The 55,210-nt window shown below is 72.4% G+C and carries 43 protein-coding genes, 1 pseudogene and 1 CRISPR repeat array; of the genes and pseudogenes, 17 read left to right on the top strand and 27 right to left on the bottom strand.

Annotated elements, in window-relative coordinates; genetic code table 11:
* Nucleotides 1–346: 346 nt before the first annotated feature.
* Complete coding sequence (pcrA, locus tag AC529_RS12690) at nt 347–2,605, bottom strand: DNA helicase PcrA (protein WP_068756850.1); 2,259 nt, start codon at nt 2,603–2,605, stop codon at nt 347–349.
* A 92-nt stretch (nt 2,606–2,697) separates the two neighbouring features.
* Here pcrA and AC529_RS12685 point away from each other — a divergent pair, with 92 nt between their 5' ends.
* The gene (locus AC529_RS12685) at nt 2,698–3,627 is read left to right on the top strand and encodes a nucleoside hydrolase (protein ID WP_068756937.1); all 930 of its coding nucleotides are present in this window, start codon (nt 2,698–2,700) and stop codon (nt 3,625–3,627) included.
* A 7-nt stretch (nt 3,628–3,634) separates the two neighbouring features.
* Here AC529_RS12685 and AC529_RS12680 read toward each other — a convergent pair whose 3' ends face one another.
* Complete coding sequence (locus tag AC529_RS12680; protein ID WP_068756848.1) at nt 3,635–4,300, bottom strand: response regulator; 666 nt, start codon at nt 4,298–4,300, stop codon at nt 3,635–3,637.
* A 78-nt stretch (nt 4,301–4,378) separates the two neighbouring features.
* Nucleotides 4,379–5,587 carry an ATP-binding protein gene (locus AC529_RS12675; RefSeq protein ID WP_232306718.1) on the bottom strand — a complete coding sequence of 403 codons (1,209 nt, stop codon included), beginning with the start codon at nt 5,585–5,587 and terminating at the stop codon, nt 4,379–4,381.
* Nucleotides 5,588–5,743: 156 nt separating this feature from the next.
* Here AC529_RS12675 and AC529_RS12670 point away from each other — a divergent pair, with 156 nt between their 5' ends.
* From AC529_RS12670 to AC529_RS12650, 5 genes are all read left to right on the top strand, one after another.
* Nucleotides 5,744–7,096 carry a PspC domain-containing protein gene (locus AC529_RS12670; RefSeq protein ID WP_068756846.1) on the top strand — a complete coding sequence of 451 codons (1,353 nt, stop codon included), beginning with the start codon at nt 5,744–5,746 and terminating at the stop codon, nt 7,094–7,096.
* The gene (locus tag AC529_RS12665) at nt 7,083–7,289 is read left to right on the top strand and encodes a cytochrome c-type biogenesis protein (protein WP_068756844.1); all 207 of its coding nucleotides are present in this window, start codon (nt 7,083–7,085) and stop codon (nt 7,287–7,289) included. The genes AC529_RS12670 and AC529_RS12665 overlap by 14 nt, the downstream gene beginning before the upstream one ends.
* A 200-nt stretch (nt 7,290–7,489) precedes the next feature.
* The gene (locus AC529_RS12660; RefSeq protein ID WP_068756842.1) at nt 7,490–7,981 is read left to right on the top strand and encodes a (2Fe-2S)-binding protein; all 492 of its coding nucleotides are present in this window, start codon (nt 7,490–7,492) and stop codon (nt 7,979–7,981) included.
* Nucleotides 7,982–8,001: 20 nt separating this feature from the next.
* On the top strand, nt 8,002–8,853 hold the full coding sequence (locus tag AC529_RS12655) for an FAD binding domain-containing protein (RefSeq protein WP_068756840.1): 852 nt from the start codon (nt 8,002–8,004) through the stop codon (nt 8,851–8,853).
* A gap of 190 nt (nt 8,854–9,043) precedes the next feature.
* Nucleotides 9,044–9,982: a hypothetical protein gene (locus tag AC529_RS12650; protein ID WP_232306717.1), complete on the top strand. Its 939-nt coding sequence runs from the start codon at nt 9,044–9,046 to the stop codon at nt 9,980–9,982.
* A gap of 79 nt (nt 9,983–10,061) precedes the next feature.
* Here AC529_RS12650 and guaA read toward each other — a convergent pair whose 3' ends face one another.
* Together guaA and AC529_RS12640 are read right to left on the bottom strand one after the other, a co-directional pair.
* On the bottom strand, nt 10,062–11,648 hold the full coding sequence (gene guaA, locus AC529_RS12645; protein ID WP_068756838.1) for a glutamine-hydrolyzing GMP synthase: 1,587 nt from the start codon (nt 11,646–11,648) through the stop codon (nt 10,062–10,064).
* A 176-nt stretch (nt 11,649–11,824) separates the two neighbouring features.
* Nucleotides 11,825–13,402, bottom strand: a complete 1,578-nt coding sequence (locus AC529_RS12640; RefSeq protein WP_068756835.1) for a succinic semialdehyde dehydrogenase — start codon at nt 13,400–13,402, stop codon at nt 11,825–11,827.
* A gap of 144 nt (nt 13,403–13,546) precedes the next feature.
* Here AC529_RS12640 and AC529_RS12635 point away from each other — a divergent pair, with 144 nt between their 5' ends.
* The gene (locus AC529_RS12635; RefSeq protein ID WP_068756833.1) at nt 13,547–14,818 is read left to right on the top strand and encodes an FAD-dependent oxidoreductase; all 1,272 of its coding nucleotides are present in this window, start codon (nt 13,547–13,549) and stop codon (nt 14,816–14,818) included.
* Nucleotides 14,819–14,890: 72 nt separating this feature from the next.
* Here AC529_RS12635 and galE read toward each other — a convergent pair whose 3' ends face one another.
* The 9 genes and pseudogenes from galE to groES form a co-directional block, all read right to left on the bottom strand.
* Nucleotides 14,891–15,904, bottom strand: a complete 1,014-nt coding sequence (galE, locus tag AC529_RS12630; protein WP_068756931.1) for a UDP-glucose 4-epimerase GalE — start codon at nt 15,902–15,904, stop codon at nt 14,891–14,893.
* 175 nt (nt 15,905–16,079) lie between these two features.
* Nucleotides 16,080–17,354: pseudogene (locus AC529_RS12625) on the bottom strand (AAA family ATPase); the annotation flags it as partial.
* Between the two features lie 34 nt (nt 17,355–17,388).
* The gene (locus AC529_RS12620) at nt 17,389–19,110 is read right to left on the bottom strand and encodes a glycerol-3-phosphate dehydrogenase/oxidase (RefSeq protein ID WP_068756829.1); all 1,722 of its coding nucleotides are present in this window, start codon (nt 19,108–19,110) and stop codon (nt 17,389–17,391) included.
* 179 nt (nt 19,111–19,289) lie between these two features.
* Nucleotides 19,290–20,150 carry a lytic transglycosylase domain-containing protein gene (locus AC529_RS12615; RefSeq protein WP_394326443.1) on the bottom strand — a complete coding sequence of 287 codons (861 nt, stop codon included), beginning with the start codon at nt 20,148–20,150 and terminating at the stop codon, nt 19,290–19,292.
* A 203-nt stretch (nt 20,151–20,353) separates the two neighbouring features.
* Complete coding sequence (locus AC529_RS12610) at nt 20,354–21,466, bottom strand: GuaB3 family IMP dehydrogenase-related protein (RefSeq protein WP_068756825.1); 1,113 nt, start codon at nt 21,464–21,466, stop codon at nt 20,354–20,356.
* A gap of 168 nt (nt 21,467–21,634) precedes the next feature.
* A complete protein-coding gene (gene guaB, locus AC529_RS12605) occupies nt 21,635–23,137 on the bottom strand; it encodes an IMP dehydrogenase (protein WP_068756823.1) in 1,503 nt (500 codons plus the stop codon).
* A 113-nt stretch (nt 23,138–23,250) separates the two neighbouring features.
* Nucleotides 23,251–23,877, bottom strand: a complete 627-nt coding sequence (locus AC529_RS12600) for a sigma-70 family RNA polymerase sigma factor (protein WP_157080197.1) — start codon at nt 23,875–23,877, stop codon at nt 23,251–23,253.
* 161 nt (nt 23,878–24,038) lie between these two features.
* On the bottom strand, nt 24,039–25,652 hold the full coding sequence (gene groL, locus AC529_RS12595) for a chaperonin GroEL (RefSeq protein ID WP_068756821.1): 1,614 nt from the start codon (nt 25,650–25,652) through the stop codon (nt 24,039–24,041).
* 140 nt (nt 25,653–25,792) lie between these two features.
* Nucleotides 25,793–26,104, bottom strand: coding sequence for a co-chaperone GroES (gene groES / locus AC529_RS12590; RefSeq protein WP_068756819.1), 312 nt, complete (start codon nt 26,102–26,104; stop codon nt 25,793–25,795).
* 193 nt (nt 26,105–26,297) lie between these two features.
* On the opposite strand from groES, the gene AC529_RS12585 reads away from it, so the two are divergent.
* Both AC529_RS12585 and AC529_RS12580 read left to right on the top strand, forming a co-directional pair.
* Nucleotides 26,298–27,617 (top strand): class I SAM-dependent methyltransferase, encoded by a 1,320-nt coding sequence (locus AC529_RS12585; protein WP_083948172.1) that lies wholly within the window; start codon nt 26,298–26,300, stop codon nt 27,615–27,617.
* A gap of 276 nt (nt 27,618–27,893) precedes the next feature.
* Complete coding sequence (locus tag AC529_RS12580) at nt 27,894–29,831, top strand: coiled-coil domain-containing protein (RefSeq protein WP_068756817.1); 1,938 nt, start codon at nt 27,894–27,896, stop codon at nt 29,829–29,831.
* A gap of 202 nt (nt 29,832–30,033) precedes the next feature.
* On the opposite strand, the gene tsaD is transcribed toward AC529_RS12580, so the two are convergent.
* The 8 genes from tsaD to AC529_RS12540 form a co-directional block, all read right to left on the bottom strand.
* Complete coding sequence (gene tsaD / locus AC529_RS12575; RefSeq protein ID WP_068756816.1) at nt 30,034–31,077, bottom strand: tRNA (adenosine(37)-N6)-threonylcarbamoyltransferase complex transferase subunit TsaD; 1,044 nt, start codon at nt 31,075–31,077, stop codon at nt 30,034–30,036.
* Nucleotides 31,074–31,532, bottom strand: a complete 459-nt coding sequence (gene rimI / locus AC529_RS12570; protein ID WP_068756814.1) for a ribosomal protein S18-alanine N-acetyltransferase — start codon at nt 31,530–31,532, stop codon at nt 31,074–31,076. The genes tsaD and rimI overlap by 4 nt, the downstream gene beginning before the upstream one ends.
* Complete coding sequence (gene tsaB / locus AC529_RS12565) at nt 31,529–32,224, bottom strand: tRNA (adenosine(37)-N6)-threonylcarbamoyltransferase complex dimerization subunit type 1 TsaB (protein WP_068756812.1); 696 nt, start codon at nt 32,222–32,224, stop codon at nt 31,529–31,531. The genes rimI and tsaB overlap by 4 nt, the downstream gene beginning before the upstream one ends.
* A gap of 11 nt (nt 32,225–32,235) precedes the next feature.
* Nucleotides 32,236–32,733 carry a tRNA (adenosine(37)-N6)-threonylcarbamoyltransferase complex ATPase subunit type 1 TsaE gene (gene tsaE / locus AC529_RS12560; protein ID WP_068756810.1) on the bottom strand — a complete coding sequence of 166 codons (498 nt, stop codon included), beginning with the start codon at nt 32,731–32,733 and terminating at the stop codon, nt 32,236–32,238.
* Between the two features lie 94 nt (nt 32,734–32,827).
* Nucleotides 32,828–33,952 carry an alanine racemase gene (gene alr / locus AC529_RS12555; RefSeq protein ID WP_068756808.1) on the bottom strand — a complete coding sequence of 375 codons (1,125 nt, stop codon included), beginning with the start codon at nt 33,950–33,952 and terminating at the stop codon, nt 32,828–32,830.
* Between the two features lie 94 nt (nt 33,953–34,046).
* The gene (locus tag AC529_RS12550; RefSeq protein WP_068756806.1) at nt 34,047–36,227 is read right to left on the bottom strand and encodes a hypothetical protein; all 2,181 of its coding nucleotides are present in this window, start codon (nt 36,225–36,227) and stop codon (nt 34,047–34,049) included.
* A gap of 743 nt (nt 36,228–36,970) precedes the next feature.
* Nucleotides 36,971–37,672 (bottom strand): HAD family hydrolase, encoded by a 702-nt coding sequence (locus AC529_RS12545; RefSeq protein ID WP_068756804.1) that lies wholly within the window; start codon nt 37,670–37,672, stop codon nt 36,971–36,973.
* Nucleotides 37,672–38,511 carry a GntR family transcriptional regulator gene (locus tag AC529_RS12540; RefSeq protein ID WP_068756803.1) on the bottom strand — a complete coding sequence of 280 codons (840 nt, stop codon included), beginning with the start codon at nt 38,509–38,511 and terminating at the stop codon, nt 37,672–37,674. Before AC529_RS12540 ends, AC529_RS12545 begins: the two co-directional genes overlap by 1 nt.
* Before the next feature lie 390 nt (nt 38,512–38,901).
* Here AC529_RS12540 and AC529_RS20955 point away from each other — a divergent pair, with 390 nt between their 5' ends.
* From AC529_RS20955 to AC529_RS12515, 5 genes are all read left to right on the top strand, one after another.
* Nucleotides 38,902–39,405, top strand: coding sequence for a hypothetical protein (locus tag AC529_RS20955; RefSeq protein WP_232306716.1), 504 nt, complete (start codon nt 38,902–38,904; stop codon nt 39,403–39,405).
* Nucleotides 39,405–39,692 (top strand): hypothetical protein, encoded by a 288-nt coding sequence (locus AC529_RS12530; RefSeq protein WP_198156400.1) that lies wholly within the window; start codon nt 39,405–39,407, stop codon nt 39,690–39,692. Before AC529_RS20955 ends, AC529_RS12530 begins: the two co-directional genes overlap by 1 nt.
* Nucleotides 39,689–40,108 (top strand): ATP-binding protein, encoded by a 420-nt coding sequence (locus AC529_RS12525; protein ID WP_068756799.1) that lies wholly within the window; start codon nt 39,689–39,691, stop codon nt 40,106–40,108. The genes AC529_RS12530 and AC529_RS12525 overlap by 4 nt, the downstream gene beginning before the upstream one ends.
* Before the next feature lie 167 nt (nt 40,109–40,275).
* On the top strand, nt 40,276–40,515 hold the full coding sequence (locus tag AC529_RS12520; RefSeq protein ID WP_157080196.1) for a hypothetical protein: 240 nt from the start codon (nt 40,276–40,278) through the stop codon (nt 40,513–40,515).
* Nucleotides 40,512–40,805, top strand: a complete 294-nt coding sequence (locus tag AC529_RS12515) for a hypothetical protein (protein WP_068756795.1) — start codon at nt 40,512–40,514, stop codon at nt 40,803–40,805. The genes AC529_RS12520 and AC529_RS12515 overlap by 4 nt, the downstream gene beginning before the upstream one ends.
* Before the next feature lie 551 nt (nt 40,806–41,356).
* A CRISPR array of direct repeats spans nt 41,357–44,863; the repeat unit is 29 nt; unit sequence CGGACCATCCCCACGTGCGTGGGGAGCAC.
* A gap of 452 nt (nt 44,864–45,315) precedes the next feature.
* Here AC529_RS12515 and AC529_RS12510 read toward each other — a convergent pair.
* Nucleotides 45,316–46,791, bottom strand: a complete 1,476-nt coding sequence (locus tag AC529_RS12510; protein WP_068756793.1) for a bifunctional ADP-dependent NAD(P)H-hydrate dehydratase/NAD(P)H-hydrate epimerase — start codon at nt 46,789–46,791, stop codon at nt 45,316–45,318.
* A gap of 211 nt (nt 46,792–47,002) precedes the next feature.
* Here AC529_RS12510 and AC529_RS12505 point away from each other — a divergent pair, with 211 nt between their 5' ends.
* Nucleotides 47,003–47,503 carry a DUF4913 domain-containing protein gene (locus AC529_RS12505; protein WP_068756791.1) on the top strand — a complete coding sequence of 167 codons (501 nt, stop codon included), beginning with the start codon at nt 47,003–47,005 and terminating at the stop codon, nt 47,501–47,503.
* Nucleotides 47,504–47,507: 4 nt separating this feature from the next.
* Here AC529_RS12505 and coaA read toward each other — a convergent pair whose 3' ends face one another.
* Nucleotides 47,508–48,413, bottom strand: a complete 906-nt coding sequence (gene coaA / locus AC529_RS12500; protein ID WP_068756790.1) for a type I pantothenate kinase — start codon at nt 48,411–48,413, stop codon at nt 47,508–47,510.
* Between the two features lie 270 nt (nt 48,414–48,683).
* On the opposite strand from coaA, the gene AC529_RS12495 reads away from it, so the two are divergent.
* Nucleotides 48,684–49,223: a hypothetical protein gene (locus tag AC529_RS12495; RefSeq protein ID WP_068756788.1), complete on the top strand. Its 540-nt coding sequence runs from the start codon at nt 48,684–48,686 to the stop codon at nt 49,221–49,223.
* 201 nt (nt 49,224–49,424) lie between these two features.
* The gene (gene glmS, locus AC529_RS12490; protein WP_068756786.1) at nt 49,425–51,278 is read left to right on the top strand and encodes a glutamine--fructose-6-phosphate transaminase (isomerizing); all 1,854 of its coding nucleotides are present in this window, start codon (nt 49,425–49,427) and stop codon (nt 51,276–51,278) included.
* A gap of 236 nt (nt 51,279–51,514) precedes the next feature.
* Here the strand turns inward: glmS and glmM are convergent, their stop codons facing one another.
* From glmM to rplM, 3 genes are all read right to left on the bottom strand, one after another.
* Complete coding sequence (gene glmM, locus AC529_RS12485) at nt 51,515–52,855, bottom strand: phosphoglucosamine mutase (RefSeq protein ID WP_068756784.1); 1,341 nt, start codon at nt 52,853–52,855, stop codon at nt 51,515–51,517.
* A 220-nt stretch (nt 52,856–53,075) separates the two neighbouring features.
* The gene (gene rpsI, locus AC529_RS12480; protein WP_068756782.1) at nt 53,076–53,585 is read right to left on the bottom strand and encodes a 30S ribosomal protein S9; all 510 of its coding nucleotides are present in this window, start codon (nt 53,583–53,585) and stop codon (nt 53,076–53,078) included.
* A gap of 34 nt (nt 53,586–53,619) precedes the next feature.
* A complete protein-coding gene (rplM, locus tag AC529_RS12475; protein ID WP_068756780.1) occupies nt 53,620–54,069 on the bottom strand; it encodes a 50S ribosomal protein L13 in 450 nt (149 codons plus the stop codon).
* Nucleotides 54,070–55,210 lie beyond the last annotated feature (1,141 nt).

Genomic DNA, 55,210 nt, shown 5'->3' with positions numbered 1-55,210 from the left:
AGCCACGGCAACCGCATCAGTTGTCCCAGAAACCGCACCAGCTCTTGCTGGTTGGTGTTTCCGGGGTGTTTCCACTCTAGCGCCTGTCCGAGGGTGCTCGGACCATCCGGCTTGGAGTGGGAGAACCGGCCCGGCCGCGGCTTCCGCCGCGTCCGTCTCGCTCGGTTCAAGATCCAGAATACCTGCTCCGCCGAGTGTTTCGCACATTCTGGACCGGGCCACCGCCCTCCGGGAGGCCCCGGAGCTCGGCGACGTCGCAAGACTTTAGCCGACCTCCGTCCACTTGGCGAATCAGGGGACGCGACACGTCAGGCACCGCCTCCCCTGTGCCCTCCGCGACGGCTCCTCAGAGCTTCTCGAGCGGGGCGAAGCGGACCAGGAGGTCCTTCTCCCCGACGTCCGCACCGAAGTCGACCCGGACCTTGGTGCGGTCCCCCGTGCCGTCGACCAGGAGCACCGTGCCCAGGCCGAACGAGTCGTGGTTCACCTTGTCGCCCGGACGCAGCGACGGCACCCGGCGCTCCGCCCTGCGGGACGCCGGCCCGCGGCTCGGGGAGGCGGAGCGGCGGAGCGAGTCCATCGAGGACTCGGCGCGACGCCAGGTCACCAGGTTCGCGGGGATCTCGTCCAGGAACCGGGAGGCGGGGTTGTAGGACGGCGCTCCCCAGGAGCTGCGCACCGCGGCCCGGCTGAGGTAGAGCCGCTCCTGGGCCCGGGTGATGCCCACGTAGGCGAGCCGCCGCTCCTCCTCCAGCGCCGACCGGTCGCCCAGGGTGCGCAGATGCGGGAAGACCCCGTCCTCCAGGCCGGTGAGGAAGACGACCGGGAACTCCAGTCCCTTGGCCGAGTGCAGGGTCATCAGCGTGACCGCTCCCCCCTGCTCGTCGCTCTCGGAGACCTGGTCCGCGTCGGCGATGAGGGAGATCTGCTCCAGGAAGTCCACGAGGGTCGGCTCGGCCTCGCCCCCGGCGGTGTCCTCGACGTCCTCCCCGACCGGCCCGGCGCCGAAGGACGCCTCGAACTCGCGGGCCACCCCGACGAACTCTTCCAGGTTCTCCACCCGGCTCTCGTCCTGGAGGTCCTTGGAGTTGACGAGTTCGTTGAGGTAGCCGGTGCGCTCCAGGACCGCCTCCACCGTCTCGGACGGGCTGCGCTCGGCGGCCAGGGCGGTCAACTCGTCCAGCAGGGCGACGAACTCCTTGATCGCCTTGAGGGATCGGGTCGCGATCCCCGGCGCCTCGTCCGCGCGGCGCAGCGCCTGGGCGAAGGTGATCCGCTCCCGCGAGGCGAACATCTCGACCACCGCCTCGGCCCGGTCGCCGATGCCCCGCTTGGGCACGTTCAGGATCCGGCGCAGGCTCACCGTGTCCTCGGGGTTGGCCAGGACCCGCAGGTAGGCGAGGATGTCGCGGATCTCCTTGCGCTCGTAGAACCGCACCCCGCCGACGATGCGGTACGGCATTCCGGTGCGGACGAACACCTCCTCCAGCACCCGGGACTGCGCGTTGGTCCGGTAGAACACCGCGACGTCGCCGGGCTCGCAGGCCCCCGCATCGGTGAGCGCGTCGATCTCCCGGACGACGAACGCCGCCTCGTCGTGCTCGTTGTCGGCGACGTAGCCGACGATGGGCGGTCCCTCCCCGCGGGCCGACCACAGGTTCTTGGGGCGGCGCTCCTCGTTGCGCGCGATGACGGCGTTGGCCGCGCTGAGGATGTTCTGGCTGGACCGGTAGTTCTGCTCCAGCAGGATGGTCGTGGCCTGGGGGTAGTCCCGCTCGAACTCCAGGATGTTGCGGATCGTCGCCCCGCGGAAGGCGTAGATGGACTGGTCGGCGTCGCCCACCACGCACAGCTCCGGGCCGGGCGTCGCCGGGTCGGCGTCGCCCACGAGCTCCCGCACCAGCGCGTACTGGGCGTGGTTGGTGTCCTGGTACTCGTCCACCAGCAGGTGCCGGAAGCGCCGCCGGTAGTACTCGGTGACCTCGGGGAACATCTGTAGCAGGTGGACGGTGACCATAATCAGGTCGTCGAAGTCCATCGCGCCCGCCTCGTACAGGCGCTGCTGGTAGAGCTTGTACGCCTCGGCGAGGACGCGCTCCTGTTCGTTGGCCGCCCGGTCGGCGAAGGTGTCGTAGTCCACCAGCTCGTTCTTGAGGTTCGACACCTGCGCGGAGAACGACTTGGGCGGGAAGCGCTTGGGGTCCAGGTCGAGCTCGCGGCAGACCAACTGCATCAGCCGTCGCGAGTCGGCGGAGTCGTAGATGGTGAAGCTGCTCGGATAGCCCAGGCGTCCGGCCTCGCGGCGCAGGATGCGCACGCACGCCGAGTGGAAGGTCATCACCCACATCGCGTTGACCGTGCGCTCGCCGAGCAGCCGCTCGATGCGCTCCCGCATCTCGGCCGCCGCCTTGTTGGTGAAGGTGATCGCGAGCACCTCCCCCGGGCGGACCCCCCGCTCGGCCAGCAGGTAGGCGATACGGTGGGTGAGGACGCGGGTCTTGCCCGACCCCGCTCCGGCGACGATCAGCAGCGGACTGCCCTGGTGGAGCACTGCCGCGCGCTGGGGTTCGTTCAGACCTTCGAGAAGCTGCTCTTGGGAGGACACGCCACCAAGGGTAGACGCGGGCGGGAAGGGCCGCGGGCCATCCCGACTAGTCTGGGCCGGAACCTGCGGAAGCGACGGCTGTGGAGGATTCGGTGCGGGTCTTTGTCGACTGCGACCCCGGAATCGACGACGCGCTGGCCCTGGCCTACCTGGCGGCGGACAGCAGCGTCGAGATCGTCGGTGTGGGAACGGTCTACGGCAACTCCTCCGTGGAGACGACCACGGACAACGCGGTACGGCTGCTGCGGCTGTTCGACCGGCCGGACGTCCCGGTCGCGGCGGGAGCGGCCCGCCCCCTGGTGCAGCAGCCCCGGCTGGCCGCGCACGTCCACGGCACAAACGGGCTCGGCGGCATCGAACTCCCGGCGGTCGAGGCGGCCACCGTCTCCGAGTCCGCGGCCGAGGTGCTGGTGCGGCTGGCCCGCTCCGCTCCCGGGGAGATCAGCGTCCTGGCGCTCGGCCCGCTCACCAACCTGGCCCTGGCGCTGGCCCTGGAGCCGCGGCTGCCGCAGCTGGTGGACCGCGTGGTGGTGATGGGCGGCGCGGTGCGGGCCCCGGGCAACGTCACGCCGTGGGCCGAGGCCAACGTCAACAACGACCCGGAAGCGGCCGAGGCCGTACTCGGCGCGGGCTTCAACCTGACCCTGGTGGCCCTGGACGTGACCATGCGGGCGCTGGCCACGGAGCCGTGGCTGGAGGAGCTGGCGGGCCTGGCGAGCGAACGCGCCAGCTACGCGCACCGGTTCCTCACCTACTACCTGGACTGGTACACGGAGTTCCTGGGTCGGCGTGCCTGCCCGATGCACGACCCCCTCGCCGCGGCGGTGCTGCTCGACCCCGCGCTGGTGACGGAGTCGGTGACCGTTCCGGTGCAGGTGGAGCTGACCGGCACCTACACCCGCGGGATGACCGTCGCGGACCTGCGGACGCGGCCGGAGGCCGGCTCCCGCGACCCGGTGGTGCTGCCCACCGAGGTGGACGTGCCGGAGTTCCTCTCCCGCATGCTGCGGGCGCTGGCCTGAGCCGGTCTCAGACGAGTTTGCGGGCGGTGGCCCAGCGGCTCAGCTCGTGCCGGTTGGACAGTTGGAGCTTGCGCAGCACGGAGGACACGTGGGTCTCCACGGTCTTGACCGAGATGAACAGCTCCCTGGCGACTTCCTTGTAGGCGTAGCCGCGGGCGATCAGCCGCAGCACCTCGCGTTCCCGCTGGGTGAGGCGGTCGAGTTCGGGGTCCACGGGGGGCGCGTCGGTGGCCGCGAAGGCGTCGAGGACGAAGCCCGCCAGCCGGGGGGAGAACACGGCGTCGCCGTCGGCCACGCGCACGATCGCGTCGGCGAGCTCCTTGCCGGAGATGGTCTTGGTGACGTAGCCGCGGGCGCCGCCGCGCACCACGCCGATGACGTCCTCGGCCGCGTCGGAGACCGACAGCGCGAGGAAGCGGATCTCGGGGTGCTTCGGCAGGACCCGGCGGAGCACCTCGACGCCTCCCCCGCCGGGCAGGTGGACGTCGAGCAGGACCAGGTCGGGACGCTGTTCGCTGATGACGCGGACCGCGCTGTCGACGTCGCCTGCCTCCCCGACGACCTCGACGGCGTCGCCGAGTTCGCCGCGCACTCCGCTGCGGAACAGGCGGTGGTCGTCGACGATCACGACCCGCGGGACACGGCCGTTGGCGAAGGTGTTCTCTTCTCCCACGCCGTGGACTCTACCCGCCCCCTCCGTCCCGGGGAACCCGGCGTCCGGCATCGGACGGAGCCGACCGGCCCGGGACGGCTAGCGGGCGGCGGGACTGCGGGGCATGCGCAACTGGACCTCGGTGCCCTCCCCGGGGGCGGTGCGGATCCGGGCCTGCCCGCCGTGGCGTTCCATGCGGCCGATGATCGAGCCGCGCACGCCCATCCGGTCGGCCGGAACGGCGTTCAGGTCGAACCCGGCGCCGCGGTCGCGGACGAAGACGAGCACCTCCTCGGGTTCGACCTCGCAGAACACCGAGATCGTGTCCGCCCCCGCGTACTTGGCGGCGTTGACCATGGCCTCCCGGGCTGCTTGCAGGGTGGCGTGCAGTCCTTCGTCGAGGGGGCAGTCCCCCACGCTGACCACCTCGATGGGCACGCCGTGGGTCTCCTCCACCTCGGCGGCCACCCGCTCCAGGGCGGGCGAGACGGTGGTCTCGGTATCGGTGCGGCGCTGGTAGAGCCAACTGCGCAGGGCGCGCTCCTGGACGCGGGCCAGGCGCTGGACCTCGCGGGGGTCGTCGGCGCGGCGCTGGATGAGGGTGAGGGTGTGCAGCACGGAGTCGTGGATGTGCGCGGCCAGTTCGGCGCGCTCCTGGTTGCGGATGCGTTCGCGGCGCTCCCGGTCCCGCTCCCGCACCAGGCCGACGATCCAGGGGGCCACGATCAGCGCGATCCCCGCCAGCAGGGTGAGGGCGAAGGTGAGGCCCGCGCGCGCCTCGTGGAGCTGCTGCTGGAAGGCGAGGAAGCCGATGACGCCGACGATGACGAGCAGGATGCCCACCCCGGTGCGGAGCCACGCCTTGCCGCGCAGGGCGGTGGAGGCGACCCACTCGTCGCGTTCGGCCGGGTTGGCCTGCTGCCACAGGATGGTCCCGCCGAGCGCCCCGAAGACCAGGAACCACAGCAGCGGGTCGAGGACCCCGCCGAAGAGCAGGAAGAGCAGTCCCAACCCGGTGGCCAGCGCGACGTAGGCCAGCATCTGGCTGATGTCGCGGCCCTTGCGACGGACGCTCTCCTCTCCGGTGGGGAAGGCCCCCTCCCCGGTCTCCGGTTCGACCGGGACGACGAGCATCAGGGCGATGTAGACGGCGAGGCCGACGCCTCCGACGGCCAGGGCGAGCAGCGCCAGGCGGGCCACGACCGGATCGATGCCGAGGTGGCGGGCCAGGCCGGAGCAGACCCCGCCCAGCAGCCGGTCGTCGCGTCTCCGGTACAGCCGCGGTGTCTCTTCTCGCGTCGCGGTCACCGTCTCCTCGCATTCGTCGGTTTCCCTCCCAGGATGCCGCCCGGCAGAGGGAGCCCGCATCGGGGTGGGGCCCGGGACCTGCGGGACCCGGGTTCAGGGTGGGGTCAGGGAACTCCCTGATGGGAACTGGGATCCCCGAGAGGGGACCATGGACCCATGGTGGATGGCGAGCCGAGGAGTGGGGCGGAGGCGCAGGAGTCCCCCGCGGCGGTCGGCGCCGCCGGGGACGGCGTGTACCGGGACGACGTCGGCGGCGTGGTCGCCGGTGTGGCCGCGGGACTGGGCCGCCACACCGGGATTGACCCGGTGGTGTGGCGCTGCGCGTTCGGGGTGACCGCGCTGGGGGCGGGCACCGGGGTGGTGCTGTACGCCTTTGCATGGCTGCTGATGCGCGACCCACGCGGCGGCCCCGCAGTGCTCGAACAACTGCTGAACCGGCGGCTGGGCGGCGAGGCCGTGCTGGCGCTGCTCGGCGCGGGACTGGCCCTGGGCACGCTGTGCAACCTGGTCGGCGGGTTCGGCTGGACCACACTGGTGCTGGCGGTCCCGCTGGTACTGGCCGGGCTGGTCGCGCACAACCGCGGCGTGGACCTGCACCGGGTCGTCCAACAGCTTCCGGAGTGGCTGCGGCGGCGGGAACCGCCGCCGAGCGCCCCCGACCCTGCGCCCGACGCCGCCTACTACAACCCGGCGCAGCCCTGGGCCGCGGCGCCGAGCGGGCCGATCGACCTGGCGGTGGTGGCGCGGCAGGCCGTCGAGCAGGCCGGTCTGCACGGCGCTTACAGCCCCGCTGAGGAGGGCGACGACGAGGAGGGCCGCCCGGGCGGCGGCGCGGCGAAGCGCTCCCGGGACCGGGGGGTGGGCCTGCTCGGCTTCACGGTCGGCGCCGCACTGGTGCTGACCGGGGCGGTGTTCGCGCTCTCCGGCGGGGTGTCGGCCGGTGCCCTGCTCGGCCCGGAGGCCGCCCCGGTCTACCTGGGCGGGCTCGTCGCGCTGTGCGGGGCGGCGCTCGTCGTCGGCACCTGGGTGGGCAACCCGCGCGGCCTGGTCCCGGTCGCCTCGCTGGTGACGGTGCTGGCCGTGGCCGCGACGGCGACGGACCTGACCCAACTGCGGTTCGGCGAGGTGGTGTGGCGTCCGGAGACCGTCTCCGAGGCGCAGGAGCCGTTCGAGCTGACCGCGGGCCGGGCAGATCTGGACCTGACCGGGCTTGCACTGGAACCGGGCCAGGAGGTGACGGTGCGCGCGGAGGTCGGCCTGGGATCGCTGGACGTCCTGGTCCCCGAATCGGTGCGGATCACCGTCCGGGGCCGGTCCGGGTTCGGTCGGCTCTCGTTCGGGGAGCGGGACCTTCTGGGGTTCGGCCTGGACGTGCGCGGCGTCGTGGAGCCGGAGTCGGCCCCCGACGCGGACGAGGCGGAGGAGGAGTCGGCAGCGGAGCCGCCGACGCTGAACCTCGTGCTGGATTCCTGTGCGGGAGATGTGGAGGTGCGGCATGTCGCGGCGTAGCGCCGACTGGGCCTCGCTGGTCGCGGGCCTGCTGTTCGTGCTGCTGGGGCTGGCGTTCGTGGTCAGCGGCACCACGTCGTGGGAGTTCAACGTGCTGTGGGTGCTGCCGGTGCTCGCCCTCGGGCTGGGGCTGGTCGGGGTGGTGCGCGCGCTGGTGCGCTCCCGGGACCGGTCCAAGCGGCACTCCCCCTGACCTGCGGGACTCCCCCGGACTAACGCCCGACTCGGCAAAGTTTCCGCCGCGGCGGGGGAAAGAGACCCTGTGCCCGCTCCGCTCCAAGCGGTCGGCGCACCCGGGTCGTCTAGGGTCGGGGGCACCGTGACGAGCACGCCGACGCACGTACAGATCCGCAGGTGAACGCGGGTCCGTCGGCGCAGCGGGGAAGGGGTTCGGTGCCTGGGATCGGTGTCGCCGTCACCGTCGACGGCGTCCGCCACGACGACGAGGTGGAGGCGTGCCTGCCGCTCACCCACTACCTGCACGACCGGGTGTCCGGCGGCCTCCCCCTGGGGTGCGAGGCGGCGGAGTGCGGCGGCTGCATCGTGCTGGTGGACGGGGTGGCCGTCAAGAGCTGTCTGATGCTGGCAGTGCAGGCGGACGGGTGCGAGGTCACCACCGTCCGGGGGCTGGCGGACGACGACGCGGTGCGCTGTCTGGCGCGGACGTTCCGGCGCTACGTCCGGCGGTGCGCGCAGTGCCTGCCGGGACTGACGGTGGCAGCGGTGGACCTGCTGCGGGACCAGGAGGCCGTGCTCTCCGAGCAGGAGATCCGGGCGAGGCTGGCGGGTGTCCGGTGTCCCTGCGGCGACGAGGCGGACGTCGTGCGGGCGGTCCGCGAGGCGGCGGACGTGCTGGAGGCGCTGGGCACGCGGACGGCCGGGTGAGCCGGGCGAGAGGGGGCATCGTGTTTCCGCCGAGATTCGAGTACGTACGGGTGCGCAGCGTCGCCGAGGCGGTCGAGGCGCTGACCGCCAGCCTGGAAGGGCGGGTGCTGGCGGGCGGCCAGAGCCTGCTGCCGCTGCTGCGGTCGCACCGGGTCTTCGCGGACGTGCTGGTGGACCTGGGCGGTGTGGCGGAGCTGCGCGGGGTGCGCGACGAGGGGGACGCGCTGTGGGTCGGCGCGTTGACCACCCACCACGAGGTGGCGTGCGATCCGCTGGTGCGTGTGCACTGTCCGCTGCTGGCGCGGGCGGCGGAGGCGGTCGCCGATCCCGCGGTGCGGCGCCGCGGCACCGTGGGCGGGGCGCTGTCGTACGCCGCCCCGGCCGGGGACCTTCCCGTGGCGGTGGTGGCCCTGGGCGCGGAGTGCCGGGTCACGGGCCCCGACGGGGAGCGCGGGGTTCCGGCGTCGCAGTTCTTCGTGGGCGAGGGGGCCACCGCGATGGGGCCGAACGAGGTGCTGACCGGGGTCCGCGTGCCCAAGTGGCCCGGCTGGTCGTTCCACTACGAGCGGTTCTCCCCGGCGGGACGGTCGTGGGCGCTCACGGCGGCGGTCGCCGGGGTGCGCCCGGAGGACGGCCGCCTGGCCGCGGCGCGGGTGGTCCTGGGCAATCTGGCCCCGACCCCGTTGCGGGCTCCGTCGGTGGAGGCCGCATGCGCGGGGCTGCCCGTGCGGGCCTCCCTGATGCGCACGGCGGCGCGGGCCGTCGAGGCGGACGCGGCGCAGGGCGGCCGGACCGTCGACGACGCGGAGCACCGGCGCGGCCTGGCCCGGATCCTGGCCGGCCGGGCGCTGATCGCCGCGGCGGGAGCGTGAGAGGTCCGGCGGCTGCCGGGCGCGGCCTTCCGCCGGGGCCGCGGGACGGTCACCGTACCGCCTCGGTTCGGCGAGAATCCGGCCGTACGGCCGGTTCCGCCTTTCCGGATGGGGAACCATCCGCTGTACAGCCGGCTTCGGAGCCGGGGTCGTCCCTTCCCCGTCGTTACTGTTGTTTTGGAGTTGCCGCGTGGATCCGCAGCACAGCCCCTACGGGGGTGGTCCGCAGCACGGTCCTCCGCCGGGGCAGCCCCCGTGGGCGGGCGGTCCGTACCAGGGCGGTCCCCCGAACCTGCCACCGCCCCCGCCGTACGGTCCCGCGGGTCTGGGCCCGCCGCCCCCGCAGCGCCGCCGCACCGGGCTGGTCGTCGGCCTCGTCGCGGGCGGTGCGGCGCTGGTGGTGCTCGCGGTGGCCCTGGTCCTCGTCTTCGGGTCGCGCCCCACCCGGATCAGCGACCTCGCCGCGGTGCACGGCGTCATAGCGGCGGACTACAACCAGGACCCGTTCCTCGGGGTCGTCGAGTCCGACGGCGCGCGCACCGTGTACGTCTCGCTGTACCTCTACGACTTCGGCGGCCCCGGCACGCTGCGGGAGGAGTCGGCCGAGGTGGCCCGGACCGTCTGGAGCACCGTGCCCGGGGCCTACGACCAGGTGGCCGTGGTGCTGTCCGGCTACGACGACCCGTTCGTGCAGGTGTGGGACACCCGGGCGCTGCGGGAGGACTTCGGGGTGCGCCCCGGCGGCCTGGAGCCCGGGCGGACCGACGGCCGCGCGCCCACCCTGAACCGGGCGGGCGAGTGCTCTCCGGAGTTCGACTACTGCAACGAACCGGCGGAGGCGCTGGTCACGGAGAACACCCGGGCGCTGATGGAGCGCGCCTGCCCGCTGGCCGACTGGGAGGCGTTCCCCGCCGAGCCCTTCCAGATCCGCAACCACGACCCGGACGACTACAGCGCCGAGTCGTCCCTGATCTACCTGCTGTCCCCGGTGACCGCTCCCGACGCCGACTTCCTGACCGTCACGCTGCTGGGCGGAAACGACGACTTCCTCGAGGTGACGTGCCAGGTCGGCGACGACGCACGGTATGAGACGTACAGCCGCGCGGACTACGAGGACGCGGTGGGCTGACCGGACGCGCGGACCCGGCGGCCGGGTCCGCGCACGGGTGAGGGCCGCCCGTGGGGCGGCCCTCACCCGTGCCGGGAGGTCACTCCCACTCGATGGTGCCCGGAGGCTTGCTGGTGATGTCGAGGGTGACGCGATTGATCTCGCGCACCTCGTTGGTGATGCGGTTGGAGATGGTGGCGAGCACCTCGTAGGGAAGGCGCGCCCAGTCGGCGGTCATGGCGTCCTCGCTGGTGACCGGGCGCAGCACCACCGGGTGGCCGTAGGTGCGGCCGTCGCCCTGCACGCCCACCGAGCGCACGTCCGCCAGCAGCACGACGGGGCACTGCCAGATGTCGCGGTCGAGTCCGGCGCGGGTGAGCTCCTCGCGGGCGATGGCGTCGGCCTCACGCAGGATCGCCAGCCGCTCGGCGGTGACCTCGCCGATGATGCGGATGGCCAGGCCGGGGCCGGGGAACGGCTGCCGCCAGACCATCTCGGCGGGCAGGCCCAGCTCCTCGCCGACCTTGCGGACCTCGTCCTTGAACAGTTCCCGCAGCGGCTCCACCAGGGTGAACTGGAGGTCGTCGGGGAGGCCGCCGACGTTGTGGTGCGACTTGATGTTGGCGGTGCCGGTACCGCCGCCGGACTCCACCACGTCGGGGTAGAGGGTGCCCTGGACCAGGAACTCCACCGCCTCGTCGCCGTCCCCGGCCTCGGCGACGACCTCGCGGGCCGCCTGTTCGAAGACGCGGATGAACTCGCGGCCGATGATCTTGCGCTTGGTCTCGGGGTCGGTGACCCCGGCCAGCGCCTTCAGGAACCGCTCCTGGGCGTCGACGACCTTGAGGGTGGCGCCGGTGGCGGCGACGAAGTCCTTCTCGACCTGCTCGGCCTCGCCCTTGCGCAGCAGCCCGTGGTCGACGAAGACGCAGGTCAGTTGGTCGCCGACGGCCTTCTGCACGAGCGCCCCGGCCACCGCGGAGTCGACGCCGCCGCTCAGCCCGCAGATGACCCGCTTGGTGCCGATCTGGGCGCGGATGCGTTCGACCTGCTCCTCGACGATGTTGACCATCGTCCAGGTGGGGCGGCAGCCCGCGCCCTCGTAGAGGAAGTGCCGCAGCACGGCCTGGCCGTGCTCGGTGTGCAGCACCTCGGGGTGGAACTGGACGCCGAAGAGCCCGCGTTCGGGGGCCTCCATCGCGGCCACGGGCGCTCCCGCGGTGCGGCCGGTGATCCGGAAGCCCTCGGGGGCCCGGGACACGGCGTCGCCGTGCGACATCCACACCGTCTGCTGCTGGGGCAGGGTGCGGAACAGGAGGCTGTCGGTGGACGCCTCGAACTCGGTGCGCCCGTACTCCGAACGGCCGGTCCGCTCGACGGCGCCGCCGAGGGCCTGCGCCATGACCTGGAAGCCGTAGCAGATCCCGAGGGTGGGCACCCCGGTCTCGAACAGGCCTTCGGGCGCCTGCGGTGCTCCGTCGGCGTACACCGAGGCGGGGCCTCCGGACAGGATGATGGCCCGGGGCTTCTTGGCGAGCATCTCCTCGACCGGCATGGTCGAGGGCACGATCTCGCTGTAGACGTGGCACTCGCGCACTCGGCGCGCGATCAACTGCGCGTACTGCGCGCCGAAGTCCACGACGAGAACGGTGTCGAACGTGCTGTCGGGAGCACCGGCAACGGACACGTAACGGCCTTCCAGCAACAGGAGACGGGATCACCGCCAGTCTAGTGCGCTGCCGGGACGTGCTGCGGCGACGCGGGGCGGGGGCGGGGGCCCGCGGAGGCGTCCGCGGGCCTGATCCTGCCCCTGCGCCGCGTCGTGGTCGGCCGCGGTGTGCAGAAGGTCACGCGGGAGGGCGGTCAGCGGATGCGCAGCGTCCGCATCAGGCGGGCTCCGGCGGTCATCACCCGGGACAGGGTCTCGGCGGACATGCCGGGGGGACCGTTGAGGCCGACGAAGTGCTGGCTGGCGACGGTCTGCGCCTCGGTGTAGCGCAGCAGGCCCTCGTCGCCGTGGCGCCGTCCCAGGCCGGAGCGCTTCATGCCGCCCATGGGCGCGCCGTAGCTGGCGAACGCGGCGCTGTAGCCCTCGTTGATGTTGACCGTTCCGGCCCGCAGGCGCGCGGCGATGCGGCGTCCGCGGGCCACGTCGCGGGTCCACACGCTGGCGTTGAGGCCGTAGGGGGTGTCGTTGGCGCGCTCCACCGCCTCGTCCTCCGTGGCGAACCGGTAGACGGAGACGACCGGTCCGAAGGTCTCCTCGGCGTAGAGGGTCATGGACTCGTCGACGCCGGTGAGCACGGTGGGTTCGTAGAACAGCGGTCCGAGGTCGGGGCGGGGGCGGCCGCCGGCCAGCACGGTGGCGCCCTTGGCCCGGGCGTCCTCCACGTGGGCGACGACCCGGTCGAACTGGCGGCGGTAGGTGAGCGAGCCCATGTCGGCGGAGTAGTCCAGGCCCGCTCCCAGCCGCAGGTTCCGCGTCGCCTCGGCGAACCTCGCCACGAACTCGTCGTGGACCGACTCGTGCACGTAGAGGCGCTCCATGGAGATGCACAACTGGCCGGAGTTGCTGAAGCAGGCGCTCAGCGCGCCGCGGACGGTCCGGTCCAGGTCGGCGTCGGCGCACACGATCATCGGGTTCTTGCCGCCGAGCTCCGCGGAGCAGCCGACGAGCCGGGAGGCGGCGCGCTGGGCGATGCGGGCGCCTGTCGCGGAGGAGCCGGTGAAGGCCACGTAGTCGGCCTCGTCGACGAGCGGGTCGCCGATCTCCTCGGGGTCGCCCAGGACGACCAGCCACAGGTCCTGCGGCAGTCCCGCCTCGACCAGCAGGTCGACGGCCCACAGGGCGCTGAGCGCGGTCTGGGTGTCGGGTTTGGCGACGACGGCGTTGCCCGCCAGGAGCGCGGGCACCGCGTCGGCTACGGGCAGCGTCAGCGGGTAGTTCCACGGGGTGATGACGCTGACGACCCCCTTGGGCTGGCGGTTCACGACGGTCCGGGTGGCCGCGGGGAGCGCGCCGGGGACCCGTCGGCTGCGCAGGAGGCGGGGGGCGTGGCGGGCGTAGTGGAGGGTGCCCAGGGCGGCGTCGCAGACCTCTTCGAAGGCGTGGCGGCGGGCCTTGCCGGTCTCCCATTGCAGGAGGTCCAGGACCTCGGCCTGCCGGTCGAGGACCAGGTCGTGGAAGCGGAGGAAGGGGGCGACGCGTCGGCTCGGCGGCTGCTGGGACCACTGTTGCTGGGCGGCGCGGGCGCGGCGGAACGCCTCGGCGACGTCGGCGGCGGAGGAGCGGGGCAGTTCGGCGAGGGGCTGTCCGGTGAAGGGGGCGGTGGTGACGGTGGTGGCGCCGGAGGTGCTCACCACGTGTCGGGTCAGCCGGCGGACGGTTCCGTCGTCCAGGGGACGGGAACGCGCGGCTGTGGTGGTCGTCACAGACTCCATGACCAGCAGCTTAGGTGACCGGGAGCCCGCTTCTCTACTCGCCGGTAACGGCGGGGGCCGCATCCGGGGGCGCCTTCCCTGGACTCCGGGAGCCCCAGGAGATAAATTCATTATGTGATGAATTTCTGATCCCGGGAGCACACCATGACGCGACCGCCGACCTCCACCACCACCTGCGCGATCGTCGGCGGCGGCCCCGCCGGGATCATGCTCGGCCTGCTGCTCGCCCGCGCCGGGGTCCAGGTCACCGTGCTGGAGAAGCACGGCGACTTCCTGCGCGACTTCCGCGGCGACACCGTGCACCCCTCCACCCTGACCCTGCTCGCCGAGCTCGGCCTGCTGGAGGCGTTCGACGCCCTGCCCCACCGCGACGTGGCGCAGATCGGGTTCGAGGTGTCCGGACAGCAGCTCGTGGGCGTGCGCCTGGCCGACATCCCCGGGCCGCACAGGCGGATCGCCCTGGTCCCCCAGTGGGACTTCCTGACCCTGCTCGCCGAGCACGCCCAGCGCTACCCCACCTTCCGCCTGCTGCTCAACTCCCCCGCCCACGGCCTCGTCCGGGAGAACGGCGCGGTGCGCGGCGTGCGCTACCGCGACGCCGACGGCGAGCACGAGCTGCGGGCCGTGCTCACCGTGGCCGCCGACGGCCGCCGCTCGGTGCTGCGCGCGGCCGCCGGGCTGACCCCCGTCGACCTGGGGGCGCCGATGGACGTGCTGTGGCTGCGCCTGCCCCGGACCGAAGGCGACCCCCACGGCCTCGCCGGCCGGATCGGGGCGCGGGGCATGTCCGTGGGCATCGACCGCGGCGACTACTGGCAGATCGCCTACCTGGTGCGCAAGGGCGGCTACGCGGAGCTGCGCCGCCGCGGCCTGGGACCGCTGCGCGAGGCCGTCGCCGACCTGCTGCCGTTCCTGGCCGACCGGGTCGCCGGACTGGAGTCCTGGGACCAGGTGGCCTTCCTGGAGGTCGGCCTGGACCGGCTGCCCCGCTGGTCGGTGCCGGGCCTGCTGTGCATCGGCGACGCCGCCCACACCATGAGCCCGATCGGCGGAGTCGGCATCAACCTGGCCGTCCAGGACGCGGTGGCCGCCGCCAACCTGCTGGCCGAGCCGCTGTACCGGGCGCAGGCCGACCCCGACCGCTTCACCCGGACGTTCAACCCCGCCCTGGTGGAGCGGGTGCAGCGCCGCCGCGAACTGCCCACCCGGGGCACCCAGCTCGTCCAGCGCGTCATCCAGCGGCGGATCGTCGAACCGGCGCTGAACGGCCGGGTCGCCCTGCCGCCCGCGGTCGCCCGCCTGTTCTCCGACGGCAGGTGGAGCAGGGTGGCGGGCCGGGTGCTGGGCGCCTCGCTGGGCCGGACCCTGATGTACGGCCTGCTCCCCGAACACGTCCGCACCCCCGAACGCCGCTGACCGGCCGGTCCGTCCGCAACGGCGGCGATTCGGCGGAAGTGCCCCCGCCGCTGCCGCGGGAGGGCTGCCGGTTCAGCCCGCGAACCCGTTCGGGTTGGCGCTCTGCCAGCGCCACGTGTCGGCGCAGGCGTCGTCCAGGGTGAGGCTGGTCTTCCACCCCAGGTCCCGCTGTGCGGCGGACGGGTCGGCGTAGCAGATCGCGATGTCCCCGGGGCGGCGGGCCACCACCTGGCGCGGGATCGGACGGCCGCAGGCGCGCTCGAAGGCGGCGATGACCTCCAGCACCGAGAAGCCGTGCCCGTTGCCCAGGTTGTAGGCGCGCATGCCGTAGGCGTCCTCCAGCCGCTCCAGGGCGGCCAGGTGCCCCCGGGCCAGGTCCACCACGTGCAGGTAGTCGCGGACGCCGGTGCCGTCGGGGGTGTCGTAGTCGTCGCCGTAGACCAGCACCTTCTCCCGGCGGCCCGCCGCGACCTGCGCGATGTAGGGGAAGAGGTTGTTGGGCACCCCGTTGGAGTCCTCCCCGATCAGCCCGCTGGGGTGGGCGCCCACCGGGTTGAAGTAGCGCAGCGCGATGATCCGCCAGTCGGGCGCGGCCCGCGCCAGGTCGGCGAGGATGCGCTCGGCGAAGAGCTTGGTGGCCCCGTAGGGGTTGGTGGCGCTCAGCGGCGCGTCCTCGGTGACGGGCACCCGCTCGGGGTCGCCGTAGACGGTCGCCGAAGAGCTGAACACCATGGAGCGCACGCCGTGGGCGTCCATGACCTCGCACAGCGTCAGCAGCGAGCCGAGGTTGTTGCGGTAGTACAGCAGCGGCAGCTCCGTGGACTCGCCGACCGCCTTCAGTCCGGCACAGTGCACGACCGCGTCGATCCGGTGCTCGGCGAAGACCCGCTCCAGCAGGGCCCGGTCGGCGCAGTCCCCGATGTAGGAGGGGACCTGGCGGCCGGTGATCCGTTCCACCCTGCGGATCGCTTCTTCGTAGCTGTTGCTCAGGTTGTCGACGACGATCACCCCGTGGCCGCTCTCCAGCAGCTCGACGGCGACGTGCGTTCCGATGTACCCGGCTCCACCGGTGAGCAGTACGTTCATGGTCACACCTGGATTCGCGTGGCAGACCGCAGTGACGGTGCGGCCCCACCAGCATAGGCGGGCCGACGGCGGGGCCGTGCCGTGCCGGGCTGTGGTCCTCCCGACGCGACGGGCCGCGCCGCCACCGCGTCCGGTGTCCACTACCCGGCTTCCGGCCGGGTCAACTGCGGGGTTCGAGCGGCCGCCCCCGGTCGTACCAGACCCGCTCGGCGGGCACGTCGACGATCTCCCGTTCGGGGTAGCGCAGCGCGGTCAGCTTCCCGCCGAACACGCACCCGGTGTCCACGCAGAGCGTGTTGTTGACCCACATGGTGTCGCTGGCGGGCACGTGGCCGTGGACGACCACCGCGCGCCCCCGGTAGTCCCGGGCCCAGGGCAGGCGGACGGGCAGCCCGTAGTCGTCCACCTCTCCCGTGGTCTCGCCGTACAGCGCGAAGGCGCGCACCCGGCCGGAGGAGCGGCCGTGGTACTCCTCCTTGAGCCCGGCGTGCGCGACCACGAGGTTCCCGCCGTCCAGCACATAGTGGTCGACCAGGCCCGCGCAGAAGGAGAGGACCCGGTCGCGGAACTCCTCGGTTTCGGCGCCGAGCTGGTCGAGGGTCTCCTGGAGGCCGTACGACAGCCGCGTCGCTCTGCCCCGCAGCGCCCGCACCAGCCGGTTCTCGTGGTTGCCCATCACGCACAGCGCGTCGCCGTCGGCGACCATGCCCATGACCAGGCGCAGCACCCCGGGCGAGTCCGGGCCGCGGTCCACCAGGTCGCCGACGAACACCGCGGTGCGGTCGGGGTGGTGCGCGCCGACCGCGCGCCCCTGCCCGTCGCGGCGCAGCCGGTAGCCGAGCCGGTGCAGCAGCTCCTCCAGTTCGGCGCGGCAGCCGTGCACGTCGCCGATGATGTCGAAGGGGCCGCGCAGGTCGGAGCGGTCGCAGCGGAGGGGCACCAGCCGCACCACGGCGGCGTCGACCTCCTCGGGGGTGCGCAGCACGTGGAGGGCGCGGTACTTCTCCTGGTCCAACTGGCGCAGCGCGCGCCGCAGGTCGTGCAGTTGCCGGGCGGTGACGTCGTCGTCGATGACGCGGTCGGACCGGTTGCGGGTGCGCTCGCGGATCAGGTCGGCCGGGAGGTCCAGGACGACCGCGGCGGTCGGCAGGCAGTGCTTCTTGGCGATGCGCCGCAGCTCCTGGCGGGGGTGCGGGTGGAGGTTGGTGGCGTCGACCACGGTGAGCAGGCCGCGGCGCAGCCGCCGGTCGACGACGGAGTGGAGCAGTTCGAAGGCGTCGGCGGTGGCGGACTGGTCGTTCTCGTCGTCGCTGACCATGGCCCGGCAGCGGTCGGAGCTGACCACCTGGGTGGGGCGGAAGTGGCGGGCGGCGAAGGTGGACTTGCCCGCTCCGGAGACTCCCACGAGTAGCACCAGGCCCGCCGCGGGGAGGTCGAGGACCCGGGTCACTGTGCCTGCCTCCTCCCCGCGAGGCGGGGCGTGGTCACAGCCGTGCTGCTGCCGCCTGCGGCACGATGTCGGGGGCGCCGTGCTGCACCGCGTCGGCCTCGTGGTCGCTGTCCTGTTCCTGCGCGGCGCGTTCGGCTTCGATGCGTTTGCGATAGTACTCCACTTCTCGGGCGATCTGTCCGTTGTCCCAGCCGAGCGGTCCGGCCATCAGCCGGGCGGCCTCCTCGGCGGCGGCCAGGCCGCGGTCCCAGGTCTCGATGGCGATGTGGGTGCGGCGGCTGAGCACGTCGTCCAGGTGGCGGGCGCCCTCGCACAGGACCGCGTACACGACCTCGGCGCGCAGGTAGTCGTCGGCCCCGGTGAGCGGCTCGCCCAGGTCCGGCCGCTCGGCGACCAGTTCCAGCACCTCGTGGACGAGGGAGCCGTAGCGGCGCAGCAGGTGCTGGATGCGGGAGACGTGCAGCCCGGCCCGGCGGGCCAGGGCGCGGCGCTGGTTCCACAGGACGGCGTAACCGTCGGCGCCCACCAGGGGCAGCCGGTCGGTCACCGACTCGGGCACTCCCCCGCCGAGACCGTGCGCGACGGCGTCCACGGCGTCCTTGGCCATGACGCGGTAGGTGGTGTACTTGCCGCCCGCGATGAGCACCAGGCCGGGGACCGGGTGCGCCACGGTGTGCTCGCGGGACAGCTTGGAGGTCTCGTCGGACTCCCCGGACAGCAGCGGCCGCAGCCCCGCATACACCCCCTCGACGTCGTCCCTGGTCAGCGGGGTCTTCAACACCGCGTTGACGTGGTCGAGCACGTAGTCGATGTCGGCGCGGCTGGCCGCGGGGTGCGCCTTGTCCAGGTCCCAGGCGGTGTCGGTGGTGCCGATGATCCAGTGCCGCCCCCACGGGATGACGAACAGCACGCTCTTCTCGGTGCGCAGGATCAGCCCCGAGGACGCCTGGATGCGGTCGCGGGGCACCACCAGGTGCACGCCCTTGGAGGCGCGCACGTGGATCTGGCCGCGCCCGCCCACCATCTGCTGGATGTCGTCGGTCCACACCCCGGCGGCGTTGACCACCTGCTTGGCGCGGATCGGGAACTCCCGGCCGCGCTCCAGGTCGACCACGCGGGCGCCGGTGACGTGCTCGCCCTCCCGCAGGAAGCCCACGGCCTGGGTGCGGGAGGCGAGGTGGGCGCCGTAGGTGGCGGCCGTGCGCAGCACCGTCACCACGTAGCGGGCGTCGTCGACCTGCGCGTCCCAGTACCGCACGGCGCCCACCAGCGCGTCGCGGCGCAGCGCGGGGAAGATCCGCTGGGCTCCGCGGCGGGTGAGGTGGCGGTGGGCGGGCAGTCCGCGGGTGTGGGTGGAGGTCAGGGAGAGCGCGTCGTAGAGGGCCACCCCCGCGCCGACGTAGGGCCGCTCCCAGTGGTGGCGCAGCGGGAACAGGAACGGGACGGGGCGCACCAGGTGGGGGGCGATGCGGCCGAGCAGCAGCCCCCGTTCGGTCAGCGCCTCGCGCACCAGCGCGAAGTCGAGCTGCTCCAGGTAGCGCAGGCCGCCGTGGATGAGCTTGCTGGACCTGCTGGAGGTCCCCGAGGCGAAGTCGCGGGCCTCGACGAGCCCGACCGACAGGCCGCGCGACACCGCGTCCAGTGCGACGCCGGCGCCGACGATGCCGCCGCCCACGACCAACACGTCGAGTTCGTTGCCGGCCATGTGGTCGAGGGCGGCGTCCCGTTCTCCCGGTCCCAACCGTGCTGCCGTCATCAGGTTCGCGGTGTCCCCCTCCCCGGGTCGCGGGGAACGGAGGACCCCCGCTTCCCTCCTCTCGCGGGAAGCCGCGCGGTGCGCGGCGCGTGGAGCGGGTGGCTGTCCGTTGTGAGGTCCGTCCTGGAGTCAGGCTATAACGGACAGTTCATCACGGTCTGTACCCCGCGCGGAGGAGGTCAGTTGGCGGCCTCGGCGTAGTCGGACGCGATGGCGAGGACCTTCTCGGCGTACTTCTCGGACCGGTTGTAGGCGAGGACGGCCTCCCACCAGCCCTGCGCGGTGGTCATCACCCGGCCGTCGGCGCACAGGTAGCGGGCGGCGCTGAGCGCGGCGTCGTCGATGTCGTGGGGATCGGGTTCGCCGCCGTCGGCGGAGGTCCCCCAGATCGCCCAGGTGGTGGGGATGAACTGCATGGGGCCGACCGCCCGGTCCCACTCGGTGTCGCCGTCCAGGCGGCCCCCGTCGGTGTCGGGGATCGCCGCGGTCCCGGCGGTCCCGTCGAGGGGGATGCCGATCACCGGGACGGTGGTGGTCCCGTCGGCGGCGAGCTCGCCGCCCGCGTAGGTGCCGTGCTCGGACTCCACCTCGCCGATCGCGGCCAGGGTGGGCCAGGAGACCTGGCAGTCCGGCTGCTCCACCATCAGCCGGAGCTGCGCGGCCGCGTACGCCTGGAGGGCGCGGCGGGGGATGCCGGTGGCCGACGCGACCCGGTCCAGCCACGCGGGGTCGGCCTGCGGCACCGTCTGGGGGGTCTGCGACGGCAGCGGCCGGGCCTCGGGGAGCGCCGTGGCCTCCTCGGCCGGGTCCGCCCCGGACTCGACGACGGTCGCCACGCTCCCGCCCAGGTCGCCGGGGCCGGGGGGCAGGGTCGGCTGCCCGTCGGGCCCGGTGGTGGACGCCACCACGCCGAGGATGCCGCCGGTGGCCCCCACCACCACGGTCAACGCGACTCCGGCCACGGCCAGGGAACGCCGTCCGGACGCGGGAGTCGCGTCGGGGACCGGTTCTGTCTGGGTGTTGGAGAGCGTCTCGGCCACCAGAACCCCACTTCTCTGCCGACCCAGGGAGTTCAGGGCCGAAATTACCCGTCCCCGCTCCTCGGAACAGCGGCTTGCCGGAAGAATTCAGACTGTTCGCGTCATCGGCTCCGTACGGGATTTTTCCCGACACGGCGACGCCCCCGAACCGCGGGACGGGGGCGTCGTGAAGAGTTGTCGGTGAGAGGGGGGTGCGGGCGCGCTCAGTGCGGCGCCACCACGACCTCGACCCGCTGGAACTCCTTCAGGTCGGTGTATCCGGCGGTCGCCATGGTGCGGCGCAGCGCACCCATGAGGTTCATGGAGCCGTCGCTGGTAGAGGCCGGGCCGCGCAGGATCTCCTCCAGGGTGCCGATCGTGCCGACGGCCACCCGCTCGCCCCGCGGCAGCTCCTGGTGGTGCGCCTCGCTGCCCCAGTGGTAGCCGCCGCCGGGGGCCTCGGTGGCGCGGGCCAGCGGGGAGCCGATCATGACCGCGTCGGCGCCGCACGCCAGCGCCTTGGCGATGTCGCCGCTGCGGGTCATGCCGCCGTCGGCGATGACGTGCACGTACCGGCCGCCGGACTCGTCGAGGTAGTCGCGCCGGGCCGCCGCGACGTCGCCGATCGCGCTGGCCATGGGCACCGCGACGCCCAGCACGCTGCGGGTGGTGTGCCCGGAGCCGCCGCCGAAGCCGACGAGGACGCCCGCCGCCCCGGTGCGCATCAGGTGCAGGGCCGCGGTGTAGGTGGCGCAGCCTCCCACCACCACCGGGACGTCGAGGTCGTAGATGAACTGCTTGAGGTTGAGCGGCTCGGCGCGGCCGGAGACGTGCTCGGCGGAGACCGTGGTGCCCCGGATGACGAAGATGTCCACGCCCGCGTCGATCACGGCCTTGTGGTACTGGGCGGTGCGCTGCGGGGAGAGGCGGGCCGCGGTGATCACCCCGGCCTGGCGGATCTCCTCGATGCGGCGGCCGATCAGCTCCTCCTTGATCGGCTCGGCGTAGATCTCCTGGAGCCGGCGGGTGGCCGTGGCGTCGTCGAGCTCCCGGATCTCGGCGAGCAGCGGCTCGGGGTCCTCGTAGCGGGTCCACAGACCCTCCAGGTCGAGCACCGCCAGGCCGCCCAGTTCGCCGATGGCGACGGCGGTCTTCGGCGAGACCACGCTGTCCATGGGGCTCACCATCAGCGGTGTGTCGAACCGGTAGGCGTCGATCTGCCACGAGATGGAGACCTCTTCGGGGTCCCGGGTGCGCCGTGCGGGCACGATCCCGATCTCGTCGAGCTCGTACGCCCGCCGTCCGGCCTTGCCCAGCCCGATCTCAACCTGAGCCAACGCTGTGCTCTCCTCTGTAAGTCTGCGGAGCCGCCCCGCCCGGCGGCGGGGTCTTCGGTCGGGGCTGCCGAGTGCCGCGGCGGCGACCGGCGATGACCACCGGCGCGAGTCTACCGCCGGGCGGCCCGCCGCCCCGCGCGCGCCCGGAGGCGCGCGGCGTGGGACGGGTCAGCTTCGCGCCTGGTAGTTGGGGGCCTCGACCATCATCTGGATGTCGTGCGGGTGGCTCTCCTTGAGACCGGCGGTGGTGATCTGCATGAGCTGGCCGCGCTCGCGCAGCTCGTCCAGGGTGCGCACGCCCGCGTACCACATGGACTGGCGCAGTCCGCCGACGAGCTGGTGCGCCACCGTGGCCAGCGGCCCCCGGTAGGGGACTCGGCCCTCGATGCCCTCGGGGATGAGCTTGTCCTCGGCGGCCACGTCGGCCTGGGAGTAGCGGTCCTTGGAGTAGGAGCGGCCGCGCATCGCGCCGAGCGACCCCATGCCCCGGTAGGTCTTGTACTGCTTGCCGTTGATGAAGACGAGCTCGCCGGGGCTCTCCTCGACGCCGGCCAGCAGGCTGCCGATCATCACGGTGCTGGCGCCCGCGACGACGGCCTTGGCGATGTCGCCGGAGTACTGCAATCCGCCGTCGGCGATGACCGGCACTCCCGCCGGTCCGGCGGCCTTGGCCGCCTCCAGGATCGCGGTGATCTGCGGCGCGCCCACGCCCGCGACCACCCGGGTGGTGCAGATGGAGCCGGGTCCCACGCCCACCTTGACCGCGTCGGCTCCGGCGTCGATGAGGGCCTGGGCCGCCGCGCGGGTGGCGATGTTGCCGCCGACGACGTCGACCCGGGTGTTGGCCTTGAGCTTGGCGACCATGTCCAGCACGCCGGCGGAGTGCCCGTGGGCGGTGTCCACCACGAGGAAGTCCACCCCGGCCTCGACCAGGGCGCGGGCGCGCCGCTCGGCCTCGGGTCCCACGCCGACCGCGGCGCCCACGACGAGGCGGCCCTCGGAGTCCTTGGTGGCGTTGGGGAACTGCTCGCTCTTGGTGAAGTCCTTGACGGTGATCAGGCCGCGCAGCCGTCCCTGCTCGTCGACGAGGGGAAGCTTCTCGATCTTGTTGTCGCGCAGCAGTGCGAACGCCTCTTCGCGGGAGACCCCCACCGGTGCGGTCACCAGCGGCATGGGGGTCATGACCTCGCGGACCGGGCGGGAGCGGTCCTCCTCGAAGCGCATGTCCCGGTTGGTGACGATGCCGACGAGGCGGCCGTCGGAGTCGACGACGGGCGCGCCGGAGATCCGGTAGTGGGCGCTGAGCCGTTCGACGTCGGCGAGGGTGTCGTCGGGGCGGCAGGTCACCGGGTGGGTGATCATCCCGGCCTCGGAGCGCTTGACCAGGTCGACCTGGGCGGCCTGCTCCTCGATGGAGAGGTTGCGGTGCAGCACGCCGACACCGCCCTGGCGGGCGATCGCCACGGCCATCCGCGACTCGGTCACGGTGTCCATCGCCGCGGAGACCAGCGGGATGCGCAGGGTGATGTTGCGGGTGAGTCTGGTGGTGGTGTTCGCCTCGCCTGGCTGGAGATCGGAGTAGGCGGGAACCAGCAGGACATCGTCGTAGGTGAGCCCGGGAGCGAGCACCTTCTCGAACTCCTCCTGGCCCCCTGGTGAGTTGAGCGACATGGCACCTTCCAACCGAGCGACAGCTTCCCCGTTCATCCTAGGGCGCACCGGCCACTCGTCGTGGCCGGTGGAGGGCGTCGGACCGCTCACAGCCCGCGGAACGGGGAGGCCGGTCAGAGCAGGCGGTTGGCCGTGGCGGCGCGTCGCAGCCGGGCCAGGGCGCGGTGCTGGGCGACCCGGACCGCGCCGGGCGACATGCCCAGGACGTGCCCGGTCTCGTCCGCCGACAGCCCGGCGATCACCCGCATGGACAGCAGGCGCCGCTGCTGTTCGGGCAGTTCGCTGAGCAGTTCGCGGGCCTGCTCGACCTCGGCGGTGCGCACCGCCGACTCCTCGGGACCGGGCGAGTCGTCGGGCCGGTCGGGCACCGAGTCGGTGGGCACGTCCGCGCGGGTGCAGCCGCGCAGGGCGTCGGCGACCTTGTGCGCCGCGATCCCGAAGACGAAGGAGGCGAACGGACGCCCCATGTCCCGGTAGCGCGGCAGCGCGGACAGCAGGGCGATGCAGACCTCCTGGGCCACGTCGTCGGAGTCGTGGGCGTAACCGGAGACGCGGGACAGCCGGGCACGGCAGTAGCGCACCACCATGGGGTGTACCTCGCGGATCAGCGAGTCCACCGCGCCGTCGTCCCCCTGGGCCGCCAGCGAGGTGAGGTGGTTGAGCTCTGCGTCGTCCGCCCGCGAGCGGGTGGCGTGTCCCCGAGACAGCGGCGTGCCCCCCGCGACGCGTAGATCCCTCACATATCGAATGATGCCCACTGGCGGAGACTCACTCGTCACGATTCGGGGCAACAGAATGGTTACATTCGGAACTATTCTCGCGAAACACCACGTGTGTCCCGGGCGCACACCCGGGACACACGTGGTAAGGGACTGCCCCAGCCGTAGCGGGGACTACGGAATCAGTGGCCGTGTCCGTGGCCGCCCGCGGCCGCCTCTTCCTCCTCGGGCTTGTCCACGACCAGCGCCTCGGTGGTCAGCAGCATCCCGGCGATGGACGCCGCGTTCTGCACCGCGGAGCGGGTGACCTTGACCGGGTCGATGATGCCCTGGGAGGCCAGGTCGCCGTACTCGCCGGTCGCCGCGTTGTAGCCCTGGCCGGGCTCCAGCTCGGCGATCTTGGAGACGACCACGGAGCCCTCGGCCCCGGCGTTGATCGCGATCCAGCGCGCGGGCTCGGACAGCGCGCGGCGCACGATCGCCACACCGGTGGCCTCGTCACCGCTGAGGCCCAGGTCGCCCTCCAGGGACTTGGCGGCGTGCACCAGGGTGGCGCCGCCGCCGGCGACGATGCCCTCCTCCACGGCCGCGCGGGTCGCGGAGATGGCGTCCTCCAGGCGGTGCTTCTTCTCCTTGAGCTCGACCTCGGTGGCCGCGCCCACCCGCAGCACGCAGACGCCGCCGGCGAGCTTGGCCAGCCGCTCCTGGAGCTTCTCGCGGTCCCAGTCGGAGTCGCTGGCCTCGATCTCCTTGCGGATCTGGTTGATGCGGTCGTTGACCTCGGACTGGTCGCCGGCGCCGTCCACGATGGTGGTGTCGTCCTTCGTGACGGTGATGCGGCGGGCCTTGCCGAGCACGTCCAGCTCGGCGTTCTCCAGGGTGAGGCCGACCTCCTCGGCGACGACCTGGCCGCCGGTGAGGATCGCGATGTCCTGGAGCATGGCCTTGCGGCGCTCGCCGAAGCCGGGCGCCTTGACCGCGGCGACGGACAGCGTGCCGCGGATCTTGTTGAGCACGAGGGCGCCCAGCGCGTCGCCCTCGACGTCCTCGGCGATGATGAGCAGCGGCTTCTTGGTCTGGACGACCTTCTCCAGCAGCGGCAGCAGCTCGTTGAGGTTGCTGATCTTGCCCTGGTGGATCAGGACGAGGGCGTCCTCCAGCACCGCCTCCTGGCGGTCGCCGTCGGTGACGAAGTAGGGCGAGATGTAGCCCTTGTCGAATTGCAGGCCCTCGGTGAACTCCAGGTCCATGCCGAAGGTCTGGGACTCCTCGACGGTGATGACGCCGTCCTTGCCGACCTTGTCGAACGCCTCGGCGATCAGCTCGCCGATCCGCTGGTCCTGGGCGGAGTTGGTGGCCACGTAGGCGATGTCGGCGCGCTCGCCGACCTCGCGGGCCTGGGAGAGCAGGGCCTCGGAGACGGCGCGCGCGGCCGCGTCGATCCCCCGCTTCAGCGCGATGGGCGAGGCCCCCGCGGCGACGCTGCGCAGGCCCTCGCGGACCAGCGCCTGGGCGAGCACGGTGGCGGTGGTGGTGCCGTCGCCCGCGGCGTCGTTGGTCTTGGTGGCGACCTCCTTGACGAGCTGGGCGCCCAGGTTCTCGTACGGGTCCTCCAGCTCGATCTCGCGCGCCACGGTGACGCCGTCGTTGGTGATGGTCGGGGCGCCGAACTTCTTGTCGATGACGACGTTGCGGCCCTTGGGGCCGAGCGTCACCTTGACCGCGTCGGCGAGGCGGTTCACGCCGCTTTCGAGGGAGCGCCGTGCGGCCTCCTCGAACTCCAGAATCTTGGGCATTGGGACTTCCTCGGGGTTTGTCGGAGATCGACTCTGCGGACGGCCGTGCCGGACGGCACGGCTCGGCGGCACGGAAAGCGCGCGGGCGGGTGGCCCCGCCCGCGCGCTGTCAAACCTTGCTCGGAAGGATGTTCCGTGGCCTACTTCTCGACGACCGCGAGCAGGTCGCGAGCGGAGAGCACCAGGTACTCCTCACCGTCGTACTTGACCTCGGTGCCGCCGAACTTGCTGTAGAGGACGATGTCGCCCTCCTTGACGTCCAGCGGGATGCGCTTGTTGCCCTCGTCGTCCCAACGGCCCGGGCCCACGGCGAGGACCTTGCCCTCCTGCGGCTTCTCCTTGGCGGTGTCCGGGATCACCAGGCCGGACGCGGTGGTCTGCTCGGCCTCCAGAGGCTGGACGACGACGCGGTCCTCAAGCGGCTTGAGCACGATCTTGGTGGCGGTCGACACGGTGTGACCTCCCCCTTCAGAATTTCTGAACGATGAATGGCATGCAGACAAAAGGGACGACCACGGCGGCCTGCCGTCGCGGGTGCCAGACCAACCTCGTCGTGGTTAGCACTCTACCCTTGAGAGTGCCAATACGAAACAGTAGTAGGGCGTATCAGGGTCGTCAAACAACAGGTCACAGGGGAACACGAGGGTGACGAACAGGCAGATTGCGGGCTTCCGGGCGCTGCTCAGCCCGGTGGGACGACGCCTCCTCGACGAGGTCTCCCCGGGCGAGTCGGCGGCCGACCCGCTACGGGCCGCGGACCGGCTGCGCCGCCACCCCGCACTGGCCGAAACCCCCCGCGACGCCGCCGCCGACCTGGTCACCGCGGTCCTGACCCAGGCGCGGCTGCGCGCCCGCGCCCGGGAGAAGTTCGGCCCCCTCGCCGACCGCCTCTTCTTCACCCCCGACGGCCTGGAGCAGGCCACCCGAGCGCCGCTGGCGGCCTACCGGGCGCGCCGCGTCGCCGAACGGGTCGGCCGCGACAGCGCCCCCGTGGCCGACCTGTGCTGCGGGATCGGCGCCGACCTGCTCGCCCTCGCCGGGGAAGGGCTGTCGGTGGAGGGCGTGGACCTGGACCCGTTCACCGTCGCCGTCGCCGAGGCCAACATCGCGGCGGCCGGGCTGGCCGACCGGGCCCGGGTGCGCGTCGGCGACGCCACCGAGGTCCGCGCCGGGCAGTACGCGGCCGTGTTCTGCGACCCGGCTCGGCGCGGACGGCACGGGCGCGTCTTCGACCCGCGCGCCTACTCCCCCGCCTGGGACACGGTCGTGCACCTGGCCCGCACCGCCCCGGCCGGCTGCGTCAAGGCCGCACCCGGCCTGCCCCACGAGTCGCTGCCCGCGGGGGCGGCGGTCGAGTGGATCTCGGTGGACTGGGAGGTCAAGGAGACCGCGCTGTGGTTCGGGGCGCTCGCCGAGGGCGTCCCGGCGCGGCGGGCCACGCTGCTGCGGACCCGCCCCGGCTCCGCAGAGCCGGAGGTCACCACGCTGGCCGGACGCGGCCTGGGCGCGCCCCCGGTGTCGCGGCCGCTGCGCTACCTGTACGAACCCGACGGCGCGGTCGTCCGCTCGCACCTGGTCGCCGAGGCCGCGCAGGCCGTGGACGGCGCACTGCTCGACCCGGACATCGCCTACCTCACCTCCGACTCCCTGGTGCGCACCCCGCTGTGCCGGGTCTACGAGGTGCACGAGGTCATGCCCTTCTCCCTGAAGCGGCTGCGGGCCGCCCTGCGGGAACGGGGCGTGGGAACGGTGACGATCAAGAAGCGCGGCTCCGCGGTCGACGTGGAACGCCTCCGCCGCGACCTGCGGCTGAACGGCCCGGAGTCGGCGGTGGTGGTGCTGACCCGCTTCGGCTCCCGGCCCTACTGCCTGCTGTGCGCCGAGGTCGGCCCCGACACCGGCGGCCAGGAGCGCACCGCCTCGGGCCCTTCTTCCCGCGCCGGCGCGCCGAACCTCCGTACATAACGGTACGTACGGTTCTTCGGCTGTCTCATGGGACAACGGCCCCCGTGTCGTTAGACTGGCCGCGCTGAATGTTTCCCCCTTCAACCCGCTCTGGTACGGCGGTCGGTTCCGGACCACCCACACGGCCTCTCCGCCACGGCAACGTCGCCTACCCACCGTGGACAAGAGGTTGCGCTGCGTGCCGTGGTGGTCCCGCGTCACCGCCGGACCTCGCGGGAACTCCCCCGTCCCGGGGCACCGAAGGACGGGGACGTGCCATACATAAGGAGCACCTCGGTGGAACAGACCAACCACAACTTCCTCAACGGGGGAGGTCAGGCCGGGATCTCTGATCGCATGCGGGAGCTGCTCTCCCGGGCTGCCCAGGAGCATCTCTCGGAGCAGAAATCGCAGGGCGCGATCACCGAGGAGATGCGCCAGCGGCTGGAGGGCATGGAGTGGCTGCTGCGCGAGTTCCGGGAGCGGGAGCTGGCCGCGCTGTCCGAGACCGTCGCCGCGGTCCAGGCCCGTGTCGACGAGCTGTCCACGCGCCCCCCGGAGTGGGCCGAGACGCTCGCCGAGCACATCGAGCAGGTGGGGGTGCGGGTCAGGCCGCTCGCGGAGATGGCCCCGCTGCGTTCGGACGTCACCGGACTGGTGAGCGGCCTGGACAGCTCCCTGGACCGCCTGGCGGAGCTGGCCGACACCGCCGCGCGCACCGCGGACCGGACCGCCGCGCTCTCCGAGCGGCTGGAGAGCCTGGCCAGCGCCCTGGACCTGCGTCTGTCCCGCATCGACGAGGCCATCGAGTCGCTGAGCACCCGGGCCGCGACCCTGGAGAACGCGGTGGAGTCGGTGGGCGAGCGGCTGGAGCAGCGGCTCGGCGCTGCCGCGGAGGCGCAGCGCGAGGCGCTGGAGGAGACCCGCACACAGCTCGAACAGCGCATCACCGACACCGCTGCCTCCCTGAGCCAGGAGGCCTCCGAGCGCCACACCAGCCTCACCACCGCCCTCACCGAACAGCGCGACGCCCTGAACAGCGCCCTCTCGCAGAGCGTGGAGTTCCTGACCACGCAGGCCGACGAGAACCACGCCGAGGCCACCGCGGCGATCGCCGACGTCAACAGCGCGGTCGTGAAGCTGGGCAGCAGCAGCGCCGAGCAGCTCGGCGAGATGCGCGAGCAACTGCGCAAGAACCGCGCCGAGCTGTCCGAGCAGCTCAGCGCCCAGCACGCGGAGCTGCGGGAGCGCGACGACGAGCTGCACGAGGCGGTGCTGGCCCGGCTCGCCGAGGCCGCCGAGAACCTGCGCGCCGCGCTCGCCGAGGCCCGTTCCGAGGCCGCCGCTGCCGCTGCCGAGCTGACCTCCGCGCTCGCCGAGGCCCGCACCGAGGCCAAGACGGACTCCGCCGCCCTGGCCGAGCGGCTCACCGCGCTCGTCGAGGAGCTGCGCGCGGCCGTGGCCGAGGACGTCCGCACGCTCGGCACCACCGTGGAGGAGCGCGGCACCGCCCTGGCCGAGGCGTTCGCCGAACACCGCTCCGCCGTCGCCGAACAGCTCGACCAGCACGAGCGCGAGGTGGCCGAGCGGCTCGACGCCCACCAGGCCGCCGTCGACACCCGCCTGGAGACCCAGCACGAGTCGCTGACCAGCAAGTTCGAGCTCGGACTGGGCAACCTGAGCAGCCGTTTCGACACCTTCGAGGGCCGCTTCGACGGCAGCTTCGAGGGCATCGACGGCAAGATCGACGGGATCAACGGCCGACTGGACGGCCTGGACGGCCGGGTCACCGGCGTGGAGGGCAAGTTCGAGGGCGTCCACGGCCACTTCGAGGGGGTCGACGGCCGCCTGGAGGCGATCGACGACCGGCTGGAGGCGGTCAACCAGCGCCTGGCCCAACTGCCCGCCGTCCTGGAGGTCAGCGAGGTGCACCGGCGCCTGGCCGAACTGGTGGAGCGCCCGGTCATCGACCACGGCGACCGCCTCGACTCGCTCGACCGCAAGCTGGAGGAGGGCCTCGACCCGCTGCTGAACGAGCTGCGCGCACGGCCCGACCGGCACGAGTTCGAGGAGACCGTCAGCGAGGCCGTGGAGACGTCGCACGACGACATCACCAAGCGCCTGGCCGCCCTGGAGGAGACCATGCTCGCCCTGGCCGAGGCCCTGCTGCGGCCCGGCCGCGACGGCAGCCGGAAGCGGCGCTCCGGCGGCTACGACGACGAGGACGACGAGTAGTCCCGGACGGAAAAACCGGAGGGGCCGGTCCGCACGGACCGGCCCCTCGCCGTCTTCCCGGACGCCCGGACGCGGCAGCGGCGGCCCCCATCCCCGCCCGCCGCTCCGCGCGGTGCAACGACAGGACCGCGGGCGCCACGGCAGGAGGACCGCGTCACACGGCCCGGGGGCCCGCAGCGGAGGGGTTTCCCCGGCGTTCCCCTCAGCCCGCCAGCACGCTGCTCACCGGCAGCGAGGTGTCGGTGGCCAGGTCCAGCGGGGACGGCGGCAGCCCGGCCGCCACGACCTCCGCGCCCAGGGCCGCGATCATCGCGCCGTTGTCGGTGCACAGCCGGGGCCGGGGCACCCGCACCTCGATGCCCGCCGCCGCGCAGCGCTCCTCGGCCAGCGCGCGCAGCCGCGAGTTGGCGGCCACCCCGCCGCTGATCACCAGGTGCCGCACGCCGTACTCCCGGCAGGCGTCCACGGCCTTGCGGGTCAGCACGTCGGCCACCGCCTCCTGGAAGGCCGCGGCCACGTCCGGCACGCTGACCGTGCGGCCCGCCCGCTCGGCGTCCTCCACCCAGCGGGCCACCGCCGTCTTCAGCCCGGAGAAGGAGAAGTCGTAGGTGCCGTCGCCCCACTTGCCGCGCGGGAAGCGGATCGACCGGCCGTCGCCGCCGCGGGCCGCCCGGTCGATCTGCGGGCCGCCCGGGTAGGGCAGGTCGAGCAGGCGGGCCACCTTGTCGTACGCCTCGCCCGCGGCGTCGTCCACGGTCTCGCCGAGCAGGCGCACGTCGGTGGCCAGGTCGCGGACCAGCAGCAGCGACGTGTGCCCGCCGGACACCAGCAGCGCCACCACCGGCTTGGGCAGCGGGCCGTGCTCCAACTGGTCCACGGCGACGTGGCCGACCAGGTGGTTCACCCCGTACAGCGGCTTGTCCAGGGCCAGCGCGTACGCCTTGGCCGCGGACAGGCCCACCAGCAGCGCCCCCGCCAGCCCGGGGCCGGCGGTGACCGCGATCGCGTCCACGTCGGACAGCCGCACGCCCGCCCGTTCGGCGGCCCGGCGCACGGTGGGCGTCATCGCCTCCAGGTGCGCGCGGCTGGCGACCTCGGGCACCACCCCGCCGAAGCGGGCGTGCTGGTCGACGCTGGAGGCGACCTCGTCGGCGAGCAGTTCGCAGCCGCGCACGAAGGCGACCCCGGTCTCGTCGCAGGAACTCTCGATCCCCATGACCAGGGGCGGCTGCCCGGCAGTGCTCATCGCTCCTCCTCAAAGGGCTCCAGGCGGCGCATAACGACGGCGTCGGCGCCGACGTAGTAGCCGGGGCGCATCCCGATCTCCACGAAACCGAACCTCCGGTACAGCTCCTGGGCGCGCGGGTTGTCCGACCGCACCTCCAGGAACACGGCGCCGACGCCGCGGCGGCGCGCCTCGTCCAGCAGCGCGGCCAGCAGCGTGCCGCCGATGCCGCGCCCCCACCGGTCGGGGGCCACGGCCATGGTCTGCACGTCGCCCTCGGGCGGCACCGCGCGCAGCCCCGCATAGCCGACGATCGGGCCGTCGGGGTCCTGGGCGACCAGGTAGTAGCGGTCGGGCTGGGCGAGCTCGTCGCGCAGCATCCCCTCGGTCCAGGCGTCGGTGGGGAACAGCTCCCGCTCCAGCTTCATGACCTCGTCGACGTCGTCGACAGTCATCGGACGCAGCACCGGGGTCATCGGGCCTGCCCCAGCTCGGCCGCGGTGGGCTGGCGCACCTTCTTGGGTGCCCCGGGCACCTGGGCGTCGGGGCGGCGCAGGTACAGCGGGCGCGGCTCGGGCAGCTCGGTCCCGTCGAGCAGCGCGCGCACGGCCAGCTCCCCCAGCGCGGCGGCCGACGGGTACACCGGGGCGGCCGCATCGGGGTCCTGTCCGAAGACGTCGGCGTACAGCAGCGCGCCGTGGCCGATCACCGGCGCTCCCCCGGTGTCGACGTCGGCGGGCCGGTCCACGCGGATGTCGCCGATCCGGGTGGCGGAGTCGGCGTAACGCGCCCAGAACACCTCCCGGCGGCGGGCGTCGGTGGCGGCGACGAACGGGGTGGTGCGGCCCGACGCCCACGCCAGGGCGTCCAGGGTGGCCACGCCCACGCACGGCACGCCCAGCGCCTCGGCCAGGGCGTGCGCGGTGGCCAGTCCCACGCGCAGCCCCGTGTAGGGGCCGGGGCCGATGCCCACGGCGATGTGGGTGACGTCGCCGAGCACGGCGTCGGCGTCGGCCACGACGGAGCGGATCTGGGGGGCGAGCAGTTCGCCGTGGCGCCGGGCGTCCACGGAGGACCGGGCGGCGCGCACCCGCACACCGTCGGGGTCGGGCTCGCACAGGGCCGTGGTGACGGCGGGGGTGGCGGTGTCAAAAGCCAGAAGCAGCACGGTCGACCAGCCTATTCGAGTTCGTCCGCGGCGAGTGCGGCCAGCGTGCCGCGCCAGCGCTCCCCCACCCGGCGGACCCGCACCGTCCGCACGTCGTCGGCGTGCCGGTCGATGCTGATCTCCAGGCGGTCGTCGTTGAGCCACTCCGCCATGCCGGTGCCCCACTCGACGACGGTGACCGACTCCGCCAGGCCCGCCTCCAGGTCGAGGTCGTCGAGCTCCTCGGGGCCGCCGAGCCGGTAGGCGTCGACGTGGACCAGGTCGGGTCCGCCGACGAGGCTGGGGTGGGTGCGGGCGATGGCGAAGGTGGGCGAGGTGACGGGGCCGCGCACGCCCATCCCCTGGGCGAGCCCCTGGGTGAAGGTGGTCTTGCCCGCGCCGAGCGGCCCGGACAGCAGGATGAGGTCACCGGCGCGCACCTCGGCGGCGATCGCGCTGCCCAGCGCGCGCATCGCGGTGTCGGTGGCGACGGTGACGGTGGTCGTGTCGGTCAATGCGGTGTCGGTCATGTGCGTTCGGCTCGCGGCGTCGGAGGGAGGCGTCGGGTACTCGCCCTACAGCACCAGGGTAGGCACTGCGGGGAGTGGGCCGGACGGTCCGCGTTCAGCGCACGGCGCCGGTGTAGGTGCGCGGCACGCGCTGCCCGATGCGGGTGACGATCTCGTAGGAGATGGTGTCCAGGGCGTCGGCCCAGTCCTGGGCGGTGGGCTCGCCGTGGTCGCCGGGGCCGAACAGGATGGCGCGGTCGCCGGGGGAGACCGTGTCCTCGCCGATGTCCACGACGAACTGGTCCATGCACACGGTGCCCGCGATGGTGCGGCGGCGGCCCGCCACGAACACGGGACCGCGGTTGGTGGCGGCGCGCGGCACGCCGTCGCCGTAGCCGAGGGGCACCAGCGCCAGGTTGGTCGCGCGTTCGGTGACGTAGCGGTAGCCGTAGGAGACGCCGCTTCCGGCGAGGGCGCGCTTGCAGCCGACCAGGATGGCGCTGAGCGTCATGGCCGGGCGCAGCCCCGGCACGGCCAGCCCGGGGATGGGGGAGAGCCCGTAGGCGGCGATGCCCGGCCGCACCAGGTCGAACCGGGCGTCGGGGCGGGTGAGCACGGCCGCGGAGTTGGCGATGTGCCGGACCTCCGGGCGCAGCCCGGCCTTGTCGACGACGTCCAGCGCCCGGTGGAACGCCTCCAACTGCGCGCTGGTGGCGGGGTGTCCGGGGTCGTCGGCGCAGGCGAAGTGCGAGAACACACCGGTGACCGTGACCAGCCCCTCGGCCTCGGCGCGGGCCAGGGCGGCGACCGCGTCCGGCCACTCGACGGGGCCGATGCCGCCGCGGTTGAGCCCGGTGTCGGCCTTGAGCTGCACGCGGGCGGGACGGCGGGCCTGGCGGGCCGCGTCGAGGACCTCGTCGACGAGCCACACCGAGCCCACGCCGATGTCGATACCGGCGTCGATCGCCTCGGTGAGGGGTTCGCCGGGAGGCACCAGCCAGGCCAGCACGGGGGCGTCGATCCCGGCGGCGCGCAGGTGCAGCGCCTCGGAGATGAAGGCGGTGCCCAGCCAGGTCGCGCCCCCGGCGAGCGCGGCCCGCGCGGCGGGGAGCATGCCGTGTCCGTAGCCGTCCGCTTTGACCACGCCCATGACCAGCGCCCCCGCCGCCCGCTCGGCGAGCAGGGAGACGTTGCCGCTGATGGCGTCCAGATCGACCCTGGCTTCGGCAAAAGAAGGCATGTCTGCAAGTCTGTCACGAAAAGGGGCGTTCACGCTCGTGACCTGCGGCCCTGGCGCGCGGCCCGAGAGGCCGTCGCGGTCGGGGAGAGAGCGGTCACCGGGAGCGGGCAAGAAGCCGGTCCGTGCTCTTCGGCAGCAGCAGGCCGAGCAGGCCCACCACCGCGTAGGGGAGCTGGCCGGGCGCGCCCGCCCCCAGGACCGTGCCGACGGCGGCGCTGGGAGTGCGCAGGAAGCGGCGCAGACTGGGCAGGTCGCGCGGCACGCTCCACCCGCTCGCCAGCAGCGACGCCAGGGCCAGCGTCCCGGCCGCCGCCCAGGCGGCCTGGACGGTGGGCAGCGCGGTGAACCAGTCGGTCAGGAAGGTGACGGTGACGAACGCGTAGGCCGCTCCGGGCTCGCCGACCGCCGCGGGAAGCGGGACGGTCGCCGCGGCCACCGCCCCGGCGACCGCCAGGACCGCGGAGGCCGCCAGAGCGGGAGCGGCCAGGCCGAGCCGTTCGGCCAGGCCGTCCACCTCCGCGGCGAGCTCCCCGCGGTCGGGGTCCTGCCGCCGGGTCCGCCCCGCGGCGCGGGCCACGCCCATGGCGTGCTCCCGGCGGCGGCGCAGGAGCCGCCAGGTCGAGTAGAGCGTCGCCGGTCCCCGTCTCGCCGCCGCGAGCTGCACCGCGAACTCGTGCAGGACCGCCGACGCCGCCTGGGTGAGGGTCACCGGGAACCGCGCCCAGGCCAGGGCGATGCCGCGGAACAGCGGGGCGATGTCCCCGGGCAGGTGGGAGCGGCGCCACACGGCGCGGCCGTGGGCCCGGGCGGTGAGCCCGCGCAGCGGGGCCTCCCCCGGCAGGGGCGGCGTGCTCTGCGCGGCGAACCGGAGCATCCGGTGGTCCAGCAGCACCGCGCAGACCAGCAGGAGCAGCAGCAGCCAGCGGGTCGCCGCGCCGTTGCCGTACAGGGCGAAGACCACGGTGGTGAGCGCGGTGGGAGTCAGCTCCGCCAGCGCCGCGTTGTGGTTGAGGTGCTCCAGCGCGGTGGCGCCCAGCGCGAGCGGCGGCAGCAGCCACAGCTTGGCCCCGTACAGGCCCCGCCCCACCACGGCCAGGCCGACCGCGGCGCCGACCAGCCCGGTGGTGACGGCGTGGCCGGAGAAGCGGATACCGGCCACGGGGTGCTCCAGCCAGCCCGGCAGCAGGGTGAACAGCCCGCCCTGCGGCAGCGGGTAGGCGACCGCGTCGCTGAACACCAGCAGCGAGGCGGCCGACTCCACGAGCTGGAAGCCCGCCCCGCAGGCCGCCGCGGCCAGCAGGTAGTCCACGGCCGCGAAGCGCCGCATCCGCCGCCGGGCCACCAGCCAGAACAGCAGGAGCGGGGTGAACTTGGCGGCCTCCTCGACGGGCACCGCGAGGTAGACGTAGGCGAGCGGGTCGCCCGGGTCGAGCCGCACCGCCGACGCCACGGCCAGCTCCACCAGGGCGACCGGCCAGGTGGTGAGCGCGCCGAGCAGGGCCAGGCGCAGCAGCGCGGCGAAGCTGAGCGTTCGCGACCGGGCCAGCCAGGCGAGCTGGGCGAGCAGCCACACCGTGAGCACCGCGACGGCCACGGTCCCGGGGATGCCGGGGACGAACGGCGCCGCGACCACGAGCACGACCACCATGGCCCACCCCCACGCGCCCCGCAGCGCGCGCGGCCCGGCGGCGGCACGCGGCGGCCCGTCGCGGTCGGCGCGGTTGCGGCCGGTGATGCGGTCGGCCAGGCTGCGGCGGGACGGCGCGGCCGGGTCGTCGGGGACCGGGCAGCCGTAGAGGTCGGCGGCCTCCAGCAGATCGGGGTCCTGCCGGTCGTGCGCGGCGGCGGCGAAGTCGGCGCGGGCCCGGCCGATGTCGGGGCCGACGAGGGCGGCCACGTAGTCGGCGGGTCCGGCGGCCACGGTGAGCTCCTCGGCGGTGATCAGGACCGCGGCGGAGAAGTCCTCCAGGCACACCAGGAAGTCGGTGGGCTCGTCACCCCAACTGCGGATGACCCCGATCAGGGAGGCGGTGGCCGCCCGCACCTGGGTGACCGGCTCGTAGGCGTACTCGGGCCGGGTGCGGCAGATCAGCACGTGCTCCACGCCCACCGCGGCGGCCGCGGCGGTGACCCGCTCGATCAGGGAGGTGTCACGCGGTGCGGTGAACGGCGCCACGACCTTGCGGTCGAGCCGGATCCACTCCGGGTCGAACTCGGTGGCGGTGGCGCAGATCCGCAGTACCAGATCGCGCGTGAGCATGGCCTGCTGGTCCATGGCCTCGTTTTCCCGTGTCCGGTGTGCCGACACAACACGTCACGCCGGAGCGATCCGGCGAAGTGCTTACGTTATCGCGACGAATCAACACTTTTTCAAGACATCCGAGAACACCACTTCACCGGAAAACACGGGAATGCCCGCCTTGCGGGCGCCGCGGCTCCGGCCCGGCTGAGGCCGCTGGTAGGACCAGTTCCGTCGGCAGGCGCAGGCAGACCGGACGGTCCAGCGCCCACCACGGCCGGGCCGTCGGACCACCCGCGCCAGGGTTTCCCACGTGTTCAGGGACAGTCCTGGCTCTCCCTCGCCCCGGCCCTCCCGTCCGCGTACTCCCCACAGACGCTTTCCAGGCTGCGGACGCCTTCGCGCGGCGGTGACGGTTTCTGTCTCCTTCGGCCGGGGCCGGCAGTGAACTGCCTCCGCCAGCCCGACCGGGTCACAGGGCTGCGGCACCGCGTCACCGTCATGGCCCCAGGGGCAGAACAAGCGTCGGTTCTGTCCCTGGGGCCATGATCGTCAAGGATGCTCCCCGCGCACCCGGGGATGTTGCGAGCAGCGGACTTCTCATCCGACGGTCGCAGCATCCGCTTCTGCGCCCGGGATCGGCGTTGGGCTTCCCTGTGGGCGGGCTGGTCTGAGAGGGCTCTGGTGTGCCAGCGCTGCCCTGCTCCGTCATGGCTGCGTCGGTCCTGTCGCTGACATCAACACGGGGGTGAACACGAGGGCCAGAGCCGTCCTTCGACTCAGGCCGCAGGAGTCAGAAGTGCGTGAGCGAGGTCGGTCATGCGGGTGATGACCGCTGCGCAGCCGAGTCTCTGGAAAGCGGCGTGCTTGCCGGGCTGGTTGGCGTAGCCCAGCGCGCGCACGCCCAGGGCGTGGGCGGCCTGGACGTCGGTGGTCGAGTCTCCGACCATCAGGCACTCCCGGTGGGGGGTGCGCAGTGCGGCGGCTGCCCGGTTCAGCAGGTGGGGGTGGGGCTTGAGCCGCTCGGGGGTGGTCTTGTCTCGTCCGAAGACCCCGGCGACCAGCCCTTGCAGGCCGCGGGCGGCCAGGAAGGTCCGGATGGCTTCGGGGGAGTTGTTGCTGACTACGGCGACCGGAAGCGCCCGGCGGGCGCAGGCGGCCAGGGCCTCCACAGCCCCGGGGGTGGGGGCGGCGCGGGCGGCGGCGCGGGTCTCGGCCCGGGTCAGGAACGCCTCGGCCGCAGGGTAGTGCTGGGGGGCGTGCCGGTGGAGCTGGCGGACGAGGGCCAGCGGATCGTCCAGGCCGTGCAGCTCCTCGGGCACGGGGATGGCGTGGGCGTCCAGGTGGTCGCGCAGGTCCGCGGCGACTCGGGGTGCGGGATAGGCGGAGAAGAGGTCGCAGACCGGCCCGTCGAAATCAAGCAGCACCGCACTGGTCTGCCGCAGCAGAGGCAGCAGAGCACAGTGGTCAGCGCCAGTCATCAGGAACGTCCTGTGGCGATCGTTCCCCAGACGCTGTCGAACCACAACCGCGCCTGTGTCACGTACTGGGAAGCGACGGATTCCGGATCCTCGTCGTGGCTGTGGTGGAAGAGGACGGAGTCACGGCCCATGAGGTCGTAGATGTCGATCCTCTCCTGGTTGATGGTGACGGCGTGCTGGGTGATCGGGTAGAAGCCGAAGAACACCTCCCTCTGGTTAATGATGTAGAGCTTGAAAGTGGGTGAGGTGGCATAGACACGGGTTTCCACGGTAGCGCTCTCCACCAATCCCAGCGTTTCCAGCTCTCCGACAACGTCCTCGATGGCCTGGGTGTAGCGCAGGATGATCCGCTGAAGTCGCGCGCGAATCTCGGGATCGTCCGCGCCAGTGTCACCCCGTGTGGGAACAGCCATCGGAACCGAGGTGTCCGGGACGAGGATGCGAATCCGAATGCTCCGGGGCGTGAACCGCCCGTGGCGAACTTGGTCCAGCGGCTCTTGCAGGGCTCCGTGAAGGGTCTCCGCGGACAGACCGGCGAAGTCGATGGTGACAGTCTCACTGGTGAAGGCGCGCCCAATGTGAGGGCGCAGACCGACTGGACGGGAGACACGCTCGCGTACGTACACTCCGCGTCCCTGTTGGGAGACGACCAGTCCTTCGTCACGGAGGACACGGATGGCCTGCTGCACGGTCATCCGCGCCACTCCGTAGGTCGCCGCCAACTCGGCTCCGGAGGGGAGCTTATCCCCTGGCTTGAGCTTGCGGGTGAGGATGGCGGCGCGTAGCGCGTTGGCGACCTGTTGAAAAGGCGGTCGGGGATCTTCAGGGTCGATGGCCATGAAGCCAGCTTAGAGAACCTGCCTAGCCAAGCTAGAAGAAGTGCGCCCGATTCCCGCAATATGACTAGCATGCCTAGGCAACCTAGCCTATAGTGAACCTGAAGCCGAAATCCGCTCACCGCACCACTCCTGCTCTCAAGGTTGCACGTGGTGCCAGCCGTAACAGACACAAGCGGCCCTGTCCGGTGCGCCAACACCGGACAGGGCCTTAGCCCCCGACCTGACTGGACCAGGTGGTGACTCATGCCCAAGGCTACTGCCCTACCCGTGCCCGATTCGCGGCACAACGCCCGCATCCGCCCTGTGCGGGCAGGCTCCCACCGCGGAGGCGGCACGACGCCCTCCTCCAGGACTCCTCAGAACGCGGCCGCCGGGCGAGGTGCCCGCGGTGTGGCGGGTCTCGTGCTGGGCCTGGCCGTGCCGCTGCTGCTGGCGGCCTTCCGCCCCGCGCCCGACTCCCCCGCACTCCGCAGGCGGCCCGTGGTGCACCGGCCGCGACACGCCGCACCGCCGAAGCGGCAGGCACGGACCCTGCCCCCGCGCATCCCGAACTACACCGAGTTCGCCGCCTGCGCCCGCCGCCACTCGGCCCTGTGGGAGGCCACCTACACCCACGGCTCCCCCTGCCCGTACGTGGCGCGCAACCGGGTCACCGGAAGCACGGTGGCCGCCGACGACGTGGACCTGCTCGACCACATCCTGGCCACCTACGAACACCCCCACCCCGTACGCGGCTACTACGGCCAGCACTTCCTCCCCCACGGCCACAGTTACGGGAGCAGCCGAAGCCGTGGCCGTCACGGCACCCAGCCGGGCGGCCGTCTGGAGGGCGGCCGTGCGGCGGGACAGCGCACCGACAGCGCGCAGGAGCGGTGGAACGGGGGCGGGTGGTGATGGCCGACTACACCCTCACTGCTGACCAGATTGCTCTGCTGGCCGACGGGCGCGCCTACGTGGAGGAGCATCCCCGCGGCCTGGCCGTGGTGCTGGGAGCAGACCAGCTCATCCTGCCCGTAGGCGACGTGTCCGCCACGGTCACCGCCCTGGCCAACCTCGACAGCCTGCTGGGCGCGGCCCTGTCGGCGGTGGCCCTGTACCGGCGCACCCGCCCCTGGCAGCCCACGCCACCCGACCAGGCCGGGCAGGCCACACAGGCCGCAGAGGCCGGGGAGGCGGGGTGAGCACGGTGTTCACCACCCTGCCCGGACAGCCGCACAGTGTGGGGGCGGCGCGGCGTTTCGTGGCGGCGTCCTTGCGGGCCTGTCCGGTGGGGGTGCCCGACGAGGTCACCGAGGCGGTGGAGCTGGTCGTCTCTGAGCTGGCCACCAACGCCCTACGCCACACCCGCACCGGGGCTTCCGGGGGCACCTTCAGCGTGCGCGTGGAGACCACCCCGTGCCGGGTGCGGGGCGAGGTGCACAGCGGAGCCCTCCTGCACCGGCACGACACCCCGCACGTGTTCCAGGCCGACCTTGGCGGGCTGGCCGAGGGCGGGCGCGGCCTGGCCCTGGTCGACCAGCTCACCACCCGCTGGGGCAGCCTGCCCCACGCCCACGGCGTCTACTTCCTCCTCCACTGGCCCACCCCAAGAACCTGACCGAACCCGCCCGGGCAGGCCGCACACGCCCGGACCGCATCCCGCACGACCCAGCCCCGCTGCGGTCGGCCCACGCCCGCAGCAGTCAGCCCCGCAAGCGTGGCCGGGGCCGTCTCCTTCCCCGGCCCCGGCCACCCCGATTCGACGTCGAAAAGGTTCTGTGTTCCATGCCTGATGACGACTTCGTGACCTTGTATGCCGGCCCTCTGGACGGGCTCACCGTCACCCGCACCCACCTGGACACCCTCGCCCAAGACCACGGAAACGACCGCTTCCTGCTCCTCACCCACTGCGGAGCCTCCGGCCTCTACCAGCAGCAGACCGAAGACCGCTGGATCTACGCCGCCCCCGGACTACTCGGCCACAACGACAACCCGAAGGGCGATGCCGGGGAGGAGGCCCCGTGAGCGGCCGGTCCGAACAGGCGCGCATCTACCGCATCAGCGAAAACCGGGTCTGGCGCGGAAAGACCGAACTGTCCCCCGCCCAGATCCACGCCCTGGCCCAGACCCTGGCCGCCATCACCCGCACCCGCGAAGAAGACGCCCTGCGCGAGGCCTACCCGGTCGGTGCCCGGGTGCGGTTCGGGGGCAACCTGCACACCGTGACCGGCTACACCGACTCCCCTGGCCTGCCGCCCATGCTCAAACTCTCCAGCAACACCATCGCCCACCCCACCCACGTCACCCACACCTGAACAGAGCCTTTCCGCGGTCAGGTACGCCGGGACCATCCCCGCGTGCGCGGGGAGCTCCCTTGGCGACCTGGGACTTTACCAGCGGCCCGGGCGGTTTTCCTTCACTCGGGAAAACCTGGGCAAGCACCCCAGCCGTCGGCAACGCCCCCGCAGTCCCACAGTCCGCTCGTGTCCTGCCCGCTGGACCGCGGAACCGGCTGGAAGCCCTCCTGTCGCCGGACGCCACGGACGACCACCGGCACGGCCTTGACGATCATGGCCCCAGGGACAGAACAGATGCTTGTTATGCCCCCAGGGCCATGGAAGACGGTGAAACGGTGCCGCAACCTCGCGGCCCGGCCCAGGCTGGTGGGGGCACTTCACTGTTCCCTCTGTTTCGGCCGCGAGGCGCGGCAGCCTTGAGCGCCGCTCCGGTACCTGAGGGACTGTCAGCTTCCCGTAGCGCTTCACCACCCGGAAACCCGCCGCCCGGCAACCCCTCCCGCGCCCGAGGATCGGTCAAGGCTGCCGCGCCTCGCGTCCGAAGCAGACAGAAACTGTTGCTGCAATGCAGCACCATCCCCACGTGCGTGGGGAGCACGGGCCCCCACGACTCTTGGGCTCTGGAGGGGGCGGACCATCCCCACGTGCGTGGGGAGCACGTGCACGCAACCTGACGTTGGAGGAGCTATGGCGGACCATCCCCACGTGCGTGGGGAGCACCACGTTCAAGGTGTCCGGCAAGCCCGAACTGTCGGACCATCCCCACGTGCGTGGGGAGCACGGACGGCGGGGCGACGATGTAGCCGCCGTCAGCGGACCATCCCCACGTGCGTGGGGAGCACCGGGCCTCTGACCCCAAGCGGCTCGCCGCATACGGACCATCCCCACGTGCGTGGGGAGCACGACCGGCTGTGGTCCCCGAAGGAAGCAGCGGCCGGACCATCCCCACGTGCGTGGGGAGCACAGCACCTCACCGGTGTCGGTGTGGACGCGGATCGGACCATCCCCACGTGCGTGGGGAGCACGCGCCGCGCTTCACCCCAGACCGGTACAGCCACGGACCATCCCCACGTGCGTGGGGAGCACCGGCGCGGCACGGCCGTTTTGGCGAGGTGCGGCGGACCATCCCCACGTGCGTGGGGAGCACGTCTCTGTGCCGTCCACGGCGACTCGGGCGGTCGGACCATCCCCACGTGCGTGGGGAGCACCCCCCGCCCACCACTCAGGTGGACGGGGGCCGCGGACCATCCCCACGTGCGTGGGGAGCACGGCCGCAAGATCCGCTGGGGCACGTCCGGTGACGGACCATCCCCACGTGCGTGGGGAGCACCGCTGGAGCTGGCCGCGCAGCTCCGGGGTGATCGGACCATCCCCACGTGCGTGGGGAGCACGCCTCTTTCAGGTCATTCCAGAGGTCCTGCGCCGGACCATCCCCACGTGCGTGGGGAGCACAGGATGACGACGGAGAAACCTACATTGCCGGGCGGACCATCCCCACGTGCGTGGGGAGCACTATTGAGTTGACAAGGAACGTGTGGCTAGCCGCGGACCATCCCCACGTGCGTGGGGAGCACTGCCCGCACTGCGACGCCCTGTCCCTGCGCGCCGGACCATCCCCACGTGCGTGGGGAGCACGGCGCGCGCGGCGGCCACGACCTGTTTCACGTCGGACCATCCCCACGTGCGTGGGGAGCACGTCAGGGACGGCGCTTTTCGGGCGATGTTCGCCGGACCATCCCCACGTGCGTGGGGAGCACAGGCTGAGAACGACGCAAGCGTCTGCGGCAGGCGGACCATCCCCACGTGCGTGGGGAGCACACCGGCCCGAACTCACCCAGCACCACCCGCCGCGGACCATCCCCACGTGCGTGGGGAGCACTTTGGTGGCGTTGCCGCGGCCGGTTGCGAACGCGGACCATCCCCACGTGCGTGGGGAGCACGTCGCCTCCGCGCGACTCGGCGCTCATCGCCCCGGACCATCCCCACGTGCGTGGGGAGCACAGTTCATGCAGAAGTGGATCACTCGCCGCCCTCGGACCATCCCCACGTGCGTGGGGAGCACATCGAAACGGTGTGGTTGCACGAGGAGTACGACGGACCATCCCCACGTGCGTGGGGAGCACAGTAGGCCCCGTCACCGTGGTGGTGGCGGGGCCGGACCATCCCCACGTGCGTGGGGAGCACGCGCAGTGGAGCCACAGCGACGACTCCTCCCCCGGACCATCCCCACGTGCGTGGGGAGCACGCTCGGCTCCCCCGGAAGCACCACCACGAACGCGGACCATCCCCACGTGCGTGGGGAGCACGCGTTGCACCGCGGCGAGCGGAGGCGAATTCACGGACCATCCCCACGTGCGTGGGGAGCACTTGACTCCGGCTTGCCAGGGCTCCGGAAGACCCGGACCATCCCCACGTGCGTGGGGAGCACCCGAGGAGCCGCGACTGGTCGAGGAGCCGCGACGGACCATCCCCACGTGCGTGGGGAGCACAGCAGGGCATCCCGGAAAGCGACTGGCCGCGGCGGACCATCCCCACGTGCGTGGGGAGCACCAAGGCGCGGGACCCGCGCCGGGTCGCGGTCTAGGACCATCCCCACGTGCGTGGGGAGCACAGGTCAGCGAGCGGACCGCCCTTCACCATAGCCGGACCATCCCCACGTGCGTGGGGAGCACGAACCCCGCGTGGGTCGTGCCCCTATCCACTGCGGACCATCCCCACGTGCGTGGGGAGCACGTCCACGCCGCCTCGGCGTGCGGCCCCAACCGCGGACCATCCCCACGTGCGTGGGGAGCACCACGCGGGCGTCCACCAGGCCGTCGATCGCGGCCGGACCATCCCCACGTGCGTGGGGAGCACGCGATCAGTCGCCCCATGTCCTGGGCCGAGTTCGGACCATCCCCACGTGCGTGGGGAGCACGAACCGCGCGGTAATCACGTTTCCGCCCGTGGCGGACCATCCCCACGTGCGTGGGGAGCACCTCGAGGCCTCCGGAACCCGCAGGTACCCCGACGGACCATCCCCACGTGCGTGGGGAGCACTCAAACAGAAACCAGACAAAATGGGGCAGACTCGGACCATCCCCACGTGCGTGGGGAGCACTAGGCGGCTCGCTGCATGGCGGTCTGCATGATCGGACCATCCCCACGTGCGTGGGGAGCACGTGAGCCGCTCGGCGAGCGCGGCCGGGTCGGTCGGACCATCCCCACGTGCGTGGGGAGCACGGCCGGTTTGGTGGGGGCGATGGGTTTGACGGCGGACCATCCCCACGTGCGTGGGGAGCACCGCCAACCGGACGTCCGTGCCCGTGGTATGGCCGGACCATCCCCACGTGCGTGGGGAGCACGCGAAGAACCTGGCGATCAACGCGTTCCTGGCCGGACCATCCCCACGTGCGTGGGGAGCACAACGTGTCGCGGCGGGCGGCAACCGACACGATCGGACCATCCCCACGTGCGTGGGGAGCACCATCCCCACGACGAGGGTGTGCCGGTTGTCGACGGACCATCCCCACGTGCGTGGGGAGCACTCCGGGAGAGCATGGGCGCGTGCACGGCGCTCCGGACCATCCCCACGTGCGTGGGGAGCACGACGATGACGAGACCGCCCGATTGCATGAGGTCGGACCATCCCCACGTGCGTGGGGAGCACGCTAGCTAGGGAGAAAACCGATGAGGCCTAGGCGGACCATCCCCACGTGCGTGGGGAGCACCCGCAGCCCTGGACCGTGCAGCGTTTGGTGCCCGGACCATCCCCACGTGCGTGGGGAGCACGTTCTTCGCCGACAGCACCCGCCCGGCCTTGGCGGACCATCCCCACGTGCGTGGGGAGCACGGGAGGTGCTCCATGACGTACTCGGCGGTGACCGGACCATCCCCACGTGCGTGGGGAGCACGGACGGGGCGTGGTCTCAGACATCGGCGTCCTCGGACCATCCCCACGTGCGTGGGGAGCACCTCCCCACGCACGTGGGGATGGCCCGATCCGACGGACCATCCCCACGTGCGTGGGGAGCACGCGAGCTCTTCCAGGAGTGCCTGGTCGAAGTGCGGACCATCCCCACGTGCGTGGGGAGCACAGAAACTGACCTGCGGTTTTTCGGGGCGTTATCTTGCCGTGATCAACCTTGCAGGGCAGTCTCGGCCCGTCAGTCACCTTAGACCAATTTTGGCGGAAGAACACTGGCGTTCCGAGCGGGCGGTCGGGTGCTGGAGCCGCTGACGGGGCCCCGGGGGTGGGGGCGATGCGGGCGGGGAAGCCTCCGGTCTGCTTCGGCCGGGAGGCCCGGCAGCCTTGAGGGGCGCTCTGGTGCTTGAGGGGTTGTCGGCTCTCCGCAGCGCTCCGCCATCCGGGAACCCGGCGGCCGACAGTCCCTCCCGCACCCGAGGAGCGGTCAAGGCTGCCGCGCCTCGCGGCCGAAGCAGGCGGCAGGGGTCCCCGTACCGCCGCCCGGCGGACGGCCCTCGAATCCCACGTCCGGGGCAGGCCCTTCTGTGCTGCGGCCGTGCCCCGGGGCACGGCCGCCCGCGTCTACTCCCCGGGGCGGGTGACCGCTGCGATGGCCCGGGGGACGGCGTCGAACAGGTCGGAGGCGCTGATCGGTGCGCCGTCGTGGGCCAGGCGGGCGGCCAGGCCGTGCAGGTAGGCACCGCACACCGCGGCCTCCCACGAGGGCAGGCCAGCCGCCAGCAGCGCGCCGATCATGCCCGCCAGTACGTCCCCGCTGCCCGCGGTGGCCAGCAGCGGGGTGCCGGTCGGGTTGGCCGCCACCGGCCTGCCCGGTTCGGCGACCAGGGTCGTGGAGCCCTTGAGCAGCACCGTGCAGCCGTACTCGGCGGCGGCCCGCCGCGCGTGCTCCAGCCGGTTGGCCTCGATGTCGGCGCGGTCGGCGCCGGGCAGCAGCCGCGACAGCTCGCCCGCGTGCGGGGTGAGCAGGGTGGGGGCGTCGCGCTTGCGCACCAGGTCCGGGTCGCGCGCCAGCAGGGTGATGGCGTCGGCGTCCACCAGCACCGGCTCCTCGGTGGCCAGCACCGCCTCCAGTTCCGCCGCGGCCGTGGGGTGCAGGCCGCGGCCCGGCCCGATCACCCACGCGGCCACCCGCCGGGGCAGGCTCGCCACCGGGTCCATCGGGTCCAGGACCGACACGACCGCCTCCGGCCAGCGGGCCACCACCTCGCGGGCCACCTCGGGCTGTCCCGCGTAGCGGAGCATGCCCACGCCGGTGCGCAGCGCTCCCCCGGCCGCGAGCACCGCGGCCCCCCGGTAGCGGTCGCTGCCCGCCGCCAGGCCGAGCACGCCCCGCCGGTACTTGTCGCTCTCGGCGGTCGGGCGCGGCAGCAGCGCGGCGACGTCGGCGGCCTGCGGGGCGACCACGTCCGGGGCGGGCAGGTCCGGGGCCAGGCCGATGTCCACGAACTCCACGACCCCGGCGCGCTGCGCTCCCGGGTCGACGAGCAGCCCCGGCTTGTGGGTGCCGAAGGTGACGGTGACGTCGGCCCGCACGCTGGCCCCGGGGACCGCGCCGGTGTCCGCGTCGACCCCGCTGGGCAGGTCCACGGCGACCACGGCGGCGTCGGTGGTCTCGGTCAGCGCGGCCAGGGAGGCGTGCGGTTCGCGCAGCGCCCCGCGCACGCCGATCCCCACGAGGCCGTCCACGACCAGGTCGGCGGCGGCGACGAGGTCGGCGGCCTCCGCCACGGCGGCGGTGCGGCCTCCGGCGGCGCGCAGCGCGGCCAGGCCGCCCGGGTGCGGGGTGCGGCCCGCGGCGACCGCCGTCACCGCGGCGCCGCGCCGCGCCAGTTCGGCTCCGGCGAAGAGCGCGTCGCCGCCGTTGTCGCCGCTGCCGACCAGCAGCACCACCCGCGCCCCCGAGACGCGGGGCAGGATCTGCGCGCAGACCGAGGCCAGTCCGAAGGCGGCCCGGTGCATCAGCGTGCCGTCGGGGAGCCGGGCCATGAGCGCGTGCTCGGCGGTTCGGACGGTCTCCACGACGTGTGCGGTGCGCATGCTCTCCCCTATCGGTCGACGGTCGGATCGATCGCACGGCATGCCCGGCGCTCGGTGCGATCATGGTGGTGATGTTCCACCCGACGCGGCTGTGTGTCCTCCGCCACACAGCTACCCGATCCACCCGCCGGGGCCGATTGCCCTCCCTGGTTTACTTTTGCCACCGCGAAGACCAGCCGCCATCCATCGAGCAGCAGCACGGAACACTTCCATGACCTTCACTGACGACCGTGTTACCACCGACTCCGGCTTGACCGACCGCGTCTCCCTCCTGCAGAACGCCATGCACAAGCTCGGCGCGGACGTCATCCGGCTGCAAACCCAGCTCAGCGAGATCGCGACCAGTACCGCGCCCCCGCGGTCGCAGGAGCGGCAGCCCGCGTCGCAGTTCATCTTCAACCTGTCCCGGGAGGAGTACCGCGGCGAGCTCGCCGCCCTCGTCTCCTGGGTGAACGACTTCCTCATCCCGGTCTACGCGGGGCCGGTGACCCGCTGGTGCCCGGCCTGGTGGGAGCACCACGAGGCGGTGGGACGGCTGCACGCGGTGCGCCTGGCCTACCTGGAACTCACCGACACCCACCTGTCCGGGCCGTCGGGGCCGGGGCTGTGGCACCGCGACCACCTGGACCCCGCCCTGGACCGGCTGCTCGGCTCCGACGGCCCGTTCGCCGACTGCCTGGGTCCCACCGGGCACCGCCCCCGCGGCTCCTGAGGGGTCAGGTCTTGCGCAGTCGGACCCGGCGGACCCGGTGGTCCTCGCCCTTGTAGAGGACGAGGGTGGCGCGCGGCCTGGTGGGGATGATGTTCTCCACCAGGTTGACCTCGTTGATGGTGCGCCACGTGTTGAGCGCGAACTCCCTGGCCTCCTCCTCGGTGGCGGAGGTGGCCATGGCGTGGAAGTAGGAGCGCGGGTCCTCGAAGGCGGTGCGGCGCAGCTCCATGAACCGGTCCAGGTACCAGGAGCGGATGTGCTCCACCCGGGCGTCCACGTAGAGGGAGAAGTCGAAGAAGTCGGCCAGTGCCAGCCGTCCCGCAGGAGGCGGCTGGAGCACGTTGATGCCCTCGACGATGAGGATGTCGGGCCGGTGCACGGTCTGCGTCTCGCCGGGCAGGATGTCGTAGGCCAGGTGCGAGTAGATGGGGATCTTCATCATGTCGGCGCCGGCCTTCATCTCCGAGACGAACCGGAGCAGCGCGCGCCGGTCGTAGCTCTCGGGGAAGCCCTTGCGGTTCATGATCCCGCGCTCCTGGAGCACCGCGTTGGGGTACAGGAAGTTGTCGGTGCTGACGAGTTCGACGTTGGGGTGGTCGGGCCACTGGGCCAGCAGTGCCCGCAGCAGCCGGGCCGTGGTGGACTTGCCGACCGCCACGCTTCCGGCCACTCCGATGACGAAGGGGGTGGGGCGGTCGCTCTCCCCGAGGAAGCCGCGCACCGCCGCGTGGCGCTGCCGGGTGGCCTTGACGTAGAGGTTGAGCAGCCGGGACAGCGGCAGGTAGATGTCGCGGACCTCGTCCAGCGAGGTGGGGTCCGCGGTGCCGCGCAGCACCTCCAGCTCCGCTTCGGTCAGCGACAGTGGGGTCGCCGCCCGCAACTCGGCCCACGAATCGCGGTCGAGTTCCATGTACGGCGTCAGGAAGCCGTTCTTCGTCGCATGAGACACGTCTGCCCACCCTAGACGAACGGGATTCGGTATCGGCGTGCGCCCCGCCTCTTCCCTGCCCCCGTGCCGGACCGGATCACCCGCTCCCGGCCGGACCGAGCGCAAAGTCCTGGTCCGGGGCGCGTAAAAAGACCGCAGCGGTGAACTATTCCGACGGTACGCGCCGGTTGCGCTGGACGACACCCCCCTTGTGTGCTGTCTTCCTTGCAGATCCGAGGAGTGGAGATTCCCGTGTCCGTGCTCCGTGAGCGCTCCCACAGCCTGCGTCCCGCCCCGACCGGCCCGTCGGGCGACACGGCCGCCGTCGTGTGGCCGCTGCTCCGGATCAACCTGGGGCTGGGCTACCTGTGGGCCTTCCTGGACCTCACCTTCGGCCTGGGCTGGTTCGCGCCGCCCGAGCGGGCCTGGCTCACCGGCAACAGCCCGATCCGGTGGTCCCTGATCAGCCTGGATTCCCCCGCCGCGGAGCTCTTCCGCCCCACGGCGGGCCATCCCCTGCTCGACCTGGCCCTGATGCTGCTGCTCCTGCTGCTGTGCGCGGCCTTCACCCTGGGGGTGGCGCTGCGCGCCGCCGCGGTCGGCAACGCGCTGCTGATGGGCCTGTCCGCGCTGGCCCGGTTCCCCGACCCGCCGGACCTGTTCGTCAACCTCCACCTGATCCTGCTCCTGCTCGGTTTCGGTCTGGCCGCCAACGGCTCGGGAGAGGTCTGGGGACTGGGCCGGGTCTGGCGCCAGAGCCCGCTGGTGCGGCGCTTCCCCTGGCTGCGCTAGCCCGGGAAACGCTCGGACCTCGGGTTTTTCTGTGTGAGAAGCCAGACGCTCCCGCGGGCGAATGCGGGCGAACCGCACCGCCACGACCTGCGTCAAAGGGGGTACACGGACCTCTGGTCTATACCGCTACCTGCGAAAATCGTGATTGGGCCAGACCGTCGCAGCTCTCTTCCGCCTCCTTTTTTGGTTACTCTGACGCTCATGTGTGGAATCGTTGGCTACGTCGGGCCGAAACCGGCGCTGGAAGTCGTCGTCGAAGGCCTGGCCAGGCTTGAATACCGGGGGTACGACTCCGCCGGTGTCGCGATCCTCAGCGACGGCAAGCTTCAGACCGAGAAGCGCGCCGGCAAGCTGGCGAACCTGCGGGCCGCGCTGGAGCAGAACCCGCGCTCCGCCGACGGCATCGGCATCGGCCACACCCGCTGGGCCACCCACGGTGCGCCCACCGACCACAACGCCCACCCCCACGTGGACAACACCAACCGCGTGGCGGTCATCCACAACGGCATCATCGAGAACTTCGCCCAGTTGCGGGTGGAGCTGGAGGAGCGCGGCTGCAAGTTCCGCTCCGAGACCGACACCGAGGTCGTGGCCCACCTGCTCAGCGAGGAGCTGAAGGAACGCGGCGACAAGGACCTGGGCGCCGCGATGCGCTCCGTCTGCCGCCGTCTGGAGGGCGCCTTCACCCTGGTCGCGATCTGCGAGGACATTCCCGACCTGGTGGTGGCCGCGCGCCGCAACTCCCCGCTGGTGGTGGGCCGCGGCAAGGGGGAGAACTTCCTCGCCAGCGACGTGGCCGCGTTCATCGCGCACACCCGTGACGCCGTCGAGCTGGGTCAGGACCAGGTCGTCGAGCTGCGTCCCGACTCGGTCACCATCACCGACTACGACGGCGCTCCCGCACCGGTGCGCGAGTACTACGTGGACTGGGACGCCTCCGCCGCCGAGAAGGGCGGCTACGAGTACTTCATGCTCAAGGAGATCGTCGAGCAGCCGCGCGCGGTCGCCGACACCCTCCTGGGCCGGGTGGCCGTGGACGGCACCCTGACCCTGGACGAGATGCGGCTGGCGCCCCAGGAGCTGCGCCAGATCTCCAAGATCGTCATCATCGCCTGCGGCACCTCCTACCACGCGGGCCTGATCGCCAAGTACGCGATCGAGCACTGGTGCCGTATCCCGTGCGAGGTCGAGGTCGCCAGCGAGTTCCGCTACCGCGACCCGATCCTGGACCGCCAGACCCTGGTCATCGCCATCTCCCAGTCCGGCGAGAGCATGGACACCCTGATGGCGACGCGCTACGCCCGGGAGCAGCAGTCGCGGGTGCTGGCCATCTGCAACGTCAACGGTTCCACGATCCCCCGGGAGTCCGACGGCGTGCTGTACACGCACGCGGGCCCCGAGGTCGGGGTGGCCGCCACCAAGACCTTCCTGACCCAGCTCGTCGCCTGCTACCTGGTGGGCCTCTACCTCGCCCAGGTGCGCGGGCTGAAGTTCGGCGACGAGATCAACACGATCATCGGCCAACTGGCCCGGATGCCGGAGCAGGTCGAGAAGGTCCTCAGCACCGTGGAGCCGGTCCGTGAGCTGGCCCGCTCCCTCGCCGACGCCAAGACCGTGCTGTTCCTGGGTCGGCACGTGGGCTACCCGGTGGCCATGGAGGGCGCGCTCAAGCTCAAGGAGCTGGCCTACATGCACGCCGAGGCGTTCGCGGCGGGCGAGCTGAAGCACGGCCCCATCGCGCTGATCGAGGACGGCCTGCCGGTGGTGGTCGTGGTGCCGTCGCGGGAGGGCCGCAGCGTGCTGCACGACAAGATCGTCTCCAACATCCAGGAGATCCGGGCGCGGGGTGCGCGGACCATCGTGATCGCGGAGGAGGGCGACGAGAGCGTGCGCCCCTACTCCGACACGCTGATCGAGATCCCCGCGGTGCCCACCCTGCTCCAGCCGATCGTGGCCACCGTCCCGTTGCAGGTGTTCGCCTGCGAGCTGGCCCTGGCCAAGGGGAACGACGTGGACCAGCCGCGCAACCTGGCCAAGAGCGTCACGGTGGAGTAGTCCGCCGGGCGCCGCCGAACGGACGGAAGGGGGCGGCTCCCCGCGGGGAGCCGCCCCCTTCCGTGTGCCCTGGCCGGGCGGAGCGCGGACGGCGGTCCGGGAACGGGAGCCGCCCCGCCTCCGGGGCCCGCGGGTCCGGGCAGGAGGCGGTACGGCTGCTGAGAGGGCCGCTGAGGCCCTGCGGGGCGGCGCCGGAGAAAAGGATCACGCCCGGGCCTGCGCGCCGCCGTGCGGCGCTATCCCAGCTCCTCGCGGACCACCTCGGCGAGCCGGTCCGCGACGTCCTGGGCGCGTTCCTGCGAGGCCGCCTCGACCATCACCCGCACCATCGGCTCGGTGCCGCTGGGGCGCAGCAGTACCCGGCCGCTGTCGCCGAGCTCCGCCTCGGCCTGGGCCACCTCGACGGCGATCCGCTCGGAGGTGGCGACCCGGGTCTTGTCCACGCCGCGCACGTTCACCAGCACCTGCGGCAGGCGGTTCATGACCTTGACCAGTTCCGCCAGCGCCACCCCCCGGCGGTTGACGGCGGCGAGCAGGTGCATCCCGGTCAGCAGGCCGTCGCCGGTGGTGGCGTGGTCCAGCAGGATCACGTGCCCGGACTGCTCGCCGCCGAGCGAGTACGATCCGGCCCGCATCGCCTCCAGGACGTAGCGGTCCCCGACGGGGGTCTCCACGACGGTGATGCCGGCCTCCTTCATGGCGAGTTTGAGGCCGAGGTTGGACATGACGGTGACCACGAGGGTGTCCTCGTTCAGCGCGTCCCGTTCGTGCAGTTCCAGCGCCAGGACGGCCATGATCTGGTCGCCGTCGACGACCGAGCCGTCGGCGGCCACGGCCAGGCAGCGGTCGGCGTCCCCGTCGTGCGCGATGCCCGCGTCGGCGTTGTGCTCCAGCACCGCCGCGCGCAGCGCGTCCAGGTGGGTGGAGCCGCAGCCTTCGTTGATGTTGAACCCGTCGGGCTGGTCGCCGATGGTGACGACCTCGGCTCCCGCGCGGCGCAGCGCCTCGGGGGCGATTCCCACCGCGGCGCCGTTGGCGCAGTCCACGACGACCTTGAGGCCGTCCAGCCGGTGGGGCAGGGAGTCCACCAGGTGGTTGATGTAGCGTTCCGCGCCGTCGGCGGTGTCGGTGACCCGGCCGACGTCCCTCCCGGTCGCTCCGGGGGCCGGGTTGCCCAGGCGCCGCTCGATCTCGTCCTCGACCTCGTCGGGCAGTTTGTGGCCGCCGCGCGCGAAGAACTTGATGCCGTTGTCGGGAGCCGGGTTGTGACTGGCCGACAGCATGACGCCGAAGTCCGCGTCCAGCGTCCCGGTCAGGAAGGCCACGGCCGGGGTGGGCAGCACGCCGAGCCGGACCACGTCCACCCCCGCACTGGCCAGTCCCGCGACCACAGCCGCCTCCAGGAACTCGCCCGAGGCGCGCGGATCGCGGCCGACCACCGCTCGGGGCCGTCTTCCTCCCGTGTTCCGGTCCGGCAGTACCTCGGCCGCCGCGATCGCGAGATCAAGTGCCAGTCCAGCGGTGAGGTCGCGTCCTGCGAGCCCGCGGACTCCGTCAGTGCCAAACAGCCGTGTCACGAACCAATCGCTCCGTTTCGTCCAGGTGACGGCGCTGGTCAACGCCATGGGATCCAGTATGCGGCGGTTGACGCGGCCGAGCGTCGACAGAAACGACTGTGGCCCGCACTGGCCACCCGTCCTCCTGACGGATGGCTGGCGGGCCTGGGACCTTGTTCCGGTGGAACACGTCCAGTCGTGGCGGCGTCGAACGACGCGGCCGCCGAACCGGGAAGGCGTGCTACCGCTTGGAGTACTGCGGAGCCTTGCGGGCCTTCTTGAGACCGGCCTTCTTCCGCTCCACCTGGCGGGCGTCGCGGGTGAGGAAGCCGGCCTTCTTCAGCGGCGGGCGGTTGTGCTCGGGGTCCATGGCGGCGAGCGCGCGGGCGAGGCCGTGACGGAGCGCACCGGCCTGGCCGCTGGTGCCGCCGCCGTTCAGGCGGGCAAAGACGTCGTAGGCGCCCTCGAAGCCCAGGGTGACCAGGGGCTCCTTGATGAGCTGCTGGTGCACCTTGTCCGGGAAGTAGGCCTCGAGCGACTTGCCGTTGATCTTCCACTCGCCGGTGCCGGGGACGACGCGGACGCGCGCGACGGCGGTCTTGCGCCGCCCGGTCCCCAGGGCGGGCCCGGAAGCGGTCGGAATGTACGTCTCGCCGGCCACCTCGGGGCTCTCGGTGGTGTACTCGGCCGGGAACTCCTCGGAGTTCTCGTCGAATTCCTGAACGTCTTCGATGCCGGTGGGCTCGACCACGGTTCTCCTCGTACTTCCTTAGTCTCGCGAACGCCTACGCGGGCTGCTGGATCTTGGTGATCTCGAACGGCACCGGCTGCTGGGCCTGGTGCGGGTGCTCCGGCCCGGCGTACACCTTGAGCTTCTTGGCCATCTGACGGCCCAGAGAGTTCTTCGGCAGCATGCCCTTGACCGCCTTCTCCACAGCGCGGGCCGGGTTCTTGGCCATCAGTTCGCTGTAGGGGACAGCGCGCAGACCACCGGGGTAGCCGGAGTGCCGGTAGGCCCGCTTCTGCTGCAACTTCTTACCGGTCAGCGCCACCTTGTCGGCGTTCACGACGATCACGTAATCACCGGTGTCGATGTGGGGCGCGTAGTACGGCTTGTGCTTGCCGCGAAGCAGCGCAGCGACGTGGCTCGCCAGCCTGCCGAGCACGACATCGGAGGCGTCGATGACGTGCCACTGACGCTGGACATCGCTGGGCTTGGGGCTGAATGTGCGCACGATCGTATTGCCTTCTCAGTCGGCGGTGTCCGCCTCCGCGCTTGCGAAGACGGGGAAACTCGTATTACTGGCCCGAAAGGCACCCGGTTCCCCGAGGGCCGTTTCGGTAGGTTTGAGTGCGCAGACGGTGATGCGTGATCGGCGCCCAACGAGGTCTGGTGGGTACCCACGGCAACTCAACGCACAACGAAGGAGAATCGTAGCCCGGACATGAGTCACAGGTCAAAGCCCCCATGCACCGGTTTCGTGCCATGGGGTGGCCAGCGCTCATGTCGCGGTGCGCGATTACTCCACTCTCATTATGCCTTGAGTGACGAGTGCTTGTGCACCGTCACCGGCCCCGACCCGTCGGGTTGGTCACGCGCCCGCGCGTCTTTTGAGGTCAGTCGCTCCGCTAGCGGAACCGGACGGTGGAACGGTCCCCCGTGGAGAGCACTGACTAGGATAGTGGCGGCAGTGTCGCCACCGCCTTACCTCACGAGGATAGCGCGCGGCCGGGAAGGGTCCGTCACCGCTCTCCCTCTTGTTCGCTTCCGGTGGTGTGTCCCCCCGAACGCGCCCCCTCCGACAGGATCCCTTTCGCCCCCCAGCCAGTCCGGTCTGCGGCCTCGCGACCGTTCCTGAGCAGGCGAGCATACGGAATCGTGACGCAGTACGCGGCGGGGACGGGTCGCTCCCCGGCTCGCTCCCGCCCCAGGACAGCATCCGGAGTCTCCCATCGCACCCCAGCCGAACGAGCCCACCGACGGCCCCGCCCCCTACGGGCCGCCGCTTCCCCCCGCGCCCCCGAATCCGGGCGCGGACGAGACCGCGCAGGCTCCGCGGTCCGCGTTTCCCCCTCCGCCGCCCCAGCCCGCCCAGGGCCAGGACGTCCTCGCATCAGGCCCCCAGGCCCCGCTGGGACCCATGCGGCCGCCCACCTCCCCGAACCGGGGCATGAACGAGACCGCGCAGGCCCCTCGGCCTGCGTTTCCCCCTCCGCCGCCCCAGCCCGCCCAGGGCCAGGACGTCCTCGCATCAGGCCCCCAGGCCCCGCTGGGACCCATGCGGCCGCCCGCGTCCGGCCCGCTGCCGCCGGGGGTGACCCCGCTGGCCGGCCAGCCCTTGGCGGGCCAGCCTCTTCCTCCGGGGGCGGCTCCGC

Origin of the sequence: Thermobifida cellulosilytica TB100 (assembly GCF_001517975.1) — a bacterium.
In the GTDB taxonomy this organism is placed as follows: domain Bacteria; phylum Actinomycetota; class Actinomycetes; order Streptosporangiales; family Streptosporangiaceae; genus Thermobifida; species Thermobifida cellulosilytica.
This window is presented reverse-complemented; position numbering and strand designations above follow the sequence as displayed.

Excerpts from the sequence above, each read along its gene's own strand:
- AC529_RS12520 (WP_157080196.1), top strand. The coding sequence starts at position 40,276 with ATGCCTGATGACGACTTCGTGACCTTGTATGCCGGCCCTCTGGACGGG.
- groL (WP_068756821.1), bottom strand. The coding sequence starts at position 25,652 with ATGCCCAAGATTCTGGAGTTCGAGGAGGCCGCACGGCGCTCCCTCGAA.
- tsaE (WP_068756810.1), bottom strand. The coding sequence starts at position 32,733 with ATGACCGACACCGCATTGACCGACACGACCACCGTCACCGTCGCCACC.
- AC529_RS12550 (WP_068756806.1), bottom strand. The coding sequence starts at position 36,227 with ATGGACCAGCAGGCCATGCTCACGCGCGATCTGGTACTGCGGATCTGC.
- alr (WP_068756808.1), bottom strand. The coding sequence starts at position 33,952 with ATGCCTTCTTTTGCCGAAGCCAGGGTCGATCTGGACGCCATCAGCGGC.
- AC529_RS12540 (WP_068756803.1), bottom strand. The coding sequence starts at position 38,511 with ATGGCCATCGACCCTGAAGATCCCCGACCGCCTTTTCAACAGGTCGCC.
- rimI (WP_068756814.1), bottom strand. The coding sequence starts at position 31,532 with ATGACCCCGGTGCTGCGTCCGATGACTGTCGACGACGTCGACGAGGTC.
- AC529_RS12670 (WP_068756846.1), top strand. The coding sequence starts at position 5,744 with ATGGTGGATGGCGAGCCGAGGAGTGGGGCGGAGGCGCAGGAGTCCCCC.
- AC529_RS12640 (WP_068756835.1), bottom strand. The coding sequence starts at position 13,402 with ATGGAGTCTGTGACGACCACCACAGCCGCGCGTTCCCGTCCCCTGGAC.
- galE (WP_068756931.1), bottom strand. The coding sequence starts at position 15,904 with ATGAACGTACTGCTCACCGGTGGAGCCGGGTACATCGGAACGCACGTC.
- AC529_RS12545 (WP_068756804.1), bottom strand. The coding sequence starts at position 37,672 with ATGACTGGCGCTGACCACTGTGCTCTGCTGCCTCTGCTGCGGCAGACC.
- tsaD (WP_068756816.1), bottom strand. The coding sequence starts at position 31,077 with ATGAGCACTGCCGGGCAGCCGCCCCTGGTCATGGGGATCGAGAGTTCC.
- glmS (WP_068756786.1), top strand. The coding sequence starts at position 49,425 with ATGTGTGGAATCGTTGGCTACGTCGGGCCGAAACCGGCGCTGGAAGTC.
- AC529_RS12510 (WP_068756793.1), bottom strand. The coding sequence starts at position 46,791 with ATGCGCACCGCACACGTCGTGGAGACCGTCCGAACCGCCGAGCACGCG.
- AC529_RS12635 (WP_068756833.1), top strand. The coding sequence starts at position 13,547 with ATGACGCGACCGCCGACCTCCACCACCACCTGCGCGATCGTCGGCGGC.
- AC529_RS12505 (WP_068756791.1), top strand. The coding sequence starts at position 47,003 with ATGACCTTCACTGACGACCGTGTTACCACCGACTCCGGCTTGACCGAC.
- coaA (WP_068756790.1), bottom strand. The coding sequence starts at position 48,413 with ATGGAACTCGACCGCGATTCGTGGGCCGAGTTGCGGGCGGCGACCCCA.
- guaB (WP_068756823.1), bottom strand. The coding sequence starts at position 23,137 with ATGTCGCTCAACTCACCAGGGGGCCAGGAGGAGTTCGAGAAGGTGCTC.
- AC529_RS12665 (WP_068756844.1), top strand. The coding sequence starts at position 7,083 with ATGTCGCGGCGTAGCGCCGACTGGGCCTCGCTGGTCGCGGGCCTGCTG.
- AC529_RS12620 (WP_068756829.1), bottom strand. The coding sequence starts at position 19,110 with ATGACGGCAGCACGGTTGGGACCGGGAGAACGGGACGCCGCCCTCGAC.
- AC529_RS12530 (WP_198156400.1), top strand. The coding sequence starts at position 39,405 with ATGGCCGACTACACCCTCACTGCTGACCAGATTGCTCTGCTGGCCGAC.